Annotated in this window: 55 protein-coding genes and 5 pseudogenes (1 of these 60 cut by a window edge); 28 read left to right on the top strand and 32 right to left on the bottom strand. The window is 68.4% G+C overall.

Translation table 11 applies throughout. The annotated features are described in order from the left end of the window. A protein-coding gene (locus AB0I94_RS33745) for a type I polyketide synthase (protein WP_363313539.1) crosses the window boundary here: on the bottom strand, positions 1-781 show its 5' end (the start). It extends 7,742 nt beyond the left edge of the window; 781 of the gene's 8,523 nt are visible here — the first part of the coding sequence; it begins with the start codon at positions 779-781; the stop codon falls past the left edge of the window. A 355-nt stretch (positions 782-1,136) separates the two neighbouring features. Continuing rightward, on the bottom strand, positions 1,137-2,150 hold the full coding sequence (locus AB0I94_RS33740; protein WP_363313538.1) for a bile acid:sodium symporter family protein: 1,014 nt from the start codon (positions 2,148-2,150) through the stop codon (positions 1,137-1,139). A 199-nt stretch (positions 2,151-2,349) separates the two neighbouring features. Between AB0I94_RS33740 and AB0I94_RS33735 the strand changes: the two genes are divergently transcribed. Further along, positions 2,350-2,670 (top strand): L-rhamnose mutarotase, encoded by a 321-nt coding sequence (locus AB0I94_RS33735; RefSeq protein ID WP_363313537.1) that lies wholly within the window; start codon positions 2,350-2,352, stop codon positions 2,668-2,670. 416 nt (positions 2,671-3,086) lie between these two features. Here AB0I94_RS33735 and AB0I94_RS33730 read toward each other — a convergent pair whose 3' ends face one another. Beyond that, entirely contained in the window at positions 3,087-3,683 is a 597-nt protein-coding gene (locus tag AB0I94_RS33730) for a TetR/AcrR family transcriptional regulator (protein WP_363313536.1), read from the bottom strand. 143 nt (positions 3,684-3,826) lie between these two features. On the opposite strand from AB0I94_RS33730, the gene AB0I94_RS33725 reads away from it, so the two are divergent. From AB0I94_RS33725 to AB0I94_RS33705, 5 genes are all read left to right on the top strand, one after another. Next, a complete protein-coding gene (locus AB0I94_RS33725; RefSeq protein WP_363313535.1) occupies positions 3,827-4,252 on the top strand; it encodes a RidA family protein in 426 nt (141 codons plus the stop codon). Between the two features lie 612 nt (positions 4,253-4,864). Next, positions 4,865-5,644: a hypothetical protein gene (locus tag AB0I94_RS33720; protein ID WP_363313534.1), complete on the top strand. Its 780-nt coding sequence runs from the start codon at positions 4,865-4,867 to the stop codon at positions 5,642-5,644. 3 nt (positions 5,645-5,647) lie between these two features. Beyond that, positions 5,648-6,115: a phage holin family protein gene (locus AB0I94_RS33715; RefSeq protein WP_363313533.1), complete on the top strand. Its 468-nt coding sequence runs from the start codon at positions 5,648-5,650 to the stop codon at positions 6,113-6,115. Continuing rightward, positions 6,091-6,780: a DUF3618 domain-containing protein gene (locus AB0I94_RS33710; protein WP_363313532.1), complete on the top strand. Its 690-nt coding sequence runs from the start codon at positions 6,091-6,093 to the stop codon at positions 6,778-6,780. The genes AB0I94_RS33715 and AB0I94_RS33710 overlap by 25 nt, the downstream gene beginning before the upstream one ends. A gap of 335 nt (positions 6,781-7,115) precedes the next feature. After that, entirely contained in the window at positions 7,116-7,307 is a 192-nt protein-coding gene (locus tag AB0I94_RS33705) for a DUF2795 domain-containing protein (protein WP_363313531.1), read from the top strand. An 11-nt stretch (positions 7,308-7,318) separates the two neighbouring features. Here the strand turns inward: AB0I94_RS33705 and AB0I94_RS33700 are convergent. Then, positions 7,319-7,450: pseudogene (locus tag AB0I94_RS33700) on the bottom strand (DUF6328 family protein); the annotation flags it as partial. 131 nt (positions 7,451-7,581) lie between these two features. Between AB0I94_RS33700 and AB0I94_RS33695 the strand changes: the two are divergent. Then, complete coding sequence (locus AB0I94_RS33695) at positions 7,582-7,773, top strand: hypothetical protein (protein ID WP_363313530.1); 192 nt, start codon at positions 7,582-7,584, stop codon at positions 7,771-7,773. Between the two features lie 301 nt (positions 7,774-8,074). On the opposite strand, the gene AB0I94_RS33690 is transcribed toward AB0I94_RS33695, so the two are convergent. Beyond that, positions 8,075-8,827, bottom strand: coding sequence for a zinc-binding dehydrogenase (locus tag AB0I94_RS33690; protein WP_363313529.1), 753 nt, complete (start codon positions 8,825-8,827; stop codon positions 8,075-8,077). Between the two features lie 747 nt (positions 8,828-9,574). Here AB0I94_RS33690 and ctaD point away from each other — a divergent pair. Together ctaD and AB0I94_RS33680 are read left to right on the top strand one after the other, a co-directional pair. Next, the gene (gene ctaD / locus AB0I94_RS33685) at positions 9,575-11,287 is read left to right on the top strand and encodes a cytochrome c oxidase subunit I (protein WP_363313528.1); all 1,713 of its coding nucleotides are present in this window, start codon (positions 9,575-9,577) and stop codon (positions 11,285-11,287) included. Further along, positions 11,284-11,664 (top strand): hypothetical protein, encoded by a 381-nt coding sequence (locus AB0I94_RS33680; protein ID WP_363313527.1) that lies wholly within the window; start codon positions 11,284-11,286, stop codon positions 11,662-11,664. The genes ctaD and AB0I94_RS33680 overlap by 4 nt, the downstream gene beginning before the upstream one ends. Before the next feature lie 56 nt (positions 11,665-11,720). Here the strand turns inward: AB0I94_RS33680 and AB0I94_RS33675 are convergent, their stop codons facing one another. The 6 genes and pseudogenes from AB0I94_RS33675 to AB0I94_RS33650 form a co-directional block, all read right to left on the bottom strand. Further along, entirely contained in the window at positions 11,721-12,245 is a 525-nt protein-coding gene (locus AB0I94_RS33675; protein WP_363313526.1) for a hypothetical protein, read from the bottom strand. Between the two features lie 182 nt (positions 12,246-12,427). Continuing rightward, positions 12,428-12,676 (bottom strand): hypothetical protein, encoded by a 249-nt coding sequence (locus AB0I94_RS33670; protein WP_363313525.1) that lies wholly within the window; start codon positions 12,674-12,676, stop codon positions 12,428-12,430. Between the two features lie 76 nt (positions 12,677-12,752). Further along, entirely contained in the window at positions 12,753-13,346 is a 594-nt protein-coding gene (locus AB0I94_RS33665; protein ID WP_363313524.1) for a hemerythrin domain-containing protein, read from the bottom strand. 7 nt (positions 13,347-13,353) lie between these two features. Continuing rightward, complete coding sequence (locus AB0I94_RS33660) at positions 13,354-14,553, bottom strand: hypothetical protein (RefSeq protein ID WP_363313523.1); 1,200 nt, start codon at positions 14,551-14,553, stop codon at positions 13,354-13,356. A gap of 316 nt (positions 14,554-14,869) precedes the next feature. Continuing rightward, positions 14,870-15,082: pseudogene (locus AB0I94_RS33655) on the bottom strand (TetR/AcrR family transcriptional regulator); the annotation flags it as partial. 276 nt (positions 15,083-15,358) lie between these two features. Next, on the bottom strand, positions 15,359-15,553 hold the full coding sequence (locus AB0I94_RS33650; RefSeq protein ID WP_363313522.1) for a hypothetical protein: 195 nt from the start codon (positions 15,551-15,553) through the stop codon (positions 15,359-15,361). Between the two features lie 870 nt (positions 15,554-16,423). Here AB0I94_RS33650 and AB0I94_RS33645 point away from each other — a divergent pair. Then, a complete protein-coding gene (locus tag AB0I94_RS33645; protein ID WP_363313521.1) occupies positions 16,424-16,660 on the top strand; it encodes a chaplin in 237 nt (78 codons plus the stop codon). A 335-nt stretch (positions 16,661-16,995) separates the two neighbouring features. Here the strand turns inward: AB0I94_RS33645 and AB0I94_RS33640 are convergent, their stop codons facing one another. Together AB0I94_RS33640 and AB0I94_RS33635 are read right to left on the bottom strand one after the other, a co-directional pair. Beyond that, positions 16,996-17,169, bottom strand: a complete 174-nt coding sequence (locus AB0I94_RS33640) for a hypothetical protein (RefSeq protein WP_363313520.1) — start codon at positions 17,167-17,169, stop codon at positions 16,996-16,998. A 272-nt stretch (positions 17,170-17,441) separates the two neighbouring features. Further along, entirely contained in the window at positions 17,442-18,680 is a 1,239-nt protein-coding gene (locus tag AB0I94_RS33635) for an aromatic acid exporter family protein (protein ID WP_363313519.1), read from the bottom strand. Positions 18,681-19,029: 349 nt separating this feature from the next. Here AB0I94_RS33635 and AB0I94_RS33630 point away from each other — a divergent pair, with 349 nt between their 5' ends. The 3 genes from AB0I94_RS33630 (at position 19,030) to AB0I94_RS33620 (ending at position 21,831) form a co-directional block, all read left to right on the top strand. Beyond that, positions 19,030-19,716, top strand: coding sequence for a GNAT family N-acetyltransferase (locus AB0I94_RS33630; RefSeq protein ID WP_363313518.1), 687 nt, complete (start codon positions 19,030-19,032; stop codon positions 19,714-19,716). A gap of 1,109 nt (positions 19,717-20,825) precedes the next feature. After that, the gene (locus tag AB0I94_RS33625) at positions 20,826-21,161 is read left to right on the top strand and encodes a MerR family transcriptional regulator (protein WP_363313517.1); all 336 of its coding nucleotides are present in this window, start codon (positions 20,826-20,828) and stop codon (positions 21,159-21,161) included. A gap of 187 nt (positions 21,162-21,348) precedes the next feature. Then, positions 21,349-21,831, top strand: a complete 483-nt coding sequence (locus AB0I94_RS33620; RefSeq protein WP_363313516.1) for a DUF3662 domain-containing protein — start codon at positions 21,349-21,351, stop codon at positions 21,829-21,831. A gap of 90 nt (positions 21,832-21,921) precedes the next feature. Here AB0I94_RS33620 and AB0I94_RS33615 read toward each other — a convergent pair whose 3' ends face one another. The 3 genes from AB0I94_RS33615 to AB0I94_RS33605 all read right to left on the bottom strand — a co-directional run bounded on the left by AB0I94_RS33615 (position 21,922) and on the right by AB0I94_RS33605 (position 25,412). Continuing rightward, positions 21,922-22,995, bottom strand: coding sequence for a hypothetical protein (locus AB0I94_RS33615; protein WP_363313515.1), 1,074 nt, complete (start codon positions 22,993-22,995; stop codon positions 21,922-21,924). 313 nt (positions 22,996-23,308) lie between these two features. Then, positions 23,309-24,043, bottom strand: coding sequence for an alpha/beta hydrolase (locus tag AB0I94_RS33610; RefSeq protein WP_363313514.1), 735 nt, complete (start codon positions 24,041-24,043; stop codon positions 23,309-23,311). A 271-nt stretch (positions 24,044-24,314) separates the two neighbouring features. Then, positions 24,315-25,412, bottom strand: a complete 1,098-nt coding sequence (locus AB0I94_RS33605; protein WP_363313513.1) for a LacI family DNA-binding transcriptional regulator — start codon at positions 25,410-25,412, stop codon at positions 24,315-24,317. Between the two features lie 271 nt (positions 25,413-25,683). Here AB0I94_RS33605 and AB0I94_RS33600 point away from each other — a divergent pair, with 271 nt between their 5' ends. The 6 genes from AB0I94_RS33600 to AB0I94_RS33575 all read left to right on the top strand — a co-directional run bounded on the left by AB0I94_RS33600 (position 25,684) and on the right by AB0I94_RS33575 (position 31,957). Then, a complete protein-coding gene (locus tag AB0I94_RS33600) occupies positions 25,684-26,862 on the top strand; it encodes an ABC transporter ATP-binding protein (protein WP_363313512.1) in 1,179 nt (392 codons plus the stop codon). A gap of 16 nt (positions 26,863-26,878) precedes the next feature. Next, a complete protein-coding gene (locus AB0I94_RS33595; protein WP_363313511.1) occupies positions 26,879-28,150 on the top strand; it encodes a spermidine/putrescine ABC transporter substrate-binding protein in 1,272 nt (423 codons plus the stop codon). A gap of 47 nt (positions 28,151-28,197) precedes the next feature. Continuing rightward, complete coding sequence (locus AB0I94_RS33590) at positions 28,198-29,025, top strand: ABC transporter permease (protein WP_363313602.1); 828 nt, start codon at positions 28,198-28,200, stop codon at positions 29,023-29,025. Beyond that, positions 29,022-29,861: an ABC transporter permease gene (locus AB0I94_RS33585; RefSeq protein WP_363313510.1), complete on the top strand. Its 840-nt coding sequence runs from the start codon at positions 29,022-29,024 to the stop codon at positions 29,859-29,861. Before AB0I94_RS33590 ends, AB0I94_RS33585 begins: the two co-directional genes overlap by 4 nt. 57 nt (positions 29,862-29,918) lie before the next feature. Then, positions 29,919-30,929 carry an SIS domain-containing protein gene (locus tag AB0I94_RS33580; RefSeq protein WP_363313509.1) on the top strand — a complete coding sequence of 337 codons (1,011 nt, stop codon included), beginning with the start codon at positions 29,919-29,921 and terminating at the stop codon, positions 30,927-30,929. A 113-nt stretch (positions 30,930-31,042) separates the two neighbouring features. Then, positions 31,043-31,957 carry a PfkB family carbohydrate kinase gene (locus tag AB0I94_RS33575; RefSeq protein ID WP_363313508.1) on the top strand — a complete coding sequence of 305 codons (915 nt, stop codon included), beginning with the start codon at positions 31,043-31,045 and terminating at the stop codon, positions 31,955-31,957. Positions 31,958-32,022: 65 nt separating this feature from the next. On the opposite strand, the gene AB0I94_RS33570 is transcribed toward AB0I94_RS33575, so the two are convergent. From AB0I94_RS33570 to AB0I94_RS33560, 3 genes are all read right to left on the bottom strand, one after another. Next, positions 32,023-32,673, bottom strand: a complete 651-nt coding sequence (locus AB0I94_RS33570) for a CoA transferase subunit B (protein ID WP_363313507.1) — start codon at positions 32,671-32,673, stop codon at positions 32,023-32,025. Then, positions 32,670-33,428 carry a CoA transferase subunit A gene (locus tag AB0I94_RS33565; protein ID WP_363313506.1) on the bottom strand — a complete coding sequence of 253 codons (759 nt, stop codon included), beginning with the start codon at positions 33,426-33,428 and terminating at the stop codon, positions 32,670-32,672. Before AB0I94_RS33565 ends, AB0I94_RS33570 begins: the two co-directional genes overlap by 4 nt. Positions 33,429-33,550: 122 nt before the next feature. Then, a complete protein-coding gene (locus AB0I94_RS33560) occupies positions 33,551-34,351 on the bottom strand; it encodes a hypothetical protein (RefSeq protein WP_363313505.1) in 801 nt (266 codons plus the stop codon). Between the two features lie 62 nt (positions 34,352-34,413). Here AB0I94_RS33560 and AB0I94_RS33555 point away from each other — a divergent pair, with 62 nt between their 5' ends. From AB0I94_RS33555 to AB0I94_RS33540, 4 genes and pseudogenes are all read left to right on the top strand, one after another. Beyond that, positions 34,414-35,820: a 3-hydroxyacyl-CoA dehydrogenase NAD-binding domain-containing protein gene (locus AB0I94_RS33555; RefSeq protein ID WP_363313601.1), complete on the top strand. Its 1,407-nt coding sequence runs from the start codon at positions 34,414-34,416 to the stop codon at positions 35,818-35,820. Positions 35,821-35,986: 166 nt separating this feature from the next. After that, positions 35,987-37,864: a GAF domain-containing protein gene (locus tag AB0I94_RS33550; protein ID WP_363313504.1), complete on the top strand. Its 1,878-nt coding sequence runs from the start codon at positions 35,987-35,989 to the stop codon at positions 37,862-37,864. 163 nt (positions 37,865-38,027) lie between these two features. After that, positions 38,028-39,685, top strand: a pseudogene (locus tag AB0I94_RS33545) (tannase/feruloyl esterase family alpha/beta hydrolase). A gap of 267 nt (positions 39,686-39,952) precedes the next feature. Further along, positions 39,953-41,335 carry an MFS transporter gene (locus AB0I94_RS33540; RefSeq protein ID WP_363313502.1) on the top strand — a complete coding sequence of 461 codons (1,383 nt, stop codon included), beginning with the start codon at positions 39,953-39,955 and terminating at the stop codon, positions 41,333-41,335. 155 nt (positions 41,336-41,490) lie between these two features. On the opposite strand, the gene AB0I94_RS33535 is transcribed toward AB0I94_RS33540, so the two are convergent. Then, positions 41,491-41,940, bottom strand: coding sequence for a nuclear transport factor 2 family protein (locus AB0I94_RS33535; protein ID WP_363313501.1), 450 nt, complete (start codon positions 41,938-41,940; stop codon positions 41,491-41,493). Positions 41,941-42,423: 483 nt separating this feature from the next. Beyond that, positions 42,424-43,275: an alpha/beta hydrolase gene (locus AB0I94_RS33530; RefSeq protein WP_363313500.1), complete on the bottom strand. Its 852-nt coding sequence runs from the start codon at positions 43,273-43,275 to the stop codon at positions 42,424-42,426. A 116-nt stretch (positions 43,276-43,391) separates the two neighbouring features. On the opposite strand from AB0I94_RS33530, the gene AB0I94_RS33525 reads away from it, so the two are divergent. Beyond that, complete coding sequence (locus AB0I94_RS33525) at positions 43,392-43,790, top strand: helix-turn-helix domain-containing protein (protein ID WP_363313499.1); 399 nt, start codon at positions 43,392-43,394, stop codon at positions 43,788-43,790. Positions 43,791-44,059: 269 nt separating this feature from the next. Here AB0I94_RS33525 and AB0I94_RS33520 read toward each other — a convergent pair whose 3' ends face one another. Continuing rightward, on the bottom strand, positions 44,060-44,359 hold the full coding sequence (locus AB0I94_RS33520; protein ID WP_363313498.1) for a Fe-Mn family superoxide dismutase: 300 nt from the start codon (positions 44,357-44,359) through the stop codon (positions 44,060-44,062). Positions 44,360-44,569: 210 nt separating this feature from the next. Here AB0I94_RS33520 and AB0I94_RS33515 point away from each other — a divergent pair, with 210 nt between their 5' ends. Beyond that, entirely contained in the window at positions 44,570-44,989 is a 420-nt protein-coding gene (locus AB0I94_RS33515) for an MmcQ/YjbR family DNA-binding protein (protein ID WP_363313497.1), read from the top strand. Positions 44,990-45,114: 125 nt separating this feature from the next. On the opposite strand, the gene AB0I94_RS33510 is transcribed toward AB0I94_RS33515, so the two are convergent. Both AB0I94_RS33510 and AB0I94_RS33505 read right to left on the bottom strand, forming a co-directional pair. After that, complete coding sequence (locus tag AB0I94_RS33510) at positions 45,115-45,372, bottom strand: hypothetical protein (RefSeq protein WP_363313496.1); 258 nt, start codon at positions 45,370-45,372, stop codon at positions 45,115-45,117. A 403-nt stretch (positions 45,373-45,775) separates the two neighbouring features. After that, positions 45,776-46,342 (bottom strand): TetR/AcrR family transcriptional regulator, encoded by a 567-nt coding sequence (locus AB0I94_RS33505; protein ID WP_363313495.1) that lies wholly within the window; start codon positions 46,340-46,342, stop codon positions 45,776-45,778. Between the two features lie 142 nt (positions 46,343-46,484). On the opposite strand from AB0I94_RS33505, the gene AB0I94_RS33500 reads away from it, so the two are divergent. After that, a complete protein-coding gene (locus tag AB0I94_RS33500) occupies positions 46,485-47,954 on the top strand; it encodes an MFS transporter (protein WP_363313600.1) in 1,470 nt (489 codons plus the stop codon). A 214-nt stretch (positions 47,955-48,168) separates the two neighbouring features. Here AB0I94_RS33500 and AB0I94_RS33495 read toward each other — a convergent pair whose 3' ends face one another. Continuing rightward, positions 48,169-48,828 carry a zinc-binding dehydrogenase gene (locus AB0I94_RS33495; protein ID WP_363313494.1) on the bottom strand — a complete coding sequence of 220 codons (660 nt, stop codon included), beginning with the start codon at positions 48,826-48,828 and terminating at the stop codon, positions 48,169-48,171. Here AB0I94_RS33495 and AB0I94_RS33490 point away from each other — a divergent pair. After that, a pseudogene (locus tag AB0I94_RS33490) lies at positions 48,770-49,213 on the top strand (IS5 family transposase); the annotation flags it as partial. The gene AB0I94_RS33495 and the pseudogene AB0I94_RS33490 overlap by 59 nt on opposite strands. Before the next feature lie 255 nt (positions 49,214-49,468). On the opposite strand, the gene AB0I94_RS33485 reads toward AB0I94_RS33490, so the two are convergent. The 3 genes from AB0I94_RS33485 to AB0I94_RS33475 all read right to left on the bottom strand — a co-directional run bounded on the left by AB0I94_RS33485 (position 49,469) and on the right by AB0I94_RS33475 (position 51,430). Further along, positions 49,469-49,654 carry a hypothetical protein gene (locus AB0I94_RS33485; RefSeq protein ID WP_363313493.1) on the bottom strand — a complete coding sequence of 62 codons (186 nt, stop codon included), beginning with the start codon at positions 49,652-49,654 and terminating at the stop codon, positions 49,469-49,471. Positions 49,655-49,846: 192 nt separating this feature from the next. After that, positions 49,847-50,989 (bottom strand): FAD-dependent oxidoreductase, encoded by a 1,143-nt coding sequence (locus tag AB0I94_RS33480; protein ID WP_363313492.1) that lies wholly within the window; start codon positions 50,987-50,989, stop codon positions 49,847-49,849. 69 nt (positions 50,990-51,058) lie between these two features. Beyond that, positions 51,059-51,430, bottom strand: a complete 372-nt coding sequence (locus AB0I94_RS33475) for a MauE/DoxX family redox-associated membrane protein (RefSeq protein ID WP_363313491.1) — start codon at positions 51,428-51,430, stop codon at positions 51,059-51,061. 6 nt (positions 51,431-51,436) lie between these two features. On the opposite strand from AB0I94_RS33475, the gene AB0I94_RS33470 reads away from it, so the two are divergent. Beyond that, positions 51,437-52,177 carry a helix-turn-helix domain-containing protein gene (locus AB0I94_RS33470; RefSeq protein ID WP_363313490.1) on the top strand — a complete coding sequence of 247 codons (741 nt, stop codon included), beginning with the start codon at positions 51,437-51,439 and terminating at the stop codon, positions 52,175-52,177. A 70-nt stretch (positions 52,178-52,247) separates the two neighbouring features. Here AB0I94_RS33470 and AB0I94_RS33465 read toward each other — a convergent pair whose 3' ends face one another. The 4 genes and pseudogenes from AB0I94_RS33465 to AB0I94_RS33450 all read right to left on the bottom strand — a co-directional run. Continuing rightward, positions 52,248-52,649, bottom strand: a complete 402-nt coding sequence (locus tag AB0I94_RS33465; RefSeq protein ID WP_363313489.1) for a hypothetical protein — start codon at positions 52,647-52,649, stop codon at positions 52,248-52,250. A 196-nt stretch (positions 52,650-52,845) separates the two neighbouring features. Further along, on the bottom strand, positions 52,846-53,295 hold the full coding sequence (locus AB0I94_RS33460) for a hypothetical protein (protein WP_363313488.1): 450 nt from the start codon (positions 53,293-53,295) through the stop codon (positions 52,846-52,848). Positions 53,296-53,507: 212 nt separating this feature from the next. Then, positions 53,508-54,509, bottom strand: a complete 1,002-nt coding sequence (locus tag AB0I94_RS33455) for a winged helix-turn-helix domain-containing protein (protein WP_363313487.1) — start codon at positions 54,507-54,509, stop codon at positions 53,508-53,510. 446 nt (positions 54,510-54,955) lie between these two features. After that, positions 54,956-55,210 (bottom strand): annotated as a pseudogene (locus AB0I94_RS33450) (DNA recombination/repair protein RecA); the annotation flags it as partial.

Raw genomic sequence — 55,210 nt, 5'->3', positions numbered from 1 at the left:
CCAGCACGTCCGTCACGGAGAACCGCGGCAGGAGCTTGGCGGACGCGCCCGTCGCGGTCACCCCGAGGACGCACAGGAGTTGCCCCATGGCGTGGTGGAGGGGAAGGGGCCAGAGCAGGCGGTCGTCCGCCGACAGGCCGAGGACGTCGACGAAACCGGATGCCACCGACGACAGCCGGTGGCGCTGGGTGGACAGCACCCCCTTGGGCAGGCCGGTCGATCCGGAGGTGTACAGGAGCCAGGCCACCTCGTCGAGTCCGAGATCATCCGGAGCCGGCACGGGCGGCTCGGTGACGGCCAGGGTCGTGTAGCGGAACATTTCCGCTTCGCCGGCCGAGCCACCACTCGCCTCCGATGCCACCGCCACTGCCGCGGCCGGGGACCCGTCCAGCGCCCCGGCATCCTCGACGAGCACCACGCCAAGCCGGGGGCGCTCCCGCAGCAGCGGCCGCAACTGCTCCAGGGAAGGCCGGTCGGTGAAGAGGAACCGGGCCCCGCTGTCGTCCAGCAGGTGTGCCAACTCGGCGGTGGTGCTCCGCGAGTCCAGCGGCACACCGGCAGCGCCCGCCCTGGTGACGGCGAGGACGCTCTCGACGGCCTCCACCCGACTGCCCAGGAGGATCGCCGCTCGTTCCCCGTGCCGCAGACCGAGGCCGACGAGATGCCCCGCCAGCCGGCCGGTTCGCAGTTCCAGCTCCCCGTAGGTCACATGGGAACGGTCGTCCTCGAAGGCGGTCTTGGTACCGAAACGCCGGGCATGCTCCCGGAGTAGGTCAGGCAAGGGGCGGAGGGCGGTCATGTGCGCTGTCACCAGGATGAACGCTTCCTCTGGATAGGGGAGTTGCCGTGATCACGATAGACGACGGGTGCGTCGAACAAGGGCGAGCGGCGCTCGGCGTGACCCGCAACACGCCCCCGCGACCCGCGGCTGAGCGGAACTGCCGTACCGCGTGGTCATTGACGGGAGTTCGGATGTGAGCAGGCGCTGGGCAGAGGGCCGGCCTCTCCCGTGACCCTCAACCCGCGGAGGAGTTCCGGGAGTTCATAACGACGGTCGCGGCAGTAGGCGAACCGCGCCCGATGGGTGTCCCGCCGGACGCGACCGCCGCGGTCACAGCCTCTCCCGACCGCCGCGGTCACAGCCTCTCCCGACCGGGGGCGGGTCGCCTCCGCGCTGACCAGGGAAGCCACCGGTGACCCAGCCGCGTCCTCGGAGTCGGGCTTGCGGCGGCAGGGGAGGAGGCAGGAGGCGCTCCCGCGTCGGCGGCGTTGGCGCCAGCACTCTCGGCCGGGGCGATACGGCGCAGCAGCGAGCCCGCGGCCAGGGCCATGGCGAACATCAGCACCGCGTACACCGCCGAGGGGATGGCCATGCGGGTGTTGTCCAGCAGCGAGGGGCTGAGGGCGATCGCCATCGCCAGCGTGGTGTTGTGCATGCCGATCTCGAAGCAGGTGGCGACGGATTGCCGGTGGTCGCCGCGGGCCAGCCGCGTCGCACCGTAGCCGACGGTGAGGGAGATGGCGCCGAAGAGGAAGACGACGAGGCCGACGTCGGCGAGATAACCGAGCACGTTCTTACGCTCGGCGGCGAGCGCGGCGATGATGATGCCGATGAGCACGGCCACCGCCGTCACCTTGACCACCCGGGTGGAGCGCTCCGCGAAGTCCGGACGGCGGTGGCGGACCAGCATCCCCGCCGCGACCGGCACCAGCACAATGAGGAAGACCTGCAGTGTCTTGTCGAAGCGCAGCCCCAGTGCCTCGTCCGTTCCGGTCATGAAATGGTCGAGGGAGAGATTCACGACGATCGGCAGCGTGAAGACGGCGATGACCGAATTGATGGCGGTCAGCGTGACGTTGAGGGCGACGTCGCCGCCGAAGAGATGGCTGAAGATATTGGCCATCGTGCCACCGGGAGATGCCGCGAGCAGCATCATGCCCACGGCCAGCGCGGGACTCAGGTCGAAGGCCAGCACCAGACCCAGGCAGGCGGCGGGCAGCAGTACCAGTTGGCAGACGAGTGCGACGGCCACCGGCCGCGGATACGCCGCGATCCTGCGGAAGTCCGCTACGGACAGGCCGAGCCCGAGGCCGAACATGATCACGGCAAGGACGGCAGGAAGCAGATAGGTGGTCAGCGGCGAGTCCACGGGAACAGACTCCGGGAGGTTGCCTGAAAAGTCCACGACCATACTGAACAGCTCCCACGCGGTAGCCGGGCCATGGCGGCCTTCCCCCCAGGAACAAGCCCGAGCCTGAAAGCGACCATCCCCCGACCACTGTCATCATCGAAGCCGCCCACCCCACGAGCGGCGGCGACAACTGCACTATCCGTAAGGGGAGTCAAGGATGCAACGCGTCTGTTTTCTGCTCAAGGTCAAGGCCGACCGCGTCGACGAGTACCGAGCACGCCACGAGAACGTATGGGCGGAGATGCGCGAGGCACTGACCGCGACCGGCTGGCGCAATTACTCGCTCTTCCTGCGCGAGGACGGCCTCCTTGTCGGCTACCTGGAGACGGACAACTTCGAAAAGGCCCGCGCCGCCATGGACGCCACCGACGTGAACAGCCGCTGGCAGACCCAGATGGCCGACTTCTTCGAGGAGTTGGACGGGCAGGCGCCCGACGCGGCGATGCGGCCCCTGACCGAGGTTTTCCACCTGGCTTGAGCGGCAGAACAGGCCGAGTACCTCGGCCTTCTTCCCGAGCAGCGGATACGAGGTGCCCTCATAGACCCGGCTGCCCGGGCAGAACCACGACGCACCATGCGAACAACCCATTCCTGCCTGGCCGGTTCATGGCCAGAAGGAAACGGGAACGGCGGCGGCGGAGAGAGCACCGGCATCGGCACGTGTTGCTGCTCCCGAAGCCGGTGGTGCGCAGACCGAGCCGGGCGGCGGGCGCGGCGACCAGCAACCCCGCGCGTGCCGTGGCCCGGTGCCGAGCCGTTGCTCTAGGCGGTGGCCCACTCGCGTGAGCGGCGGGGGCCGGAAGGAGGAGCGGGCACCGTAAGGCGTTCAACGACGGGGCGGCGCATCGGGGGCGGCATCCTTCAGCCCCTAACGACTCGGCGTGCACCGGTCGTTCATGTCGCGTCGGGCCGGGGCCGCAGGCCGAGCAGGACCTCCTGTACGAGATCGGCGCTGCGCCTGACTGCGTCGTCGCCGAAGCCCAGGAAGTGCCGGTAGTGGATCGGCGCGTAGAAGAGGTCGACCATCACGTCGGTCGGCACGTCGGAGCGGAGCTGCCCGGCGGCGACGGCGGAATCCAGACGGGCCCGGCACTCCACGATGCTGGGCTCGAGGATCGTTTCGCGGAACGCCTTCATCAGCGCGGGGTCGTTCTGGGCCTCGCCCATCACGCCCTTGAAGGCCTCGCTGATCCTGCCGGTGATCAGTCGTTGGCTCACCGCGGTGATCTGGGTCGTCAGGTCGGCGGCGATGTCGCCGGTGTCAGGGAAGGCGAAGTCGTCGCCGAGCTCCTCGTTCATGGCCTCCAGCACCACCGCGCCCTTGGAGCGCCACCAACGGTAGATCGTGGGCTTGCCGACGCCTGCCTGGGCGGCGATGGCCTCGATGGTCACCTTTGCGAAGCCCTTGCGGCTCACCAGGTCGAACGCCGCGTCAAGGATCGCCCGGCGGGCGCGCTCGCTGCGCCGTTCACTCTTCGGATCGGGGGTCATGAGCCTCACCCTATCGCCCGCGTGACGTTACGTTTCGTTTTGACAAGGTGCTCGGAATGGCCTAGCTTCCGTGGCGTTACGGAACGTTTCGTGTCGCAGCGTGCGGGGTCCGATGCCGGACGCCGCCGAGACAGGGGAGAAGCATGTCCAGCAACGAGAGCGCGGACACTGTGGGACGCATCGAGAAGATCGCGACCACGCCGGACTGGTACGCGCCGTACCTAATTTCGCAGGCCGTCCGGGCCGGGGGCTTCGTGTACGTGTCCGGGCAGGTGGGCATCGAGGAGGACGGGACGACCGTCGAGGGCGGGTTCCTGACGCAGGGGCGGCAGGCGTTCAGAAACGTCCGACGGGTGCTGGAGGCGGCCGGTCTGACCTTCGCGGACGTGATCAAGGTCGGCATCTTCGTACGGGACATGGCGACGAACCTCCCGCACGTGATCACGCTGCGCGGCGAGTTCCTGGCCGAGCCCTACCCCGCCGACACCCTCATCGAGGTCGTCTCGCTGGCCCAGCCCGACTGGCAGATCGAGGTGGAGGTCATCGCGCTGGACCGGAGCGCCGCGTAAGCGCGGGGTCGCGACGGGACGGACGCGGGATGCGGAAACGGTGCAAGAGGGCGCGAAAATAGGGGAGTTGCTGGAGCCGTACGGAGCCGTACGGAGCCGTACCGGGTCGGGCGGCCGGAGTTGGCGAACCGGTGGCGATCGCCCCGATGACAGGGGACGGATCGACGACGTGACGGGGTGCGCCGAGCCCGCACGCGGCGGCGTACTACCGGCAGCGCGCGCACTGACGTACACGCCCTCCGTGATCAGCAGCCCGGCTCCGGAAAGCGCGTGCCCCGGCGTCATTTCCGTCATACCGTCCTGGGCCTGCCTGCGTCCCTGGTGGGCATCGTGCTGCCGTTGTTGGTCTCGCTGGTCCGACATGCGGAGGCGGCCTGCTTGGGGCAGCGTGGGAAGTGGGACTACAGACGAGGCCTCAGGAGTGACCTGCGGCGTACGACGTCCCGGCGCACCGGCGCAGGTTGCGGCGTACTGGCACGACGTATCAGCTACGACTGTGGGCGGCCCGGTCACGGCACCGAGTGTTCTGCCGCAAAGAAGAGCGGTACGTGCTTGGGACAGGGCTACGGACGGGTGCCGGACAACCGATCGCTTCGATGACCAGGAGGAGCTTTGAGCGACTTCCATGGCAAGAGCCGTCCGGACCAGAGCAGGCCGGCGGCGATGGCACAGACAGCTCAGGAGAAGGCCGGCGAAGGCGCCGGGCTGGTGAACGAGCAGGCCGCCGAGGTGGCCGGCACCGCCAAGGAACAAGCGGCAGGAGTGGCTCGCGAGACCACTGCCCAGGCGCGTGACCTGGTGGGGGAGCTGCGCGATCAGCTCCAGGGCCAGGCTCAGTCCCAGACGGAGCGGCTGGCGGAGAACGTGCGGCGGCTGGCGGATGAGCTGCGGGACATGAGCGAGAGCGGCAAGCCCGATTCGAGCGCCTCAAGTGTGGTGCGGCAGATGGCCGACGGCGGCCACCAGGTGGCTTCCCGTCTGGAGCAGCGCGGGCCCGATGGCCTCATCAGTGACCTGCAGGACTTCGCGCGGCGCCGCCCGGGCGTGTTCCTGGCGGGGGCGGCTCTGGCGGGCTTCGCCGTGGCGCGGGCCGGTAAGGGCATCAGCGCCGCGGGCTCGTCCGCTACGCCGGGTTCGGGCGACGGGGGCGAGCAGCGCCAAGTTCCTCCAAGCCCGGCCGGCTCCGCTCGGCCTCCGGTGACAAGTACCGGCGCCCCCCAGGCGGGATATCAGAGCCCCCCAGAACCCTCTGGTCACTTCCCACCGCCGTCTGTCCCCGGCTACGGACAGCCTCCCGCGCCTACAGGGCCCGCAGCCCAGTCTCCGCCGTCCGCGCCCGCGACCCCGCCGCGCTACCCGGCGGGTCCGCAGGGGCCGAGCCAGGGGAGCTGAGCGGTGGCCACACAGTTTCCGGGCCCCGGCAGCACGGACGCCCAGCATCTGACAGACGCCCAGCACCCGACGGCCCCGCGTCCCGCGAAGTCGGGCGATCCGTCCATCGGTGACCTCCTCAGCGAGATCAGCACCGATCTGTCGCAGTTGGTCCGCGATGAGATCGAACTGGCGAAAGCCGAGATCAAGCAGGAATCGACGAAGGCCGGCAAGGCCGTCGGCATGCTGGGCGGGGCAGGTTACGCCGGTCACCTCGTCCTGCTCCTGGGCAGCCTGACCGTGATCTTCGCGCTCGCCAATGTCATGGACGTTGCCTGGGCGGCGCTGATCGTCACGGCCGTGTGGGCGGTGGTCGCAGCGGTGCTGTACACCACCGGCCGCAAACGCCTGCGCACCGTGAACCTCAAGCCCGAACAGACCGTGGAAACCCTGAAGGAGGACGCCGAATGGGCACGACACCCGACGAGTTGAGGACCGACGTGGAGTACCGGCGTGCCCATCTGGCCCGTAACGCCGACCTCTTGGCGGACAAGGTCGCCCCCAGGAGGGTGGCCCAGCGCAGAGTCGGCGCGGCCCGGGGTCGGCTGACCGGCATCAAGGAGCGTGTGATGGGCACAGCCGGTGACACAGCCGGGAATGTCGCGGACACCGCGCACGGTTTCGCGGACTCCGCCGGTCAGGCGGCAGGAAGTCTGGCTGACGCCGCCAAGGAGACGACCGGACAGGTCGGTGACGCCGTCCAGCAGGCGCCCTCACAGGTCAAACAGCAGACGCAGGGCAGCCCGCTCGCGGCCGGTCTCATCGCCTTCGGCGCCGGCATGCTGGCGGCCGCGCTCCTGCCGACCACCAAGGCGGAGGAGCGAGCCGGCCAGCAGCTGCGCGAACACTCCGATGAACTGCTCGAACCGGTGAAGCAACAAGCGGTCCAGGGCGCACAGGACATCAAGGAAGAGCTACGCCAGCCGGCCGCCGAAGCAGTAGACGCCGTCAAGTCCACGGCACAGGAAGCGGCCCAGACCACGAAGGAGCAGGCCCAGAGCGCGGGACAGGACACCGCGCAGGGGCTGCGCGAGATGGGCCAGGAAACCATGCATGAGGTACGCGAGCAGCCTGGTCGTGGACAGCCGAATACCTGACGGGCAGTTGGTAGTCCCTAAACGAGAACTGGCCCACCCCTCGGTTCGGGGTGGGCCAGTCGCTGTTCTCCGCCAGTCGATCGGCGTCGCCGCCATCCTCCTTGCCTTCGTCGCCCCTCTGCGGGCCCGACGACACGCTTGAGGCGCTTCACTCCCGCGGTCTCGGGCCGTCACGCGCGCGGCCCAACCAACATGGCCCGCGCCGCGACGAGCGATAGCTTGAGACCGGCAGACACTCCTGAATGCCACCGCCAGGCGGAGCGAGGCACGGCGGCGCGCCCGAGCCATCTGAACCATCCGATTGTTCGAACCACCAAGCCAGCAAGGAGACCACCATGGCGGACATCAGCCCGATCGACCTGCAGAAGGCGCTCAAGGGCGCCGAATACCCCTCCAGCCGGGACGACCTGGTCGCGCTGGCCGAGGGCAACGGCGCGGACGACACTCTCGTCACGAAGCTCCGCAGCGCTTCGGCGGACCAGTTCGACGGCCCGGACGAGGTCCAGAAAACGGTGTTCGGCAACTAATAGCGTGGTCCCATGCCGCACATCATCAACCGGCAGGCCGGTTCCGTCACTTCGCCCTTCATACGCTGGCCGGGAAGGAAGCGGTGGATCGACACCGGGGCGTTCAGCGCCCCGGTGCCCACCGCGCCCAGGACGGCAGTGACGGCTTACGGCATCGCACTGTCGTCACATGTATGCACTGGGGCACGGCGTGCACGTTTCGTACGCACCTGCAACGGCTACCCGCCTGATAGGCAAGCGTTTCGGCGGACGTCCGAAGGAAGGAGCAGTACCGATGTCGAACCCTCAACAGCCCGAGTTGCGGCGCAGCGACAAGGGAGCCGGCACCCCGCAGGACAGCCAGGCCCGAAAGGCGGCAGAGCCCACCGAGGGCGGTGGCCGTGCCCACGGTACGGACCGCGGAGACAAGGGCGGAGGAAAGGGCGGCGGCACACCTCCGGAGCAGCGCCCCGACCACCCGGCCTGAGTCCGCGCCGCACGTAGCAAGCAGAAGGTGCCACCGGGCGCACCATGAGCGAGGCGATGGAGGAGGCCGGACTCAGCCCGGACGATACGCGGGACGAGACCTGACATCAGCGCCCGCTGTGGCGGACCGAGCCATCAAGCGTCCGCCAAGCGCACGTCGGCCGGGGCCATGGCCCATGGGCCGAAACCGTGCGACAGGCGGGGCGTCACGGCAGCCCGGGGTTTGCGGCTGCCGTGACGCCCCTGCTCCAGGTCGAGCGCGATCGTGGTCGTGAGAAACGGGAAGCGTCTGCCCACCCTGTTCAGCCGCCCGGTCGGATGTCCGCGCGGACGCAGCCGTCGGTCTTCTGTTTGAACATGTCGTACGCCCGCGGCGCCTCTTCGAGAGACACGGTGTGGGTCGCCAGGTGGGAGGTGCTCAGCTCCCCGGCCGCCATGCGTCCCAAGAGCATGGGGATGTAGCGCTGGCCGTGCATCTGGGCGCCGCGTACCGTCAGGCCCTTGTTGATCACCGCGCCCAGGGGGAACTTGTCCACGGCTCCGGCGAAAACCCCGAGGATGAAGACCGTGCCGGCCTTGCGGCAGGCGTGGATGGCCTGCCGGACGGCGGTAGGACGATCCGTCTGCAGCCGCAGCTGCTGCTTCACTTGGTCGTAGGCGTGCACCAGAGTGTTGTCGCTGTGCGCTTCCATACCGACCGCTTCGATGCACACGTCCGGGCCCCGGCCGCCGGTGCGTTCGCGTAGTTCCGCCCCGACGTCGGTGGCCGTGTAGTCGATGACCTCGCTGCCGATGTGCCGCTCGGTCATCCCCAGCCGCTCCGGGATCCGGTCGATGGAGATCACCCGCTCCGCACCCAGCAGAATCGCGGCGCGCGCCGCCATCTGGCCGACGGCGCCGCAACCCCACACGGCTACCACGTCACCCGGTTTCACGCCCGCCAGATCGGCCCCCATCCACCCCGTCGGCACCGAGTCGGACACGAACAGGGCGCTCGTGTCGTCGACGCCCTCGGGGACGGGGAAGGCGCCGTAGTCCGCGAAGGGCACGCGCACGTACTCGGCGTGGCTGCCGCAACCCGACGAGCTTCCCGCCGGGGCTCTCGTGCGTGGTGGGCGGCGTGTCAGGTTCCAGAACCGCGCCCGCCTCCAACAGCGCCTTCGCCTCACGCAGGGCACTGCGCAGATCCTGGCGCGGATCAGCGCCGACGAGTCGTGCGGGCACGGAGCGCGAGGCATCCGGCTGCGCTTCTCTGAGCCGTACCGCCAATTCCGTGCCCCGGTCACCGGGTGCCGGGCGGATCCGCGTCTCGATCCGGTCGCCGTACACCTGCAGCGGTGACGGCAGCTTGTCGGGCTGGATGTCGCCCGGTGCACGGTTGATCATCACCGCCAGCCAGCGGTCCCCGGCGACCGGCTCTGCCGGACGCGCCTTCGCGCGTCGCATGACGACGACAGCCGCGGCGGTGAGCCCCGCGGCAGCCGCCCACGGTGTTTTCCCGGAAGTCATCGGCGGTCACATCCTCGTTGTGCAGGATGGAGATCTGGAAAATGCCCAGCAACTCCGCGCCGGATTCGTGGGACGCGGTGTGTGCGCCTGCAGTCATGACGGTGGCCTTCCTGCTCCGGAGGCGTCTCAGTGTCCGAAGCTCACCAGTGACCCAAAGTCACTGGTGGGGCTCTCGCTCAGCTGGTGATTCAGCGATTGCCGCGGTTCTTGTCGGCGCGTCGCGTGCGGTTCAGGCGCGTTGTTCGGGAACTTGAGGGCGGAAAGAGGACATTCGGGACCAAGTGGGGAAAGTAATGACTGCTGAGGCAGAGACGGCCACGCTCGTGCCGGTAGAGGGGCGTCGCAGTCGAGGGCAGGTGATCGTCTCCTGGTTGACCACGACGGATCACAAGAAGATCGGTCATCTGTACCTGATCACCTCGTTCGCGTTCTTCTTGATCGGTGGGGCGCTGGCCATGGCGATCCGGGCGGAGCTGGCCCGCCCGGGCATGCAGCTGCTGTCCACCGAGCAGTACAACCAGTCGTTCACCATGCACGGCACGATCATGCTGCTGCTCTTCGCCACGCCCACGTTCGCCGGGTTCGCCAACGCGATCATGCCGCTGCAGATCGGTTCCCCCGATGTCGCCTTTCCCCGCCTGAACATGCTCTCCTACTGGCTGTTCCTCTTCGGCGGGCTCATCGTGCTCGGCAGCTTCCTCACTCCCCAGGGCGCCGCGGACTTCGGCTGGACTGCCTACACCCCCCTGAGCGGCCCCATCCGTACCGGTTACATCGGCGGAGACCTGTGGATCATGGGCCTGGCCCTGTCCGGGTTCGGGACCATCCTCGGCGCGGTCAACTTCATGACCACCATCATCTGCATGCGTGCGCCAGGCATGACCATGTTCCGGATGCCGATCTTCACCTGGAACGTACTGCTCACCTCGGTCCTGGTCCTGCTCGCCTTTCCCATCCTGGCGGCGGCGCTGCTGGCCCTGGAAGCCGACCGGCGCTTCGGCGCCCAGGTTTTCAATCCCGAGAACGGCGGGACCCTCCTGTGGCAGCACCTGTTCTGGTTCTTCGGCCACCCCGAGGTGTACATCCTGGCCCTGCCGTTCTTCGGCGTGATCAGCGAGATCATCCCGGTGTTCTCCCGCAAGCCGATCTTCGGTTACACAGGGCTGATCGGTGCCACCATCGCGATCACCGGCCTGTCCGTGACCGTGTGGGCCCATCACATGTTCGCCACCGGCGCCGTACTGCTCCCCTTCTTCTCCTTCATGAGCTTCCTCATCGCGGTGCCCACAGGGGTGAAGTTCTTCAACTGGATCGGCACCATGTGGACGGGGTCCCTGTCGTTCGAACCGCCGATGCTGTGGGCGATCGGCTTCCTCGTCACGTTCCTCTTCGGCGGTCTGACCGGAGTCATCCTCGCCTCACCCCCGATGGACTTCCACGTCACCGACAGCTACTTCGTGATCGCCCACTTCCACTACGTCCTCTTCGGCACGATCGTCTTCGCCATGTTCGGCGGATTCAGTTTCTGGTGGCCGAAGATGACCGGCACCATGCTCGACACACGACTGGAGAACATCCACTTCTGGACGCTCTTCGTCGGCTTCCACACCACCTTCCTCGTCCAGCACTGGCTCGGCGCCGAAGGCATGCCCCGCCGCTACGCCGATTACCTCGCTGCCGACGGCTTCACCGCCCTCAACACGGTGTCCTCCATCGGTGCCTTCCTGCTGGGTCTCTCCACCCTGCCGTTCCTCTACAACGTGTGGAAGACCGCCCAGAAAGGCGAGCGAGTCGACGTCGACGACCCATGGGGATTCGGCCGCTCCCTCGAGTGGGCCACCTCCTGCCCGCCGCCCCGCCACAACTTCGTCACCCTCCCCAAGATCCGCTCCGAATCGCCTGCCTTCGACCTGCACCACCCGGACGTGGTCCAGCGCGATCAGAAGGAGAACACCGGCCAACGCGATGTCATCGATGCCAGCGGGCACGAGGGCGACCGGTCATGACACAGAGCCCGAGCCGCCGCCCGCGCGTCGAGGATGCCGCGGCGATCGCCGCCGAAGCGGAGGGCTTCCTCATCGCCCACTGCCACCGCGAAGAGGCGCGTCGCGAAGCGCAGGCGCTGTGCGCCAGGCTGCCGTGGCTGACCACAGCCCAGGCCGAGGACCTCACACGCCACTACGTGAACCATCGCATCGCCCTGACACGGCAGATACTCACGACAACGGCCGAGCGAGCGCAGGAGCTGCGCGGTGAGTACGAAAGCCGCTACCACGACCTCCGCCGCCGCCTGCTCAAACGCTATGCCGCTGTTGCGGCCGGTATTTGGGGCTGCGTCACAGGCATCTGCATCGTGGTCGACGTTCTGCCCCCGGCCCGGTAGCTCGTGATCGCCGCCGAGTTGGGCCGCAATCTGTGTCGTTGCCCAGGTGGGGCCCCTTACCGGCGCCCCGGGGGAAGCGGCCCGATGTCGGAGTGGCGACCTGGGCGCAGTGCCGCGTGCCGCTGTCCGGGACCTGGTCCCTGGCGGGCCGCAAGGGAGTCGGCAACGGCCCCGGTGGCGAAGGCGTAGACGGTTTTGTGCAGGAGATCCACCACCAGTTCCTTGCGGGGCCAGGTAGAGGGCGGGGCGCCGACTCCGGTGGCGTTCTCAAGAATCTGGTCGTTGGTCAGCCGCAGTACCGCGAACTGGGCCGAGGCCAGCGGTCCGCGCAGCCCCGCCTGGGCCATGGCCGCGCGTACGACCCCCAGAAGCGCTGCCTGACCGAAGTGCATGACCCAGTTCGCCGGCAGCGGCTGCTTGCCAGGGCGTTCCGGCAAACCAGTCAGGCGCAGCAGGGTACGGGCCGGCACGTGGGAATCCGGGCGCCGGGTGACCATCTGCTCGATCTTCTCGCCCAGCGTCATCACGATCCCTCCGACGGCACCGGCGACGAGGCCCTGCTGAAGCGTTCGTTTCATCATGGGGCGATTCGGCACGCCTCCACCTGTCCTTCGATCCGGCCCGCCATGTGCGCGGGTGTTGCTGGGGGTGGCGTGGTGCTACGGACGACTGCGCCGCGACGGCGCAGAACCGCCCATGCCTGGTGCAGCCACCACACGTCGACAAAGCCGTACTTCGGCCCGGGATGCCGAAGAACCTGGTGTCAGGCACCGAGTTTGTCCGCTGCGTCACGCAGCGTTGCCGCGGCTCGGGCCACGCTCTCCGCATTCGGCGCGTCGGTCCCCAGCTGCTCCACCAGCTCCGTACGCGAGATGAGTACTGCTGCACCGTCCGCTTCCGTGCTGCCGCGTACGGTGTGGCTGACCACCCGCGCTTGCCCTTCCACCAGCACCAGAACTGCGTCGTCGTCCGCGGTGTACAGCAACTCGCGGACAAGGGCTTCGTCGATCACGAAGGGTCTCCTTCCACTTCCACAGTCGAACTGGCGGCCCGGCCCGTCACGGTGCCGGGCCGCCATGGCGGTGCGGTCAGCCGTCCTTGTTCATGGCCTTGCGGACCGCGTCCTTGGTGCGGTCCATCAGTGCGGCCACCGGCCCGAGGGCCATGTTGGCCGCGCCGGACTCCACGCCCGGATGCGGCCGGGTCGGGGCCATGGCCTCCGCGGCCTTCACGGCCTTGGCCATGGAGGCCAGGTTGGTGGCGTCGGTACTGCGGCGGATGTGGGAGAACTCGTAGCGTTCTTCCGCGCGTGCGTGCTCCTGGACGTCCTTGCGCAGCTTCAGCAGCTGCGGCATGAACTTCGGATCGTCGGTGTCCATCTCGTCCAAGGCCGCCAGAGTCTCCTTGGCCGCATGCTCCTCGGCGAGCCGGTCCTTCACGACCTGCTCACCGCCCGGCAACGCGCGCCGGGAGAAGGGGTGCACGACCTCTTCCTCCGCGGTCTCGTGCACGGCCAGCAAGCGCACCAGATGGCGGAAGGCGTCGCGGCGCTCCTCGCCTTTGGTGGCCTCGACCTCGTCGAAGAGGTTGCGGATGTCTCCGTGCTGTCGCATCAGCAGGGAAACAACATCTGTGTCCTTGGCTCGGTCGTCACCGGCCTGGGGGGTGTCGAGAGTGGACATGTCCGCCTCACCTCTCACGCTGGGAAGGGTCGGGGTGCTCACCCTCGCTCTGCACGCGGTACTCGCGGCCGAACATCTGACCGTGTTCGGCCATCACCCGGTCGCTGGGCGGTGCCTCGCCGCCGTGGATCTGCTCCTGCATCTTCTCGAACCGCTCGTGCGCCTCACGCACGTATCCCGTGCCCAGCGTGGTCAGGTCCATCTGCGTGTCCAGAAGTTCGCGCAGGTAGCCCTTGTTCGGCTCGAAGGTGAGGACGTTGGGCAGCTCGGGGGCGAGGACGGAGGCCGGGTCGCGGCCGTCGTGCTTGCGCATCAGGTCGCAGGCGATGTGCAGGTGCTCGAGCTCCATGTTCAGGTGCAGCTCCCAGATCGCCTTGACCTTGGGGTCACTCTCCTGCTCCATGAAGGAGTAGTAGAGGTAGCACTCGTTGTACTCGTGGTTGACGAGCTGTTCCCACCACGTCTCGCCCGGGTCGACGAGCGACTCGTAGTGGGTGACGTGCTCTTCCTCGATGAGCCCGATCTCCTGGTAGAGCTGGCGGGCGATCGGCTCCATGTAGGTGGGGCCGGTGTTCATGTAGAAGTTCATCGTCTGCTGCTCGGCCGACATGATCGTCAGGGCGTGCAGCTTGGACAGCGGGTTCGTCTCGTCCTTGGCGTAAGGGGCGCGGACGTTGTCGACGGGGTCACGGTGGTGAAGCCGGGTGGGCCGGCCGGGCATGACCTCGGTCAGGCCGTCGACGATCGACTCCGCCTTGCGGTGCTCGATCATCTCGTACAGGTTCGCGTACCGGTACAGGTGATCGAAGTCCTCCAGGACGCCGAACTGGTAGGCCTGCTTCAGGTACGGATCCGGTTCCATCCGCGCCACCCACGCCGTCAGGTCGACGGCGACCTGCTCGTAGGCGATGGTCGTCTCCAGCACCGACGACACCCCTGGCAGCAGCCAGTTGACCACCTTCTGCTGCTGAGCCTCGATGTAGCGGGTCCGAGCCAGCTGCTGCTTCACCTCGGGGTCGACCGTGTTGCGAGCCAGCTGGTGGCTGAACATGATCGCTTCCACCTCGATGCCGTTCATGGCGATGATGCGGCAGCGGGTGTACGGGTCACAGTGGTCCGGATCGATCGGCTCTACGTTCAGCTCGCGCCAGCTGCGCAGCTGACGGTCCAGCGGGATACCCCGCTGTTCGAGCGGATTGAAAGCCATCGGGATGCCTCCTGGAATAGGGGAGTGTGGGCCAATCAGGTACCCCGCCACCGACGAGGAGCACAGACCCGTTCCTGAGTCTGGCCGCGACCGACAGGTTCCGGCCACCGGTGACGCACCAGGCCCTTGCAGTTCCTCCTACTGGGTCAGCCGAGTTGCTGATTCGGCGGCTATGACATGGCTGAATCGAACCTGCACCCAAGTCATGAGTCATGATCCGATAGCGCCTACCGCTTCAACTCCGCGAGAAACGGCAGTCAGCCCCGGTGAGCGCGTTACGGAGGTGCCTCCTGGGCAGGGTGGTGGGTGCACTCGCGGGGACGGTCCCGTTGCGGTCGAGCGAGGCGCGCACGTTCGCCAGACGGTCGGCCAGGTAGGCGCTCCGGGCGCGGCCGTACGCGATGAGCCGGTCGACGGGGTCGGCGCCGGGGCCGAGCGGCGGCGGACCGCTCATGACCTGGGCCTGCACGGCGTGCTCGTCCTCGTCGAGGAGCGCGTGGAAGATCCCCGCCCGGGAGCCGAAGCGGCGGATGCTCGACCGTAACCGGCTCGAACGCCTCCAGCACTGCCCCAGCGCCCTCGACGGCTTCATCACCGGAACCGGACTCCCCTCGACGACCCGACACCACCCTGCCCTCCCGCCCACCCCCTGGTCCAAGGGGGTGGGCTACACCATCCGGACTGCCGCTGCCCGGATGGTCCGGTGGATCATGGCCGGGCAGGCTGAACTCAGTACGGACCCACCGAGCAAAAAGGACCTCCCCGTGTTCAGCCCGGCCAACTCGACACGCACCGTGACGAGGCTCTACCGGCTTCGGCTCGCCGCGGTGGGGTCGGGTGGGGTCGGGTCGTCGAGGGTGAGACCGGTTACGGCGATGAAGCCGTTGAGGGTGCTGGGGCGGTACTGGAGGCGTGTGAGCCGGTTGCGGACGAGCGTCTCGAGACGGCCGAGGGCGACCACGGTCAGGTTGGCGAGGCTGCGCTTGACATGCGCCCACACCCATTCGACGAGGTAGGTGTCGGGCGAAATAGGCGGGCAGCAGGAACACCGTCAGCCACCCCTGCTGGCCGGTCAACCCCCGCATTCGGCGGGAGAGATGGATGTTCGGCCGGTGCCAGACCAACACGGTCGGCGCACGGACGAGCTGGTGGGCGCCGGCAATCAGCGCGATGAAGTCCCGCACGCCCATACTCCGGCGTTCGCCACTTGCCCGCCGGGTGGGCGACAAGCCGATGGCACAGCCGGGTGCGCGAACCGGGCCGCATGGCGATCAGCCAGGCCACCAACAGGCGTCCCGAACGACGCCCGCTGATCGCCACAACCGGCGTCACACCGCGTCGGCGCCAGCTGCGCCCTTGGGGCGGAGAAGGGGTGAAGCCTGCCTCATCCTCGAAGCACATGTAGCTCCCGCAGGCCGCCCCGGTCCTTCTGCCGCCGCCCAGGTCGCCTCCTTCCACTTCGGCTACCCGTGGGGCAGGCACCTGGGGAAAAGCCGAGCCGGTGCATCAACCTCGTAGCACCCGAGAGCTGTAGGGATGCGGAACGTCCTGCCGATCAGAGTGACCACCCGGCCGCGGTCCACACCTGGTCCTCCACCCGGCCGTGCGCGGCCGGGCCCAGCTCGAGAAGGGCGGCACACACCACGGAGTACAGCCAACACTCCAGCCACGTCAGGACTTACACGAAGGATCACATCACCCTGACGAGCCGAAGTCGGTGCGCGTCAGTCGGTGGTGCGCACGGCGCGGTACGGATTCCCGCGGATGATCGCAGCTGACCGCGGTCCCTCGTATGGATGATCAAGGTTATTTTGTCACATGATCGCGGCAAACCTTCAGTCGAGCACTCGCTCTCATCTGGAGGAAACTCATGCGCAAGCACAGCACCCTCGCCGCTGCCGCCCTCGCTGTGGTCACTGTCCTCGGCGGTGCCGGTACGGCCCTCGCCGATGCCGACGCGGGCGCCAAGGTAGCCAACTCTCCCGGCATCCTCAGCGGCAACGCCGTCCAGGTCCCCATTGACCTCAACCTCAACCTCTGCGGCAATACGGTCGACGTCATCGGTGCCCTCAACCCTGCCACCGGGAACAAGTGCAAGACCCACTGACGGGCTCAACCGCCTAGCGCAAAGCAAACAGTCCCCACCCACTCGGTGGGGGCTGACTTATGCAACCGCTCCTGTGTCGGTTTTGATGTTGGTGGAACGAGCCCGCTGCACGGTGACCTCTCGCTATTTCGCCGATTTGGTGACTTCCTGTCAGGTGCTGGCGCGGTCTGGCGTGCGAGGTGGGAGGCGGCCAGTTCGGCAAGGGCCGGGCCGGTGCTCTCGTAGGCGAGGGGGCGAGGTCGGGGGCTGGGATGCAGCCGTCGGGCATGCTGGCATAAGCCCGGTGTCCAGCAGGCCGGCGTAGCCGTCGGCCAGCGCCTGGGGCCGTGCGCCGGTCAGTGAGGGCCGCATGCGTGCCTCGGCGGCAAGAGCTGCGTGATGCGCGGCGGCCTCGGCAGCCGCACTTCGACGGTGATGTCGGCGATCAGCTCACCGGCGGCGGCCAGACGGTGGTCGAGCTGACTGAGGACGGCGTCGAGGAGGAAGCGCAGAGCTCCGGTGGTGGGCACGGCCGTGGAGGTGAGGCAAGGGGCGCTGGCGCCGAGGTAGCGGGTGTCATCGGCCTGGGGGACGGTGTGCAGCGGCCCACGTCGGCCACGTCGGCCAGTCGTACTGCGTCGCGGTCTGTTCGAGGTCGGTGAAGTGCCCGGTCAGTTCATGGGCGCATCCAGGCGTAGACAGGTTCGCTTACTGACCGCGCATGCGGGTCCGTAAGCCGGTTCGTGGGCCTCGTCTTTCCTCGGTCGGCGGACAACCGTACGTGTTCCATGCCCGTGGGGCCTCAGGCCTCCACTGTCGGCCGCCGCTCCGTGCCGCTCTCGCCGCGCAGCCGGCGGCGCAGCGCCGCGAGCCGCGGGTGGCGCTCGCTGACTTCCGCCGAGCGGCGGTCCAGTTCCTGCATGAGGCGCTCGGTGCGCTTGTCGAGGTCCAGCTCGTCGAGGATCCGGTCGATCTCGGCGAGCAGCGCGCCGTGCAGCTGCCACTGCCTGGGGTGCTCCTGCACGTCCTCCAGCAGCATCTCGGCGACCCGGTCGCGGGTGAGCCGGCTCGTGGCCAGGGCGGCGGTCAGCCGTTCCTCGGCCTGCTCCGCGTTGGCGGCCACCTGGGTGGTGATCAGCCGGGCGAAGCTCTCGATGGCCTCGGCCAGTTGCTCGAACAACTCCTGGAGGCCGGCCGAGACGTCCGGCGGGAACAGCGACTCCTCCGCACGGAACTTCGCCAGGTCGGTCAGGCTCCGGGTCAGCACCCGCAGCACCACCGCGCAGATTTCCAGGGTGTCAAGACCCGTCCGTAGCACCACCCGGGACAGCAGCCCCTCCCGTACGCGCGGGTTCATCCGCAGGCTGTCCTCCGCCTGCCGCAGCGAGGCGTCGACCTCAACGATGTCGTGGTCAAGGCGCCGCGCCTCGTGCAGCCGGGCGGCCGCGTGCGGGAAGGGGAGGTGGCCCTCGGCGATCTCCGCGCCCATGGTGCGGAACACGCGGCCCATCCCGCGCGCCAGGCCGTCGATGGATGCCCCCGCCGGCTGCGTCCACACCGGGGGCGCGAACAGCAGGTTGAACAGCAGGCCCACCCCGGCGCCGATCAGCGTCTCCAGGACCCGGTGCCAGGCCGCCGACGTGGCCTGGGAGACGCCGAGAACCAGCATGGCGCTGATCGCGACCTCGGGCACGAACTCGTTCACCCGCACGAAACGGCCGATGATCAGCGATGAGAAGATCGTCAGCCCCAGACTCCACCAGGTCAGCCCGACCAGGGCTGTGAAGCCGATGGCGATGAGGACGCCGACGATGACGGAGTTCACGCGCCGGATACCGGTGGTGAGGGTCGCGTACAGGGTGACCTGAACGACCAGGAGCGCGGTCAGCGGGGCCGTCAGGGGAGCGGGTTGCGGGGGCAGGACCATCAAGGCGACGACGAAGGAGATGACGGCGGCGGCCGTGGAACGCAGCGTCTGCGCCGCGACGGGTTCGGTGGTCCGCCGCACCAGTTTGATCACGGGTGTTGATACGTCCGGCATCCCATTCAGGTGCCCGATCATGAGCCCTTCACCACGCTTCAGCCCCAGGAACCGCCCAGACGCCGTTCCGCACCGGCCGTCAGTTGGCGTCGCGGACGCTGCCCCAGGCGCTCTTGGCGCTTCAGTTGGCCCACCGCCACATCGCGATCAGTATGCGGTGACAGCGATCCGCGGAGTCCCGAGGACTGCTCCATCAACCCCAGGGGCTACCCAATGGCTATCGCTCGTGACCTTGGCGAAGTGACCTGCTCCTAGACGAAGTGACCTGCTCCTATGGTCAAATCTCGCACCTGTTGAGTAAGGTTCACTATGCACTAACACCTATTACTAATCAGGGGGGCGGACGGCGATGCCGGACACCACGATCAGTGAGCTCGTACGGATGTGGATAGACGGTTGGGTCGTCTCCCGCGGCAGCTCGGACCCGGTGGACGAGCCATGGGGGTGGACGATCGACGTCGGGCAGCCCAAGCACGTCGCCAGGCACGTGCTGCCGGAGCCTTCCGAGACCGATGTGCGCAAGATCGTCGCCGCGACGAGCGCGCCCGGGACATGGCTGAAGCTGTTCGCCGAGGATCAGGCGGTCCTGCCCTGGGTCGGGCCGGGCTGGCGGTGTGACATTCCTGGTTTCCTGATGACCTGCGACCTGGTGCCGGAGCGCCCTGAGGTGCCGACCGGTTACGCGCTCACCAGTTGGACCCGGGGTGGCGTCAGCCGAGTGCTGGTCCGCACGCATGCCGGGCACTTCGCCGCCCGTGGGCAGATCGCCCGAGTGGACGCTCATGCCGTGGTCGACCAGGTCGAGACCGCCGCCGGGCACCGACGCAAGGGCCTCGGCGGCCTGGTGATGCGTACGCTGCAGAGCTCCGCGTACGAGGCCGGTGCCAAGGCTGGCCTGCTGGTCGGCACACCCGAAGGCCGGGCCCTTTACTCGTCGCTGGGCTGGACCATGCGCTCCCCGATGGCGAACCTCTGGTACGAGCCGTCGGATGCAGAAAAGCCCCGGCTGGACGGGGGAGACCAGCCGGGGCGGTAGAGCGTGACAGTGGAGGGCGGTCGCCTCTCGGCGAGTGGCTTCATGGGGCTTCAGCCGAACGATCTTCCCCATGAGCTATAGGTGAGGCCCGGGGACACTGTCCCCCCACGGTCACATGCAGTAGAACGGTGAGCCCTACACGGATGTTCCCGGTCGGCCCGGCGTCCGTGGGTGAGCTGAGGCACATCGAACGGGGCTACGCGATCGGGGCCGGGTGTCCGCGTGGCCAATGGGACGGGGATGCCACTCCTGTGCCGCTTGTGTCGCGGCACCCGCCTGCCTGCTCCTGCTCCGAAGGTGCTGACACTCAGTGAGTGTGCTCCGGTGCAATATTTGAGCGCTGCGCAGGTCAGAGCTTCGCCGCCAGTGCGTACAGAAAACCTGTGATGGCGGAGATAGACATCTGGTGCCTGCTGGGGTTAGTGTTTTGTCTGTAGCCAAGAGATCGAGCAGGCCCGACAGAGATGAACTGCCGGGAGTAGTACATGCAAGCGCAGGTCGGTGCGGTGGTGGAGTTCCGGAGCCAGGCTTTTTGCAGGACGGTGACGGGACTGACGACCGGGCCGGGCGGCCCGCGGTATTCAGGGGCTGCCACAGCAGTACGCAGTACACGCAAGTGCAGTCGGCAGTACCAGTGGTTCCTCGGTAAAGGCGTCAGGCTGCGGGCGCGCGTACCGGGAAGTTCGGCAGTGGGGTTCCAAGCCAGAGCAGACGCAGGAGAGGCGACGGGGCTGGCTGCCGAAGAGTGGCGCTTTCCAAGGTCACCAGCACAAAGAGCAGTATCAGCATGCGCAGTACCCGCAGTTCGCAGTTTGCGCAGTTCGCAGTACCCGCACACAGTTTGTTCCCGAGGGAAGAACGGAGGGGTTGAGGCGCCATCAGGATCGCCCGGGCAGAAGTCTTGAGCCCGGGTACCGCAGGACATCGATAGGCAGGTGGTCTCCGGTCACGCAATTCGCGATCCCCGTACCCCGCCCGCATCTGAGGCGGTCGTTCGGACACAGTAGGCCGGTGCAGGACTAGGGCCGGCAGATGGTGTAGCAGTTCCTTCGGGGCCCGGGTGCCACTACGGCACCCGGGCCCCTCAACGTGTTCCACAGAGAGGTGCAATGACAGCAGACGACTCCTTCGGCCGTCTGGATGACGACGACTACCCCGCCTACACCATGGGCCGGGCCGCCGAGATGCTCGGCACGACACAAGGCTTCCTTCGCGCCATCGGTGAAGCCCGCCTGATCACCCCCCTGCGCTCCGCGGGCGGGCACCGCCGCTACTCCCGCTATCAGCTGCGCATCGCCGCCCGCGCCCGCGAACTCGTAGACCAGGGCACCCCCATCGAAGCTGCCTGCCGCATCGTCGTCCTCGAAGACCAACTCGAAGAAGCACAACGCATCAACGCCGAACACCGCACCGGTGCTGAGCCGCACCGCACGGTGAACGCCTGACTCGCCGCCGGGAAGCCGACGGCAGGGGTGCACATTCACGAGTTCACTGACGTCATGCCGGCGAGGCCCTGTCGACCAGCAGCCTGTCTGGACCTCCCTCGAACGCCCCCTGCGCCCCTGTCGACTCGCCCATGCCGGAGTGCACGCCAGAGGTGGGCGAGTTGGCGAGTTGCCAATCCTGAGGCGTATGGGCAGCCACGAGTGCAGGGAAGCCATGATCATCCTCTTCTGCCTGCAGGGCACCCGTATGGCCGAGGCTGCCTCAGGCGCCGTTGGGCAGAAGAGCTCGATGGGACTTATCAACACCGTCGAACGAACCATGGAACGATGGACCTCCGCTCTGTGGGCCCCTTTGATTCCAACGCCACGGCATCACGCAGAGGTAGTGGCCACACTCCAGCGGGAGTGCGACGACAATGCTCTGATCCTGGACCGGCAGCGTGTCGTGGTGCCGAACGCCTTCGTCATCGAGTTGCCCTCCGAAAGCCATAGCCAACTCACCGCACACTCCGCCGAGGTGTCACGCCAACTGGTGAGCCAGGTGTGTCGTCACGCAGCCGAGCACGGGTACACGTTCGCCGGGCCCGTCGCAGTCGCGCTACGGCCATCCGGCAACGAGTCAGTGGGCCGTTTCCACATCCGCAGCCAGATCGCCCCCCACCGACCATGAATACGTACGCCGTACCAGCAATCCGGGACGACCTCACGCTCGCCGCAATACCCTTGCCGGGTCGGCCGGTTGAGCGGATATGTCTGTCGATCAGTGCGGGTCGGTCTGGCCGGGCAGCAACCAGTCAGTGACCCTGGCCTTGTAGATCCAGCTGGCCTTGTCCGGAGCGAAGTACCGCGCCTGCGGCCACTCCAGGTTCACACGGTCACTGCCGAAGACGTTCGGCTCCTGTGCCCCCTGTGAGCTGGTCCATATGCCGCGCCCGCTGCGGTGCCGGGAATAGGACTTCACCTTGCGCTCGAAGTGGCCGTCGAGTGTCGGTCGTGAGCCGGACACATCGATGCGGAAGGCCAGATTCGTGCCCGTTGCCCAGAGCACGTCGGACTCAGCTCCATCCAGCGTGAGGTCGTGGCCGTTGTTGAACGCGGGGTTCCACACACGCAGTTCCGGCACTTCCTCCAGCTGAACGCTTTCGCGCCAGCCGGTGACCCGGTATCCCTGGAGCGTGATGTACCCGTGTATCCACAGGGTGCCAGTGATCTTCCCCGGGTCGCCGGGGTTGTCCTGGTGGTACTGCCAGGCCGCTCCGTGCGCCTGCCGGAACGGATACGGTTCGCCCACGGGTGTGAAGGCGCCGCCGCTGTTCCGGGGTGCCGTGAAGAGTTGGTAGCAGCCACCTCGCCTGCCGCCTCCGCCGGGGAGGCCGGGTGTGCGAGTGCCGACGACGACAATGGCGTTCGCCGATGGCAGGTACTCGATGCTGTGCGGATACATGCTCAGACCGTCGATCGAGGCCAACTGCTGGCCGTCGGACTGCCGGTGGATGACCACCCGTCCGTTCCTCGTGTCCCCGCCGACGATCATGTACGCGACTCCGCCGCTTTCATCGCCGTTGATCCACGGCAGCCATCGATACTTGAGCTCCAGCGGCTGCCACTGGATCTTCAGCGGATCTCGCTGCTGGAGAAACCGGCCATTGCCGTCCACCTTGCCGGTGTTCACCCACTCGATCTGGCATCTGGCTGGGTTCGCGTCGAGCAGAGCCAGGTCGAAGTGGTCCAGGGTCGGCTCCGCCCCTCGCGCGGGCGTGGCCAATGTTCCCAGGGCTCCGGCGGATGCGGCGGCTGCCGCCCCGCTCAGTAACCGTCGACGATTTATGCTCATGTGATCCTCCATTGATCCATGATCCATCGGTGTGTGGTAAGTCGAGCGGGACGTTACGGGGAACTCCACCGAGGGGGGTCAACCGAGGGTTTGAGATCAGACGTAAACTTCTGCAGTAGCCTGCGGGGCCATTCTGCTTCTGCCGTCAGCCTTGTCCCCGGTCCGCGCTCGCGGCCGGCCTCCGAGCGAGGGCACCGGGGTCGTCACGGCAAGGAGCAGCGGTGCCCGCGGGAATGCGCCGTTCTCCTACGAGCCGAAGCCTCACCCCACTTGCGAAGCCGAGCCGTCTGTTGTCGGTCTGACGGCCCGGCCCTCACTTCAGATGTCGGGTGAAGAACTGGCCTGCGGCATCCCCCGCGAACTGCGGGACGCCGGTGTGCCCGCCGAGATGGGCGTGCAGGGACTTCTCCTTGGAGTCGAAGGCGTCGAACAGGTCCAGGGCCGCCTGCCGGTCGTTGCCTTCGTCGTCCCACTGCAGCAGGACGTGCAGGGGAATGGTGACTTGGCGGGCCTCCTCGAACATGGCGCGAGGTACGAAACTCCCGGCGAACAGAACGGCGGCCGCGATGCGCGGCTCGACCACCGCCAGCCGGATGCCGATGGAGATCACTCCTCCCGAGTACCCGACCGGACCGCCGATCTCGGGCAGTGAAAGGAGGGCGTCCAGGGCGGCCTGCCACTCCGGGGCAGCCTTTTCGACCAGCGGGAGGATGAGTGCGTCGATGATCTCGTCGCTCACCGGCTCGCCGGCCTCCATCGCCCGGCGCAGGTCGGCGCGGGCCTGCTCGGCGGCGGGCAGGCGGGGCCGGTCGCCGCTTCCGGGGAGCTCGATGGTGGCTGTGGCGAAGCCGTCCGCCGCACAGTGACGGGCTCGGGCCACCAACCGGGGGTACATCTTGCGCAGCCCGAGGGGAGGGTGGCCGAGCAGAATCAGCGGTGCCGGTGCGGATGCCGGTGCGGGTGTCCACAGGATGCCGGGGATCTGACCGAGGGTGAATTCGCGTTCGAGGACGCCGTCGTCGAGGCGCTGCGCGGAAGTGAAGTGCATGGTCGTGCCTTTCGGGAGTGCACCGGAACGGCGCTCCCGGGCGACCTGCCTATCGCCCGACCGTGACCCCGGAGGGGAGCACCCATGTCGATACTGCGTTCACGGGTACCACCTCCTCGATCTCTCGCACGGCCTCCGGGAAAGTAGCAGTGCTCGCCCTCGTCCGGCTAGGGGTTTTCCGCGAGACTCCTCGGCCGAGTGGCCTCCCACCTCGTCCGGCCCGGACCCCCTGCAGCGCCCACCTCGTCCGGCCCCCGCCCCCACCGGCGCCTTACTCCTCCGGCGCCCGGAGCCGTCGTACCCGCGCCGGGGCGGGACCGGTCGACTCGCGCGCCACGTAGGTGGTGCGCAGGGTGTGGCGGCGGGGCTTGGCCGTGGAGCCGTTGATGCGGCGGACCAGGATGTCGGCCGCGAGTCCGCCCAGTTCCTGCACCGGCTGGCCGACCACGCTCAGCCGTGGCCGGACCAGCGTGGCCCACTCCGCGTCGTCGAAGCCGATGACGGAGACGTCGCCGGGGATGTGGGCACCGAGGTCGAGCAGGGCGTCGAGGGTGCCGAGCGTGGCCACGTTGTCGGTGGTGAACAGCGCGGTGGGACGGTCATCGGAGGTCATCAGTTCCAGTACGGCGGAACGCGCCCAGGCCCGGTCGTAGCCGGTGTGCCGGATGATCTCCGCCTCGCGCGGGATACCGGCGGCGCGCAGGGCCTGGCGGTAGCCGGTGAGCCGCTCGGTCGTGGTCCAGATGTCGGCGCCCGGGGCCAGCAGCGTCGCGTTCTCGTCGGGGGAGGCCGAGGTGACCACCGCGATACGGGTGTGCCCCTCGCCGGTGAACCTGGTCACCGCGGCCTTGGCGGCACCGCGGTTGTCCACCACGACCGTGTCCAGCGCGGCACCACTGAGGGCACGGTCCAGCAGGACCACGGGAACGCCGGAGGCGACGGCTCTGTCGAGGTGCGCGTGGTCGGCGGCGGCGGGCGCCACGACCAGGCCGTCCACGCGCCGTTCGATGAACAGCTGCACCGCGGACCGCTCCGTCTCACCGTCCTCGTCGCTGTTGGCGAGGACGACCTGGAGGCCGGCCTTGGCCGCGACGTCGGTGACGCCGCGCACCGCGCGGGCGAAGTAGGCGTTCTCCACGTCGGCGACGACCACGCCGAGCGTGTGGGTGCGTCCGCTGATCATGCTGCGGGCCACCGCGTTGGTGCTGTAACCGAGTTCGGCGGCGGCGGCCAGCACGCGTTCTCGGGTGGCCGCGCTCGCCGACCCGTATCCGCCCAGGACGCGGGCAGCGGTGGCCTGGCCCACGTCGGCGTGCCGGGCGACGTCGGGGATGGTGACGCGACGCGGCGGCCGTGGGGTGTTCGGCATGGGCGGTCTCTTCACAAGTGACGGCTCGGCGGGCACCGAGGAACGGGGCGATGAAATCCGGCGCCATTCAACCATTGACGGGCAGCGGCTGCCGGTGGGTAAGGTACGGGCTCGTTGGTAACGTTATCAAAATTCGCGGACGCCACCGGCACCCGTCCGTCTGCCTGCCTTTCCCGGGCCGACCACGGGACGCCCGGCTGCACAGTCGCCCAGTCGCTCCGAATCCATGCTCCGCTCCGCGCTCCCGCCCCGAACACCGGAGGTCCCACGGATGGCAACCGACACCCTCTCGCCGCCATCGGCCACAGGCCCGGCCATCACTCTCGTCGACGTGGTCAAGGGCTTCGGCGGTGCCGGTGCCCAGGACGCGGCAGCCGTCCGCGGCGTCAACCTCACCATCCACGAAGGCGAGTTCTTCTCCCTCCTTGGACCGTCCGGCTGCGGCAAGACCACCACCCTGCGGATGATCGCCGGGTTCGAGGAGCCGACCGGCGGTCAGATCCTGCTGCACGGCCGCGACATGGTCGGCGTACCGGCCAACAAGCGCGACATCAACATGGTCTTCCAGTCCTACGCACTCTTCCCGCACCTGAGCGTCGCCGACAACGTGGCGTTCGGGCTGCGCCGCAAGCGTGTGCCGAAGGACGAGATCCGTGACCGTGTCGAGAAGATCCTGCGCACCGTCGAACTCACCGACAAGGCCGACCGCCGCCCCCGTCAGCTCTCCGGAGGCCAGCAGCAACGCGTCGCCCTCGCCCGCGCCCTCGTCAACCGCCCCCGCGCGCTGCTGCTCGACGAACCGCTCGGCGCCCTCGACCTGAAGCTGCGTCAGTCCATGCAACTGGAGCTGAAGCAGATCCAGCGCGAGGTCGGCATCACCTTCATCTACGTCACGCACGACCAGGCCGAGGCCCTGACCATGTCCGACCGGATCGCGGTGATGAACAACGGCCTGGTCGAGCAGGTCGCCACGCCCCAGGAGGTGTACGAGCGGCCCGCCACCGCGTTCGTGGCCGGGTTCATCGGCACCTCGAACCTGATCGGCGGGTGTCTCACCTCCGTCGGTACCGACACCGGGGTCCTCGACCTCGGAGACGGCCAGCGCGTCGCCGTCCCGCTGCGCGGTTCACACAGCGCCGGAGCCCACGTCGAACTCACCGTGCGACCGGAGAAGATCACACTGACCACCCGGCCTGCCGACACTCCCAGCCGTATCCGCGGCACCGTCCGCGAGGTGGTCTACCTCGGCACCTCGACCAGTTACACGGTCGACACCGCCACCGGCGCGGAGATGACCGTCTTCCAGCCCAACGACGGCACCGCCTCCGCCAACCCGGCCCGCGGTGACTCCGTCTGGCTCTCCTGGGCCACCGACCACTCCTACCTGCTCACCACCGCTCCCACCCCCGTGGCGACCGCCGCGGCCCCGGGTTCCCTCACCCCGCGCTGACGACAGGCAGACCACCATGCCCGAGCACTTGACACCCTCCGCGCCCCGGCTGCGCGGGCTGACCGAGCAGCGCCTCTCGCGGCGCGGCCTGCTGCGCGCCGCGCTCGGCGCCACCGCGCTGGCCCCGCTCGCCGCGTGCAGCGTTCCCGGCGCCCGCGTCCACGTCCCCACCGGCAAGGCGGAGATCGCCGAGGCCGTCAGCGACTTCTGGACCGGCAAGAAGCGCTCCGGAAAGCTGGACTTCGTCAACTACACCCAGTACATCGACGTCGACCCCGCCGACCAGAGCAAGCACCCCACCCTGGAGGCCTTCACCCGCGAGAACGGCATCAAGGTCACGTACAACGAGCTGATCGACGACAGCGCCTCGTGGTTCGGCAAGATCCAGCCCGAGTTCTCCTCCGGCCAGGGCATCGGGTACGACCTGATGGTCGTCGGCGGCGACAGTTACCTCACCAAGTACATCCAGCTCGGCTACCTCGCCCCGCTCGACCACACCCGGTTGCCCACCTTCGCGAAGTACGGCGGCGCCGCGTTCAAGAACTCGTCCTTCGATCCCGGCAACGTCTACACCGTGCCCTGGCAGTCCGGCATGACCGGCATCGGCTACGACCCGGCACAGGTCGGCCGGAAGATCACCAGCTGGCAGGACCTGCTCGACCCCAAGCTGCACGGCAAGGTCGGCATGTGGAACGACGCGGTGCAGATGGGCAACGTCGCCCTGCTGGCCACCGGCGTCGACCCGGAGACCTCCACTCCCGCGGACTGGCGCAAGGCGGCGGCCTGGCTGCGCAAGCAACGCGACGCCGGCATGGTCCGCTCGTACTCCACCGCGACCTATCAGTCCTCCCTCCAGCGCGGCGACCTGGCGGCCTCCCTCGTGTACTCGGGCGACGTCTTCCAGGCCAACCAGAGCGGCTCGGAGCTGGAGTTCGTCATCCCCGACGAGGGCGGTCTGCTCTGGACCGACAACCTCTGCATCCCCTCGACGGCCTCGCACCCCGTCGACGCGCTGACCTACATGGACTACGTCTACCGGCCCGAGGTCGCCGCGAGGATCAGCGAGACCGTGCAGTTCGTCTGCCCCGTCCCCGGCGCGCAGAAGGTCGTCGCACGCCACGCGGCCGAGGCCACCGGCAAGCGGCACACCGTGCTCGACGCCCTGAGCACCAGCCCCCTGGTCTTCCCGACCGAAGCCGACGAAGCGAAGCTGCGCCGTTTGAGGGTGCTCGACCAAGAGGAGGAGAAGCAGTGGAACGCGCTGTTCGAACCGATCTACCAGGCGTGAAGAAGCGCCGCCGCGGCCGGGGCGCGGCGGCGCTTGCCCCCTACTGGATGATCCTGCCGGGCTGGCTGTGGCTGGCCGCCTTCTTCATCACGCCCGTGATCGTGATGGTGTCGCTGTCGCTGCAGACCGGCGACTTCATCGACGGCTTCCGCCAGACCTGGCACTTCCAGACCTACGCCGACGCGATCAGCACCTACCACGTGCAACTGGTGCGATCCCTGATCTACGGCGCCGCGGCCACCGTCTGCTGCTTGCTCATCGGTTACCCGGTGGCCTACTGGATCGCCTTCCGGGCCGGGCGGCACAAGTCGGTGTTCCTCTTCGTGCTCCTGCTGCCGTTCTTCGTCTCCTTCGTCATCCGCACCCAGTCCTGGAACGTGGTGCTCGCCGACCACGGCGTCATGCTCGGACCGCTGAAGGACATGGGTCTGCTCTCCGACGACTTCCACCTCCTTGCCACGCCCTACGCGGTGATCGGCGGACTGACCTACAACTTCCTGCCGTTCATGGTGCTCCCCATCTACGTCGCCCTGGAACGGGTGGACGCCAAAGTGATCGAAGCCTCCACCGACCTGTACGCCTCCAAGGCGGGGACCTTTCTGCGCGTGGTCCTGCCTCTGTCGCTGCCCGGCGTCTTCGCCGGAGTACTGCTGACCTTCGTGCCCGCCTCCGCCGACTACGTCAACGCCAGCATTCTCGGCGGGCCTTCCACGACGATGATCGGCAACATCATCAAGACCGAGTACTTCACCAACCTCGACTATCCCGGCGCCGCCTCCCTGTCGTTCGTCCTCATGGGCGCGCTGCTGCTCGCGGTGTTCACCTACGCCCGCGCCCTGGGCACCGACGACGTGCTGGAGGCGACCGCGCGATGACCACACAGACCGCCATCCCGGCCCTCGACACGCCGCCCACCACACGGCGGAAGCGCAAGGCCCGCCGCCGCCCCACCCTGACCCTGTACACCTTCCTGATACTGGCCTGGCTGCTGCTGCCGATCGCCGTCATGATCCTGTTCGGCTTCAACGACACCCGCAGCAAGGTGAACTTCACCTGGCAGGGCTTCACCCTGAACTGGTACGAGCACCTGTTCGCCATTCCGAACCTGACCTCCGCACTGGTCAACAGCCTCACCATCGCCCTGATCGTCGCCGTGGTCGCCACCCTGCTCGGCACTCCGATCGGCCTTGCCCTCGGCCGCTACCGCTTCCGCGGCCGGGGCTCCATGAACCTGCTCATGTTCGCCGCCATCGCGGCGCCCGAAATCGCCCTGGGCGCCGCCCTGTTGTCGCTGTTCATCGTCATGGGCGTGCCGCGCGGCTACTGGACGGTCGTCATCGCGCACGTGGCGTTCTGCATCCCGTACGTCGCCATCACCGTACGGGCGCGCATGGCGGGGCACGACCCGACGCTGGAGGAAGCCGCCCGTGACCTCGGCGCGGGGCCCTGGACGGCGTTCCGGCTCGTCACCCTGCCGATGCTGCTGCCCGGCGTGGCCTCCGGCGCCCTGCTGTGCTTCGCGCTGTCCATCGACAACTACGTCATCACCAGCTTCAACGCCGGCCGTACGGTCACCTTCCCGCTGTGGGTCTACAGCGCCAGCCGTACCGGCGTGCCCCCACAAGTCAACGTCATGGGGACGCTCATCTTCGTCGGCGGCCTGGTCATCGCCACAGCGAACGTCCTGTACTCCCGGCGCCGCCCGGCCTGACCGGCCGGTGCGGATCAACCCTCACCACCCTCACCACGCCCAAAGGAAATCATCACCGTGCACTCTTTGCTGTCCTTCAACGAAGCCGAGTTCGTCTCCCAGACGCAGAGCCTCGTCGCGCTGCGCCCGCAGATCGAGAAGGTCGTCGACCGGCTCGTCGACGAGGGGTACGACAACATCCTCCTCGTGGGAGCGGGCGGGACGTACGCGCAGATGTGGCCCTACGAGCACCTCGCGCGGCGCACCTCGCTGCTCCCCGTCCGGGCCGCCGTCGCCGCGGAACTGGTCGTCTCGGGCGACGCCCGCCTCGGTGAGCGCACCGTCGCCGTCTTCACCTCCGTCTCCGGCACCACCGAGGACAGCCTCAGCGCCATCGACTACTGCAAGTCCCGGGGCGCCCACACGATCGCCTTCACCGGCATCGCCGACTCTCCCGTCGCCCAGAACGTCGACGTCGCGCTGATCTCCGAGCCCAAGGCCTGGCCCTTCGACGTCCAGTTGCTGCTGTTCCTGGGCCGACTGCTCTCCCACCGGGGCGAGTTCGAGGGATACGAGCGCCTCGCCGACGAACTCGCGGGCCTGCCGCGCATCCTGGTGGACGTCGCCCGGCAGGCCGAGCCGGTGGCGGCGGCCTTCGCCGACGCCCACAAGGACAACGACTACCACTTCCTCATCGGTGGCGGGAACCTGTGGGGGTTCACCTACCTGTACTCCATGTGCATCCTCGAGGAGATGCAGTGGCTGCGCACCACTCGGGTGCACAGCGCGGAGTTCTTCCACGGTTCGCTGGAGCTGCTTGAGGCGGACACCAGCGTGATCATTTTCCAGGGTGAGGACGAGACCCGGGCGCTCACGGACCGGGCCGAGGCGTTCGCCAAGCGCGTCTCCAAGGACGTCACCGTCTTCGACACCCGTGACTACGCCTTGGAGGGCATCAGTCCCGAGTTCCGCGGGCTGCTCGCGCCGCTGGTGCTCGACACCGTGATGGACCGGGTCAGCAAGCACCTTGAGCGGGCCCGTGACCACTCGCTCGACCTGCGCCGCTACTACCGCGTCATGGACTACTGACCCGTCGGGCCGATTCCCTAGTCCATCCACCTTGTGCGCCGGTGCCCCGGTACCGGTGCGCCCATGGCGGGCGCGGCGTTCCCGCACGCCGCGCCCGCGCCTCGGGAGACCTGATGAACGTCCTCGGCTTCGGTGACAACACCGTCGACCGCTTCGTGGACCGCGGCACCGACTACCCCGGCGGCAACTGTGTCAACGTCGCCGTCTACGCGCACCGGCTCGGCCTGGAAGCCGCCTACTTGGGAGTGTTCGGCGACGACGACCTCGCTGCATTCGTGCGCACGTCCGTGGCAGCGCAGGGCGTCGCAGTGGAGCGCAGCCTGGTGTGCCCCGGTGACACCTCGGTCTCCACCCTGCACGTGCGGGACGGTGACCGGGTGTTCCTCGGCTACGACGATGGCACCGTCCGCGAGCAACTCACCCTGGACGACGCCATGATGGCGTACGCGGCGTCGTTCGCGCTCGTGCACTCCAGCGTCTACTCCGGCACCGAAGCCGAACTCCCTCGGCTGGCCGCGGCCGGCCCGCTGGTCAGTTTCGACTTCTCCGACGAGGCGGAATACCGCACCCCCGCCTACCTCGACCGCGTCTGCCCCCACGTCGATCTCGCACTGCTGTCGTGCTCGCACCTGGACGAGCCCGCCACGCGCGCTCTCCTCGCCGAAGCCGTGCGGCGGGGTGCCGGAATGGCGCTGGCCACCCGGGGCCTCGACGGGGCGATCGTGTACGACGGCAGGGTCACGGTCACCGCGCCGTCCCGTCCCGCGGACCCCGCTGCCATGTCGGACACGATGGGCTGTGGGGACGCCTTCCTCGCCGGATTCGTCGTGTCACTCCTGCGTGAGGGCTGGTCCCGGCAGGCGCCGCCGGCCCGTGAAGCACTGGAACGCGCCCTGCGGCACGGCTCGCAGGCGGCGTACGACCAGTGCTTCGTGGAGGCCGCTTTCGGCCGCGGCCGTCCGACACCGGTACAGACGCCGACACCGGCGCCGACACCAACCCCGGCCGTCGGTGAACTGGGCACATGAGAACGGCCTCGCGCCCAGGGTCGCCACCGCCAGCAGTCCCGCCCAGGGCCGTTGACCGCCTGCCTTCAGCAGGCTGCGGAGACCTGGTCGAGGAGTACGGGTGCGGCGGTGCTGTTGATGACGTCATCGATGGTGGTCCCCGGGGCGGTTTCCACCAGGGCCAGGCCGTTGTCCGTCACGTCGAGGACGCCGAGGTCGGTGATGATGCGGTGGACGCATCGCTCGCCGGTGAGGGGCAGTTCGCATGCTTCCAGAATCTTTGGGCTGCCGTCCTTGGCGGTGTGGTCCATGAGGACGATGACATGGCGGGCCCCGTGGACCAGGTCCATTGCGCCGCCCATCCCTTTGACCATCTTGCCGGGGACCATCCAGTTGGCCAGGTCGCCCCGCGCGGAGACTTGCATGGCGCCGAGGACGGCGGTGTCGATGTGGCCGCCGCGGATCATGCCGAAGGACAGGGCAGAGTCGAAGAAGGCGGCCCCGGGCAGGACGGTGACGGTCTCCTTGCCGGCATTGACGAGGTCGGGGTCGACCTGCTCTTCGTACGGGTAGGGGCCCGTGCCCAGGATGCCGTTCTCGGAGTGCAGGACGACGTGCACGCCGGGCGGGAGGTGGCCGGGTATGAGGGTGGGCAGGCCGATGCCGAGGTTGACGTAGGAGCCATCGGTGAGTTCCGCGGCGGCCCGGGCTGCCATGTGCTCGCGGGTCCAGGTCATCGGGAGCGTACCGTCCTTTTCTCGATCGGCTTGTCGGCTGCCTGAGCCGGGGTGAGCTGTATGACGCGCTGGACGAAAACGCCCGGCACGTGGATGTGGTCGTCGGGCAGTTCGCCGGGTTCGACCAACTCCTCGACCTCGGCGATCGTGGTCTGTCCGGCCATGGCGGCGAGGGGGTTGAAGTTGGCGGCGGCCCGGCGGAAGACGAGGTTGCCGTGAGGATCGCCGCGCCAGGCCCGGACCAGGGCGTAGTCGGTTGTGATGGCGTGCTCCAGGACGTGTGTGCGCCCGGCGAAGACCCGGGTTTCCTTGGGGGGAGAGGCGATGGCGGTCGTTCCGTCGGGCGCGTAGCGCCAAGGCAGTCCGCCGGTGGCGATCTGTGTGCCCACGCCCGCCGGGGTGTAGAAGGCCGGAATACCTGTGCCGCCGGCCCGCAGTCGCTCGGCGAGCGTTCCCTGGGGCACCAGTTCCACTTCCAGTTCCCCGCTCAGGTACTGGCGGGCGAACTCCTTGTTCTCGCCGACGTAGGAGCTGATGACCCGGGATATGCGGCCTGAACCCAGCAGGATGCCCAGGCCGCGCCCGTCCACGCCGCAGTTGTTGGAGACCACCTCGAGGTCGTCGGCGCCCTGCTCGTGGAGTGCCCGGATGAGTGTGTCGGGTACGCCGCTGAGACCGAATCCGCCGACGGCCAGGGTCGCTCCGGCAGGGATGTCGGCCACTGCTCGGGTAGCCGACGCCGTCGTCTTGTTCATGAAAGGCCCTTCGTGGGAAGGCGGGGACGCCTTGGCGACGGGGCGGGCCGCCGGTGTGCCGGGCGCCGCCAAGTGCGGCGCCCGGCACAGGCGTTGGACGTTCTCGTCCCAACCGGTGAGCGTCAGTCGTTTTCGTGCGCGGTGATGAAGGAACGCATCTTCGCCAGCGCTGTGGCGTTGGAGATGATCAGGAAGTGGTTGGGTGCCATGGGCCCGCTCATGAGGTAGTTCTCGTCCGCGCCGGCCAGCATCGCGGTGTCGACGGGCGTGGCGTTGTAGTCGGCTGTCGACCTGATCGTGAGGTAGTCGATCTTGTCGTTGGAGGGGACCTCGGAGGGGTTGTTCAGGGCCTTGAGGAAGGGGGTGTTGGGGGAGGCGAACTGCTGGCAGGACACGTACCACTGGCAGCCGTTGTTGGTGGTGCCGTGCTGCGGTCCGGCGAAGCCGACGTACTGGGAGACCTTGTCGGCGCCGTCGAGGTTCTTGATGTAGTAGCGGGCGGCGAGGGTGGAGGCGGACCATGTGGCGAGGACGACCTTGTCGGCCCCGGTCTGGCTGCGGACCTGGTCGACCTTGGCCGAGAGCTGCTGGGCGGCCTTGGCCAGGTCCTGCGTCATGTTGCTGCTGTCGGTCCAGGTGAACAGCCTGTTCGCGGGCCAGCCGTTGGTCTGCAGGTTGGACTTCATGGGGTTCATGTTGGCCGGGGTGCCGGTCATGCCCGGGATCATGATCACCGGGTCGTGTCCGGCAGCGGCGGGCGCCGGCTGGGGCGCTGCGCCGGACGCCTGGGTGGCCAGGCCCAGCAGACTCGTGGTCAGCAGGGCCGCGACGGAGGCACTGAGCAGCCGCCGTGTACAGGCTGGTCGCCGACTGCCTGTGTGCGTCGATGCCGTCCCGCTGGGCCTCATGGATGCAAACAGCATGTGGATGCTCCTAACCCGTCGTACGGTCACCGAGCGCTGATGTGCGGCTCGCGCTCAGCAGGATGCCGACAGGAGTTGTGGGGTGTGGTGACACCGAGGACGCTAGAACCGCCTGCTGCAGCAGTCAGATGGGTACAGCGCACCTCTTTCGCCCCTCGCGGTGTCCGCTCCAGCCATTACGTCTTGGCCGTACGGGCCGGGACGCGAGCGACCCGTCGGCGCCCCGGCCGCGTGGGCACGCGGAGTATGCACTCGGCACACGCCTGACGCGCTGTGTATGTGCGCTGCTCCCCTCGTGGAGTCGTGCAGTAGCGGCATACGGTCATGGCGACTCGGCCGGGACTGTGAACGACGGCAGATTGTCCTGGGCGCCGTCCGACGTGCGGTTGCCCGGGTCACCGGCGCGTGCGCGACGTCGCGCGGTCTCGGTCTGCTCGGTCTGCGCCTGCTGCGCACCTCGCCCCGCGGCTGCGGCTGTCGGATGTCGCGACGGCGCACTGCGCCGCACACATCCGCCCGGCCCTCATCGCTACATTCGCCCAACTCTCGGAGGACACACAATGATTCGGTTCGGAATCATCGGCGGCGGGCTCATGGGGCACGGGATCGCTGTTGCTCTGGCTCGGGCAGGACACCGTGTCGTCGTGTACGACGCGGAATCTGCGACTCTGGCATCGCTCGATGAGCGCATCGTGCGGGCCCTGGAACGCTGCGACATGCTGCCGGGCGATGTCGGGCTGGTGACCGCGCGCATCACAGCGGTGAAAACACTGTCGGACCTGGTGCTGCGGGTAGATGCCGTGATCGAAGCCGTCCCCGAGCGCCTCGACGTCAAGCAGCAGGTCCTGCAGGCGCTGGAAGCGAAGATTCCGGCCGTGATGCCGGTGTGGTCCAACACCTCGGTGCTCTCGCTCACCGAGGTGGCCAAAGGCATGCGGCACCCGCAGCGGCTGGTGGGAGTGCACTGGTGGAACCCGCCGTACGTCATTCCACTGGTCGAGGTCGCCCCGGGAGCGGAGACGGACCACCGGTTCGTGCAGGAAGCGTGCGACGTGCTGAACGAGATGGGCAAGACGACGGTGCGCCTGCACCGCGATGTCCCGGGATTCATCGGCAACCGGCTCCAGTTCGCGCTGGTACGGGAGGCACTGCATCTGCTGGAGCAGGAAGTCTGCGACCCGGTGACGATCGACACGGTCATGCGGGCGAGCCTGGGCCTGCGCTGGTCGGCCGTGGGCCCCATGGAGAACGCGGATTTCATCGGACTGGACCTGACCAGGAACATCCTCGACAGCCTGGCGCCCCATTTGTCGACCGAGATCACCTCCCCCGCGCTCGACAAGCCCCTCGCCGCCGGACACCGAGGCCGCGCCTCCGGAGGCGGGCTGCTGACCTGGCCGGCCGGGCGGGACGAAGAAGTGGCACAGCGCCTGGACAGCGGCATCCGCCGCAACCTCGGCCAGCCGTAAAGCGCCCAGGTGGGCCGCTGGTGCTCCTCGAAGGCCGATAGGAACGACAGTGCGCCGATAGGAACAGCAGTGAGGAAGGCGGTTCGCTCCTCTCCAGTGCGGTGCCCCAGCCGCGGTGCGGCGCCATACTTGCCGGGCGCCAAGAGCACTGCTCGACGGAGGATCGATGGCACACACCTACGGCATGTCTTTCCTGAAACTGCTGCTCCACGACACCGACATCGACGCCTTCGACGACGTGCTGGCACAGGCCCGCGCCGCGGGGGAGCCTACCGACCGGCTCGACGTGCTGGAAGAGGAGCGAGCGATCGCGCTGCGTCTGCGGGAAAGGCTTCTGCGCCACCGCCGCAACGAGGCGGAACTCCAGCTGCTCAATGACACCGCGAACGACCTGGCTTCGCTGCGGGGCCTGGACCCCATCCTCCAGGCGATCGCCGACCGGGCACGGCGGCTGCTGGACTGCGACCTCGCCTACATCAGCCTCAGCGACCGTGGCCGTGGCGACAGTTACATCAAAGCGGCGGCCGGCAACATCTCCGGCCTGCTGCGCGAACTGCGGCTGCCCGTGGGTACCGGCGTCGGCGGGATCGTCGCGCGGACCGGGGCACCTTACGCGGTTGCCGCCTACCTCACCGATGGCTCCTTCACCCACACCGCCGAGATCGACAAGACCGTCGCCGCGGAGCGGATCGAGTCCCTACTGGGGGTGCCGGTCAAACTCAACCAGGAGGTGATCGGCGTCCTGCTGGCCGCACACCGCAGTCAGCAGGAGTTCAGCAGCCGGGACATCAGTGTTCTGATGATGCTCGGCTCGCACGCGGCTGTGGCCATCGAGAACAGCCGTTTGCTGAGCGCCGCCCAGCAGGCGGTGTCAGAACTGCGGGTCGCCAACGACACGATCAGCTCCCACATGGCGGACCTGGAACGCACCGCGGAGGTTCATGAACGGCTCACCCGCCTGGTCATCCAGGGCAACGGCGTCGATGAAGTCGTACAGGCGACCGCGACGGCAGTGGCCGGCACGGTGGTCGTCCTCGACGAGGAGGGCAACATCGTGGCCCAGTCCTGCGGTCAGGACGCGGTGCCGGCCGACGAACTCGGCCGGCTCAGCGACGCCGCCTGGCAGGCCGGGCACACCGTGATCCGGGCGACTCGGTGCGCCGTTCCCCTGATCACCGAGTCCGAGCCCCTGGGAACCATCGTCCTGAGCGCCACCGCGCAGGTCGACGCCACCGACCGGCGCATCCTGGAGAGGGCCGCACTGGTGGCCTCCCTCGTGCTCGTCACCCGCAGACGCATGGCGGAGGCCGAGGCCCGCGTGCGCGGAGAACTGCTTGGCGACCTCTTGGCCGCGCACAGCAAGGACTACGACCTCTTGCGGCACCGTGCCGCCCTGCTCGGCGTCGACCTCGCCGCCTGTCGTACCGCGGTGGTGGCCCAGGTCGACGACGAACCACGCGAGCGGGTCTACGCAGCCGCCGCGGCCTTCGCCCGGCGCTCCCACGGTCTGGCGACCTTCCAGCGCAACACCGTCATCCTGCTGCTGCCAGGTGATGACCGTCAGGACCCGGCACGCCGCGCCGTCGACGAACTCGCCCGGATCTCACGCCACCCCGTCACCGCCGGGACCGCGCAAGCCACGGACATCACCCACATCGGCGCCGCCTTCCGTGAGGCGGACAACTGTCTGCACGCCCTGGTCGCCCTCGGCAGAACCGGCGAGATCGCCGACACCCGCGGACTCGGATTCGTCGGAGCCCTCTTCAGCGGCGAGCCGGCCACCGCCGCCTTCATCGACTCTGTCATCGGCCCGCTCATCGAGTACGACCGCACCCACCACTCCGACCTGGTGCACACACTCGACACGTACTGCCGCACCGGCCAGCACGCCCGCAACACCGCACGTCTGCTGCACCTGCACGTGAACACCGTCAGCCAACGCCTGGGCCGGATGAGCCAACTCCTCGGCGCCGACTGGCGCGACCCGGAACGGCTCCTGGAGATCCAGGTCGCCCTGCGGCTGCTGAAAGTCAGCAAGCCTTAGGGCCCTTCTGACGGATCTCCGTGGGAGAAGGACCCTGACGCCGCCCCGCGCCCCCACCACATCTCGCAGGCCGCCCATGTGTGCGTCCAGCCCATACCGTCCCTGGCGGCACGCTTCGTAACCTTTGCGCCTCGCGACATGAGGCACAAGCGACGGAGACGCCATGAAGAGAACCATCGCCGCAACAGGGCTGGCCTGCGCCCTGGTCAGCGGCACGCTCCTGCTTCCCGCACACGCCGCCCAGGGACCGACAGACTGTAGTGACCTGCGCGGCCTGCGGCTGCCCGCCTCAGTGATCGGGCTGCCCACCACGGGCGGCGAGGTGAGCGCGGCGAACACCATCACACCAACCAGCAGCGGAACTTCGGCGACCGGCACGTACTGCCGCGTCGACGCCGTCCTGCACCCCGTAGACCCACAGGCGCCCGACATCACCCTGCGCGTCGCCCTGCCCCAGCAGTGGAACAAGAAGACGATGATGTTCGGCGGCGGAGGCTACGACGGCACCATCCCCGACGTCACGGGCAACGTCCCCTTCGGCCCGACCGACCAGCCGCGCCCGCTCAGCCGCGGTTACGCCACCTACGCCGGCGACTCCGGCCACCAGGCGGCGCCGGACTTCAAACCGGTCACCTCCCTCGACGGCTCCTTCGGCGTCAACGACGAAGCCGTACGCAACTTCTCCGGCGACGCGCTGAAGAAGACCACGACGCCGCGCGTTACATCACCCGCACGCGCTACGGCGCGGCCCCCGACCACAGTTACTTCGCCGGCGGCTCCAGCGGCGGGCGCGAAGCACTCGCCGTCGCCCAGCGTTGGCCCACCGACTTCGACGGCGTCATCGCCGCCTACCCCGCCTGGAACGCCGCCAGCCTCAACCTGTTCTTCGGCCACGAAGCCCAGATACTCTCCCGCCCCGGGGCCTTCCTCAACCCAGCCGAGCAGGAGCTGCTGTACCGCGGCGTCATCCGGTCCTGCGACGGTGACGACGGGCTGCGCGACGGCGTCATCTCCGACGAGTCGGGCTGCCGCTTCCAGCCCCGCACCCTGCGCTGCCCGCGCGGCAAGGACACCGCGGACACGTGCCTGTCGGATCACCAGATCCACGCCGTCGAGGCGCTCTCCTCTCCGCTGCGATGGAAACACCGCCTGGCCAGCGGCGAGACCGGCTACCCAGGTTTCCCCTTCCTCTCCGGCGCCGACATGAGCACCCCACTGCTGGGGATGGGTTCCCGCGCACCGGGCCACCCGATGCCGAAGGACAGCGGCTACGGCGTCCAGTTCTGGGACCAATGGGTGCGGTACTTCGTCACCCGCAACCCGGCCCACGATTCGCTGGCCGTCGACCCCCGCGATCCCGGCGCTTGGCAGCCACGCATCAGCCGCCTCTCCGCCCTGCAGGACGTCAACGACCCCGACCTGCGCCGCTTCGCCCAGGCAGGCGGAAAACTCCTCGTCCTGCACGGCACCGCCGACGAACTCGTCAGCCACCGCTCCACCGTCGAGTACTTCCAGCGCGTCCAAAAGCACATGGGCCCACAGGCCACCCGCGCCTTCGCCCGGCTCTATCTCGTTCCCGGCGCCAACCACGCCAACGTCGACGCGTCCTTCGCGGCGAGCTACGACTCTCTCAGTGCCCTGGAAAGCTGGGCAGAAGACGGCAACGCGCCCGCACGGCCTGTTGTCACCGACGCCGGCCCCACCCAAAGCGCCCGCACTCGGCCGCTGTGCGCCTATCCCTCCTGGCCGAAGTTCCGCGGCCACGGCGATCCGGACTCCGCACACAGCTTCACCTGCCACAGCACCCGGCCACGGAGCTGATCCGACCGGTGCGCCCTGTGCGCCCAGCCTCAGCGCCCAGCGCTCAGCAACACAGCGCGCCGCACGGAGGCCACGCCATGAGGCCACGCACAGGGACCACGCACGGAGGCCATGAAAAGAGGCCGCGCACGGCCCGGTATGGCTGCGGCGAGGACATCCCCGCAGGATCAGTGGCCGTTCCGCACATAACGGATGACGGGCCGAGGATCCCACTCTGGTGCAAGACCGCGAACAACTTCAGCCACCGTCCCGAAAGTGGTGCATCACATGCCGTCCCCGGCCCCAGCACAACCCCAGGCCCCCAGAGACCTGAAGAAGATCGTGGCCGCCAGCCTCATCGGCACCACCATCGAGTGGTACGACTTCTTCCTCTACGGCGCCGCCGCCGCCCTCGTGTTCAACAAACTCTTCTTCCCCGATTCCGATCCACTGGTCGGCACGCTCCTGTCATTCCTGACCTACGCCGTCGGCTTCGCCGCCCGCCCCATCGGTGCCCTCGTCTTCGGCCACTTCGGCGACCGGCTGGGACGCAAGAAACTCCTCGTCTACAGCCTGCTGTTGATGGGCGGCGCGACCTTCCTGATCGGTCTGATCCCCACCCACGCCACCATCGGCTCGGCCGCTCCCGTCCTGCTCACCGCACTGCGCCTGGTACAGGGCTTCGCCCTGGGCGGCGAGTGGGGCGGCGCGGTTCTGCTGGTGGCGGAGCACGGAGATGCCAGACGGCGCGGCTTCTGGGCCTCGTGGCCGCAGACCGGAGCACCGGCCGGGCAACTGCTGGCCACCGGCGTCCTCGCCACGCTGACGGCAACACTGTCCGACGCATCGTTCAACTCCTGGGGGTGGCGGGTGCCGTTCCTGCTCTCCGGCCTGCTGGTGCTCGTCGGACTGTGGATCCGGCTCTCCGTCGACGAATCGCCCGTGTTCAAGGCCGCCCTGGCAGCGGCCGAACGCCGCAAGAGCGAACAGGCCGTCAGCGAAAGGCCGCCCGTACTCGCCGTCCTGCGCGACCACTGGCGCGATGTCCTCATCGCCATGGGCACCCGCATGGCGGAGAACATTTCCTACTACGTCGTCACCGCCTTCATCCTCGTGTACGCGACCGAGCACGCCGACACGAGCAAACAGACCGCACTCAATGCCGTCCTGATCGCATCCGCCGTTCACTTCGTGACCATCCCCCTGTGGGGCGCCCTCTCCGACAGGATCGGACGCCGCCCCGTCTACCTCATCGGCGCCCTCGGCATGGGGATCTGGATCTACCCGTTCTTCACCCTGGTCGACCGGCAGTCCTTCGGGGCAATGATCACAGCCGTCACCGTGGCCCTGCTCTTCCACGGCGCCATGTACGCCCCACAGGCGGCCTTCTTCTCCGAAATGTTCGCCACTCGCATGCGCTACTCCGGAGCATCGATCGGCGCCCAGTTCTCCTCCGTGGCCGCCGGAGCCCCGGCTCCGCTCATCGCCACCGCCCTGCTCGCCCAGTACGACAGCGCCGCACCCGTCGCCCTCTACGTCATGGCAGCCGTCCTGCTCACCGTCATCGCCCTCGGCTGCGCCGAGGAGACCCGTCACCGCGATCTCTCGGACATCGAAGCCGGCGAAACCGATGCGGAGTCAGTCGGTGACCAGCCGGTTCGCACGGCCTGAAACACCTGCTTCGGCCCGCCCTCGGCAGAGCCGGGCCACAGGCGGACGCCCGGCGGCATTGCCGTTGAGCCGGCCGACCACGGCCTCGGACGCCCCCGCGGTGGTCGGCCGCCGAAGTCCGACAAGGCTGTGCCCCGTGGGTTTTGCCGTCGGCCTCAGGCTGTCGGTTTCGGCACGGCGCAGGCGTCGGCGATAGCCCGCGTGTCCCAGTAGAACGGACGGACCTCGGTGATCCGACCGTCCTTGACTGTGATCGCCTGCAGAATCGGGAAGCTGAGTTCACGGCCGGTCGCGCGAGCGCGAGCACGGACCTGTGTGAGCACGACCGCGGTCTCACCGGTGGCAAGGAACTCCTGCTCCACCATGTCGAACGACTCCCACACCTCTCCCATCATGAGGAAGAACTGCGTCATGCCCTTGTGCCCACGCCAAATGCCTCCATAGGGCAGAGCATCTGCTTGGTGCAGCTCGACATCCGGCGCAAAGAAGGGAGCGAGCAGGTCGAACGAAGCCTCGCCAGGGCCTCCCGCCGCCAGGTACTCCGCCTCAGCCGCATACATGGCGGTGAGAACTGTTGCTGATTCTGTAGTGGATGGCATCGTCATGCCGCCAGCATGAGCACAGCAGCAGGACGATGCTGGCGGCAATCAGACATCGTTGTGCCGCGTGGTCGGCACCCGTCGCGGTCAGCTGTGCGAGCCGATACGGCCGCGTACGGCGTGCATGCTGGTCATGGCTGCAGCCATCCAGAAGCAAGCCCCAGCCGCGGCGACTTGAGCCGGTGCGTGAAGGAGTAGCGCCGGAACACACACAACGGCAAAGACGACGACACCGCAGGCTATGGATGTGGTGTCACGCCATGCAGGGGTTGCAGGTCTGCCTACGAAGAGCAGGACCCCGATGGACAGGAGCACCATCAGGGCTCCGCTGTAGATGAGCCACGTGCTGCTCAAAGCCATTCTCCGCTCGAGTTGTTGGTTTCTGGTCTCTCCTCGCAGTATCCGCGCCCGAGACCAACCCAGCGTTGTAGGGGCGAGGGGTGCCAGTCGGGCCTTGCGGTCAAGATCAATTGTCGGCGACTGCCCCGGTCACGCCGCAATCGCGTCCTCACCGGCCAGGAACGGACCCAACAGCGCGAGCAGGGCGTTCGGTCGGTGCAGTGGAATGATGTGGCCGCAGTCTTCGATGACGTGTCCGGTGAGGTCGTCGGTGACGGGGCGGAGTTGGCGTTCCAGTGCGGCGCCGACAGGTTGGGCGCCCAAAGCCATTGTCGGCACCGTCAGGCGGGTGGTGGTGACGGCCTGCGAGATCTGCAGTGAGCTTTCGGGCAGGGCCCGGTAGTACGAGAACGCGCGGCTCAACGCGCGGCTGCCCGTGTACGCGTGGACAAAGGCGTCCCGGATGGCAGGGGCCACGCCGTCGCCAAGCGTGCCGGCGTGCAGGAACCAGTCGATGTAGGCGGCCTCGTGGCCTTCCAGTACGGTCTCGGCGAGGCCGGGCGCGGCGGTATGGAAGCCGAACCACCACGGCGGCCCGTCGGCGAGGAAGTCCTCGGCGCCGGGTAGCCCGCCCAGCACGGACTCCATGACGACCAGGCGTCGGACGAGACCGGGGTGGCGCAGGGCGAGGAGGAAGGCCGATGGGGTACTCGCGTCGATACCCACTACTGCGGCAGAATCCACGCCGAGCTCGGTGAGGAGCGCTGCGGCGTCCTCGGCGAGGGTGCCGGCGTCATGCCCGGAGGCGGCCGGGCTACTCGCGCCGAATCCGCGCAGATCCGGCGCGATGACGCGGTAGCGGTCGGACAGGTCGGCCATGATGTCCGTCCATAGCTCCCATGTGTGCGGAAAGCCGTGCAACAGGAGGACGGCCGGGCCGGATCCGGCGAGGGCTACGTTGAGTTCGACACCGTTGACAGGAATGCGTCGCAGTTCGGGCATGGAGGGGGCGCTCCAGGGGTGGTGAGGAATGGTGACAGGGTCACGCTAGGGAACTAGCCTGGTCCCTCCAAGACGGCACTTTCCCCTCAGGTGGTGAGCCCCGGGTGACCACGTCCATGGCCGACGAACCCAGTCGGCGGTCCGGTGAGCGCGGCGATCTGCTGGACCCGAACTGCCCGACCCGCCAGTTGCTCGACCGTATCGGCACCAAGTGGACGTCGATGGTGGTCAAGGTGCTGGCCGAGACGGACCCCGGCGAGCTCCGGTTCGCGGAACTTCGGCGTCGCGTTCCGGGCATCTCGCAGAAGATGCTGTCTGTCACGCTGCAGAGCCTGGTCCGTGATGGCCTGGTCGCGCGCCGCGTGGAACCCACAGTGCCGCCCGCCGTCCACTATCGCCTCACCGAGCTCGGCCTGTCCCTCGAAATCCCGCTCTCCGCCCTGCGGGTCTGGGCCGAGACACACATGCCGGAGATCGACCGCAGTAACCGGCTCGCCGAGGCCCGACAGGCTTGACAGGCTCGACAGGAAGAGCGACGGTCAACAGCCACTCGTTGATGGCGGCAACGGGGACGGTCGCCTCATAGCGGACCGCCAACCAGCCATGGCGCTTGGCGACCGCGCGGTGCCTGTTGAGGCGATTGATCCCGCACTCGACCGCGTGGCGCCCGCGGTAGTCGGCCGGGTCGAAGCGCGGCGGTCGGCCGCGGCCATCGGCGCATCATCATGCTCACCGGCCCCGACCATTGGTTCTGCCGGGCCGGGGCGGCGGGCTACCGTGTCGCTCAGCCGAGGTTCTTGGCGGCGAAGTCCCAGTTCATGACGTGCCTGAACGCGTCGACGTACTTCGCTCGCAGGATGCGGTAGTCGATGTAGTAGGCGTGTTCCCACACGTCGATGACGAGCAGGGGTGTCGTGTCGGTGGTGAGCGCGGTGGCGGCGTCGCTGGTGGAGACGATGTCGAGAGAGACGTCGCTCTTCTTGACCAACCACGCCCAGCCCGAGTCGAAGAGCGCGGTTGCCTGGCCAAGTCCGGAAGCTGGAACATGAAGTGATCCTTCGTTCGCGGAAGCGCTCGCGCCCATCAGGCTGCGGGTAGTCACCCGTGGCCGACGACGTCGCGACATGACACGGAGTCACCAGCGTTACGGGCCAGGAAATGTGCCACAGGTCGTCATCACCACGCCCTGGTTTCGCGATGGGCCCCGGTAGTCTCTGGGTTCCGCGCTGCCCGCGGGCTTCCCCGCCCAGCCGGGTCCGGCGCGAAATCCGCGGGCGGGCGCTAGTGTCGGCCTATGTCCAGTCCTGGAGACGTGCCGTCGGAGATACTGAACCGGTTGCGGTCGATCTGCCGAAAGCTGCCCGAGTCGTACGAGGGGCCAGCCTGGATCGGCGTGCGCTGGCGGATCCGTACGCGGACGTTTTGCCATGTCTACACGCCGGACGTGGATCGCTACCCGGTCTACGCCTCGTATGTGGCCGCAGATCAGGAACCGGTCGTGATGACTTTTCGGGTACCCGTCGACGATGTGCTCGGCCTGACTGCCGGTGGCTTCCCGTTTCTCCGTGCCGGATGGGGTCACAACGTCGTCGCAGTCGTTCTCGGTGACCACACCGACTGGACCGAGCTGGCTGAACTGATCACCGACAGCTACCGCGAGATGGCTCCGAAGTTCCTCGCAGCCCGGGTCCCGCTCCCGCCACCGATCAGCTGACCGGCGGCAGGCGCCGTCCCCCTCCACACCACTGCGTGTGGCGGGGACCGGTTCGCGACGCCATCGACCCCCAGGGCACACACCGAACGCCGCTCCTTCACCCACGGAGATCCTCCAGAAGGGCCCTAACTCCGGCTGTCCGCGAATGCCCTCTGCGCAAGTAGTCGCATGGCGGCGATCAACCCGCCCAAAGCGCCCAGGATCGCGGCGAGTTGGGCCAGGGGGAGATCAGTAAGCCAGGCCAGCAGGAGGGCGGTTACCGAGAAAGACAGATGGGCCGCCGTGAGCCACGTTCCGCGCCGATCCCTGGGGAAAACGATGGGCAGCACCGTCCACACAAGGAACAGCACGAGGTAGGCGATCGGAATCAGAATCAGAATCATGCGTCCCCCCGCGGTACCTGGCTCCCCGCGATGGTAGGACCAACTCGTCGGTGCCGGAGCGACTATTACGGTCTGCGCCACGTCGGAAGTTGAACCGCGACCCATGCCCCGCGGGGTGTGCTCCTCCTGCCTGGCGGCCGGCAACAAGCCGATGTCTGCGGATGACGACCAAGGCGTCCTCGTCCACTCCACCCACGAGCTCGCCGACGAACCTGACGCATATGACCCGCACTTGGGCGTCGACTTCACTCCGATCCACCGCGGCGGGGCCCGTCGGCCGGCGGATTTGGCCAGCCGCGTGAGTCGGCCAAGGGCCGGATCCTGAGCTGTCCAGGAGCGTGTCGGCGAACACCTCACGGAGCCTGGCGCCGCGCTGGGGCTGGTCCCGGGGATCAGGCTGAGATCACAGCAACCTGCCGACCAGCCCGTCGACGTAGTCCGGGGTGAGTGGGCCCATGCCGAACAGGACGCGGATATACATCGGGGCCAGGATGTGGTCCAGCACGTCGAGCGCGTCGGGTGCGTGCTCGCCGCGTTCGCGGGAGCGATCCAGCATGGTCCGCAGTTGCCGGATGCGTTCGTCGCGGAGATCGTCACCCGCCTGCGAGCCCTGCTGACCGTTGCTCGACAGGGTGACGGCCAGGCGCACCACCGCCAGGCCGTCGGGTCCGGTGATCTCGCGGGCCACATTGGCCGCGTAAGTGCGCAGGTCGCCGGCCAGGCTTCCAGTGTCGGGCATCGGCGACTTCGTGTTGAGGCGGGTGAGCGCCACGTCGGTGAGCAGAGTTTCCAGGCTGCCCCAACGGCGGTAGATGCTGCTGTCGGCTACGCCCGCGCGGGCTGCGACCTCGCCGACGGTGAAGTTCCCGTAACCGCGCTCGCTGATCAGGTCGGTGACGGCCTGGTGCACCTCCGCGCCGACGCGGGCGCTGCGCCCGCCGGGCCGCCGGGCTCGCTGTTGCTCGTTCATATCCCTCACCTTAACGCAGTCACGACTTGCGTTTGTGGAACAGCCTCCTTACAGTCACCTAACGCAGTCGCCGACTGCGTTAGAGCGCTCAGGTCTACCACCGGCCGCGGCCGGGCGGAACTGCCGATCGAGAGGAAACCCCATCACTGCATCGCATGCGGCCCTAGGCAGCCGATCGAACCGGGCCCTGCTGCTCACGGTGACCTGCCTAGGCCAATTCATGGTCCTGCTCGACAACACGATCGTCGGAGCGGCGCTGCCCGATATGCAGCACCGGCTGCACACTCAACTGACCGGTCTGCAGTGGATCGTCGACGCGTACGTACTGCTGGTCGCCATGCTGCTGCTGTCCGGCGGCATCTTCGCCGACCGGTTCGGGCGCAAGCGGGTGTACCTGACCGGCGTGGCGGTGTTCACCGCCGCGTCAGTGCTGTGCAGCCTCGCGCCCTCGGTCGGCTGGCTGGTCGCCGGCCGGGTTCTGCAGGGCATCGGGGCCGCGGCGCTGAGCCCTGCTTCGCTCGCCCTGCTCGTCGCGGCCTATCCCGTACCGCAAGAACGAGTCAAGGCGATCGGATTGTGGGCCGGATTCAGCGGAATCGGTCTGGCCGCAGGCCCCGTGGCCGGCGGCGTACTGACCGATGCCTTCGGCTGGCCCGCCATCTTCCTGGTCAATCTGCCCATCGGCGTGATCCTTCTGATGCTCGGTCTGCGCAGCCTCGAGGAGGCCCGCAATCCGAGCGCCCCCGCGATCGATATCCCGGGGACGGTGCTGTCCGTTCTGGGGGTGGGGGCGCTGACCTACGGGCTGATCGAGGGTGGTGTCCGCGGCTGGACGTCGCCGGTGATTCTGGGCAGCTTCACCGCCGCGGTGATCCTTCTCGCCGCCTTCGTCGCCGTCGAAGCGCGCCGTTCCGCTCCGATGCTGCCGCTGCGGCTGTTCCGGCAGCGCCTGTTCACCGTGTCCAACACCGCCATGGTCGTGGTGGGGTTCGCGCTCATGGGTTCGTCGTTCTTCTTCTCCCAGTTCTTCGTGTACGTCCAGGGCAGCTCGATCCTGCGCGCCGGCCTGCAGACCCTGCCGCTGTCCCTCGCCATGGTGATCGTCAGCCCGTACGCGGGCCGGCTCGCGGCCCGGTACGGCTTCCGCATCGTGGTCACCACCGGCCTGGCCCTGGCGGGCCTGGGACTGCTGGCGCTCGGCATGGTGCACGCCGACACCGGCTACGGGAACGTGTGGTGGCGGCTGGGAGTCATCGGCATCGGTTTCGCCCTGGCCATGTCCCCACTGACGGGAGCCGCCATCCAGGCAGTCAGCCCGCAGGAAGGCGGCCTCGCATCAGGCATCAGCAGCACCACCCGGCAGATCGGCGCGGTGCTCGGCGTGGCGGTGCTCGGAGCCATCGTCCGCTCCCGGCAATCCGGCGGTGCCTCCTTCGAGACCGGCCTCAACAGCGCCTTCCTCACTGTCGGCGCCGTCACTTTGGCCACCGCCGTGTTCACCGGCCTGTGGCTGGCGAGTTCCAAGCCCGCGGAAGGCCCCGCGGCGCCGCAACGCTCCACCGATCCAGGTACGGTCACCACCTCGAACGAGGCATCCACGAACAGCCGTTGACGGCGACACGGACCTTGGCCGGGAGGCGGTCCGGTCGGATGATGATCCCGGCGGGACGCGTCCCGGCCAACAGGATGGTGCTCGCTCCGACGTGCTCCAGGACAACGACCCGGGCCAACCTCCAAGTCGCTGGAGGTGAGACGGGGTTCCCCCGATGCCTCCTGGCATGACCCAGGCTGAGGAGGCCGGTGTCGGTGTTGCTCGGGTCAGCAAGTCAGGGGGTCAGGACGGTCTTGCCGGCCAGCTCTCCGGCGGCAGCCGGGGCGCGGACCGCGGCCTGGTCGGCACGCAGCCGCTCGGCCAGGGCTCCGCCCTCGGCCCGGGCGGCGAGCTCGGCGATCCGGGCGAACCGCCCGGCGGCGCGAGCGTGGACTGTAGGCAGGTCGGCCAGTGGCAGCCGCTGGGCCACCTCGATCGCCAGATCTCCGGCGTCGACGCGGGCGACCAGTTCGGCGAGCTGAGTGACGTCGCTACGCCCGAACACGTGCACCGTGCGCACCCCGCGCCCGACATCCTGCGGGCCGGGAGTGGTGACGCTGACGAAGGCCCCGCCGTCGGTGACCAGGTCCACCAGCTGCGCGTTCTCCTCGGCGCTTGCGGGAGCCAACTGAAGCACCACGTCGAAGTGCTGCCCGGCCAGCGCCCGCACAACGGGGGTCACGGCGTAGTCGACGACCCGGCCCGCGCCGTAGAAGCGCACACGGTCGCGGCTGCGCGCACCGGCGGTCGCGGTCACGGTGGCACCGGCCTGCGCGGCAAGCTGGACGGCGTACCCGCCCACTGCGCTGCCTGCGCCGTTGATCAGGATGTTCTGCCCGGTCGACCGCGCCCGGCCGGGCAGCAAGCACCACCTCGTCGTCGACGGCCAGGGCATCCCGCTCGCGGTATCGCTGACCGGCGGCAACCGCAACGACATCACCCAGCTGCTGCCTCTGCTCGACAAGATCCCGCCCGTCGCGGGCCGGGTCGGCAGGCCGCGTCGCCGCCCGGATGCTCTGCTGGCCGACCGGGGCTACGACCACGACATTTACCGCCGCCTGCTCTGGCAGCGCGGCATCCGGCCCGTGATCGCAAGACGGGGCGAGCCGCACGGCGCCGGCCTGGGCGTCTTCCGCTACGTCGTCGAGCGCACGATCGCCTGGCTCCACGGATTCCGCCGCCTGCGCATCCGCTGGGAGAGACGCGACGACATCCACGAAGCATTCCTTGGGCACGCCGTCTGCGTGATCACCCACCGCCACGTCCAACGGCTTTGTTAGGGACCGTAAGTCACCGCAGCATCGGACGCTGTGACAGGGTGTGAAGCAGATCACTTCAATGGGTTCGGTGGGAGCTGTGACCGTCATTGGCTCGCCAGAGTGAGCCAGGCCGCGGATTCGAGGGCGTCCCATCAGGATCTGGGCCCGAAGTCGCCTTTCGCTGTCGGGCCCTTACCTCGGAGGCGTAGGCGGGCGAGCAGGATGACTCGGTGGCGCAGGAGCGGGACACCGGCGCTGCCTGCGACCCGCTTCACGTCAGAAGCTGTCAACGAGCAACAGCGCGAGACTGAAGGCCCCAATGAAGGCCACGAAGGGTCTCTTCGTCTTGAAGCCGATGGCCAGGATGGCGAGGGCGAGCAGGCCCATAGGGTTGAGCTTCCCTTGGATGAGTCGCTCAAAGCTGATGACGAGGGCGAAGACTGCAAGGGCGATAAGCGGCATGGCGGTCCTCCTCCGAGTGGAAGGAACAGAAGGCGCGCCCCTGTCCGTGAACCAAAACGCTCTCAACAACCCTGAGTCACAGCCTAGTTGGACGGCAAGAGCTGAAGCGCCCAACATGTGTCGTCGCGCTGTGGTACGCGTTCCTCAGTTGGCCTCGTGAGGCAACATCGTCCCTGCGGTGGGCGAGTTGGTTCAGGAATCCGACTCGTCACTGCCCGGCTCACCACGCGGCCCGGACCGTACTGTGCTTCGTACGACAACCTCCTTGAGGGCCGCTCCGGCACGTCCTGTCAGGACGAGCCCGCGCGGGCGGTCATCGGCGTGGGTGAACTGGACGACAGCGTCGCGTCGGCCGAGACTGATGTTGGTGAAGGCGTAACCGATCCGAACGGGCGCGGGTTCCCGGCCCGTCAGCCGAGCTGCGATGACGTCGGCCACACCCCGGCCCATGGGCAGGGCTGCCTGGCAGGACATTCGGCTCGGCGCTCCGCCCACCGACACCCCCGCAGCCGCGTCGCCGACGGCGTACACCTCAGGGTGCGAGACCGAGCGCAGGGTGGCGTCGACGAGCATCCGGCCGCTCTCATCCGTCGCGAATCCCGCCGCACGCGCCAGCTCCGGCACCTGAAACCCGGTGGTCCACACGACGGCGTCAGCGGCGAAGGACGCGCCGTCGCGGGTGTCCAAGCCGTCCTCACGCACCGCCACGACAAGGGTCCTCGGATGAACCGAGACACCCAGCCGGTCGAGAGCGCGCCGCACGTGGGTCCGGGCGCGCGGCGCGAGCCCGGCCCCCACATCATCGGCACCGGTGAACAGCCGGACTCGCAACTCGGGGTAACTTTCGGCAAGTTCCGAAGCGGTTTCCAACCCCGTCAGCCCTGCGCCGACCACCGCGACAGTGCCGCCCGACGCAACCTCGGCAACTCTGTGCCGCAACCGTATTGCCTGCTCAGGATCGGCGACAGCGTACGCGTGCTCGACCGCCCCCGGAACATCGTCGAGCCGCGCCCGGCTGCCCACCGCGTACACCAGGGTGTCGTAGCCGATCACTCGGGGCACGGTGTCCATACACACGGTCCGGCCAGTGGCATCGATCGCGGTCACGCGCCCGACGACCAGCTGGACCGATGCGCCGCTGAGCTGTCGACGCAGCGACAGCGCCGCCAATTGCTGCCCGGCGGCCAGCTGATGGAGCCGGACCCGTTCGATGAACCGGTCCGAGGCGTTGACCAACGTAATGGTGACATCGCTGCGGCGCAGCTTGCGGGCGAGGCGCTTGGCCGCCAGCAGACCGGCGTAACCGGCGCCCACGACGACGAGGCGATGGCTCATGGCATGACTTCCTCTGTGACTACGGGCGCTTCGGCGCCACGTCGGACAATCGGTCGCCGCGCATCGGCGTCAGGCCGCGGCTCTGGCCACGGCAACCGCCCAGGCGATGTACAGGACGTTCACCACCAGGCGAGCCACCGCACCGAACGGCCGCTCCAGCAACCGGGGTCGGTCCGGGCGTGCGCGGCGCAGCGCGTCCACGTGGGACACCAGGTAACAGGTGATGAGGCCAGCGGCGGCCCAGCCCCCGGCCCGTCTACCGCCCGGAAGCAGCACCAGCGCACCCACCATGATCTCCACCGCCCCACTGACGGCAACGAGGAGCCGCTCCCGGCGGAGCCATGCGGGTACCAGCAGGCGGAAGTAGTCGGGGGCCAGGAAATGCGCGATCCCCGTGACGACCAGGAACACCGCCAAGGCAACGGACGCGATAACGTGCATGGCACGATGATCCGTTCACCTCGTGCCTGGGCACTTGAACAAAACGATCGCCGCATCGTCTTCGCCTCCGGCCCCGAGGCGACGATGTTCGCCGAGACCCGCCCGTTCCGCGTCGCCCAACACCGGCTGCCCGCGTGGAAAGCCGTGCTGCCGATCGGCGGCCACGCCGAACTCCTCCAGCCGGGACAGCCCATGGTGACGGCGCCCGGGCTGATGGTTCCGCCTCAGCTGGCCCACACCTGTGCGGCGACCTCTCCCTACATCGCCCTGTTCATCGACTCCTGGCTGCTGCCCTACCGATCTGCGCCGATCCGGCTCGACGCAGGCGAAGTCCGCCGCTTGCTCGCCGCGCTCGGCACCACCGATTCCGACGGTGCCGGCACCTGCGCGGACCTGACCGCCGGATACAGCGAGCTACAGGCACTCACCGGGCGCCCCCGCCCACTTGATCCGAGAGTCGCCCACGCCATCCACCTGTGCACATCGCGCGATCCCGACATGCCCATCACCTCCATCGCCCACGAGGTCGGCCTGTCGTCCCCGCGGCTGCGCGCCCTTGTCCGAGAGGACGTTGGTATCGCGCTCGCCCGTTTGCGCCGTTGGGGCCGGCTTCGCACCGCCATCGCCGACCTCCCGGATTCGACCGCCGCCCTGGCCGCGGCCACCGCGGGCTTCGCGGACCAGGCCCACCTCATCCGTACGGCACAGGACTTCCTCGGGCGTACACCTGCGTCTTTGCGGCGCTGAACCGCTCTGGCGTCACCTCGTACACGTCGTAGCCGTAACGGTTGCCCTCGAATTTGGCCGGTCGGGTGGGTCAGGGCCGGTTGTACCGCACGCACTTGCTTGAAGACGTGTTCACATCCTCCATACAGACCTTGACGTATGCGGCCCCGCCGGGGGCATCCGCGGGGATTTGGCCGTTGAACCGATACGTCCCGTCACACTTGATGCCGGTGCTCAAGGTGCCGAGCTCCTTGCCGGAGGCACTGTAGGCGCCGAACCACGCCCTGTGGCAGCCGACGGCCCGGAGGGTTCCATCGGCCCCGACCGATCGGTTGTACCAAGTCAGGGTGCCACGGACGTAGCTGGCACCGACTGTCACGTCGAAAGAGGTGGTCGGATAGGCGGCGGCCTGCGCGCCGGCGGCGGGAGCGCTCAGCAAGGTGCCCGCGACGAGCATGGCGGAACCGAGGGCGGCGGCGAGATGAGTCTTCATGTGATCTCCAGGATGGGATGAGCCGGTTCGTTCCGCCCGCCCCTGGGCGTAGACAAGAGCGGGGGCCTGTCCGGACTCGCCTGCATCACCGGGCAGGCCCCGCACGGCATGGTCGCGGCCCTGGCCCCCACGGCTTTGGTTCGGACCTTCGTCCGGGCCCCTGCGGGTGCCGGGCGGGCGTCTGCGAGGCGGTGGGTCAGCGCCGCCTGAGGGGAGGAGTGCAGAGCAGGTCCACGAGACCGCCGTTGTCGAGGCAGACGCGTACGTGTGAGGCTCCTCCGACGACATTGGCCGGCACGGTGAAGCGGTAGCTCTTGGTGTTGCCGCATGCCGTGTCGGAAGCGGCGGAGCCGTTCGAGCCGATCATGTTGTCGTGGGAGTCGTAGGTGTACGCCCAGGTGCGCCGGCAGTAGGCCTCACCGGCTTGGCTCACCGACTTGTGCGTCCCTATCACCTCGACCGATCGGTTGGACCAGGTGACCGTGCCATTCGTCCACGTGTTCCCGACGGCGACGTGGAAGGGCGTGGGCAGGCCGTCGGCGGACTGTGCGTCGGCGGTGGTCTGCGCTCCGGCGGCGGGAGCGCCCAGCAAGGTGCCCGCGACGAACACGGCGGAACCGAGGGCGGCGGCGAGATGAGTCCTCATGCGATCTCCAGGTGGGGGTGAGCCGGTTGAGGCTTCACATCCTGGGCGGACCGGCCGCCTGTGGCCTACCTCTTAAGTCACGGCTTAAAGGGGGGGAGAGGGGGGGCGGAACGGCAGGCGGGGCGCCTCGCGCACCTGGCGCCAGTTTCCTTGTGGCATCCGGGCAGGGCGGCGCCGCCCCCACCCATCTGACGCCACGGCCCCCTCGGATCTCACGATTCCGTCAGGGCACCGGTCCCCAGCAGGGCCAGCCCGAGAGGGGTGATGAAATGCAGTACGGACCCGCCTCGGCGGCTGGTGGTGATGAGGTCCGTGTTCCGCAGTACGGTCGCGTGCTGACTGGCCGCTGCGGCCGTGACGTTGAGGCGGCGGGCCAGTTCGCTCGTCGTGCAGCCTTCCACTGTCACATGCAGGGCGGCGGCTCGCGTGCGGCCGAGCAAGGACTCCAGGTTCCGCACGTAGGAGCCGTCGTCTTCGGCCGGTTCGCTACCGGTTAGCGACCGGCGCAGAGCCGGCACGGTCAGTCGGGGTGGCTGGGCGGTATCGAGCGGGTCCCACAGAAAGCTCACCGGATGCTTCGAGAAGACCGTGGGCGTGATGACCAGCCCCCTTCCCTGGAGATGCACCTCGACTTTGCGCGGGTAGGGAGCTTCGAGCACCGGTGGACGCCAGCGGACCAGTGGTGCGCAGATCGAACGCAGCAGCAGGTCGATGCCTCCCTCCAGCATCAGGTTCGCGCAACGGGTGGTCAGGGCGACCAGGTCGGACCGGCCTCGATGCCAGTAGGGCTCCACGGTCAGCCGGTGGCAGGCGCGCACGGCCTCGGCGAGCTGTTGCCGCGCGTCACGGTCGCCCTCGGACACCTGTCTGGCCCATGGCAGGTGTCCGGGGTGGAAGTCGAGGCCCTCGAGCTCGCGTCGCAGCCGGGACACCGGGGCGTGCAGCAGGTTGTCCACGGCGTGGTCCACAGAGGGCGCGTCGCCCATCAGGGCCAGCAGATCGAGCCCGGGACCGCGCACCGGAACCAGGGAAGTCAGGGGACGCGTGTCCGTTCCCATCCGGCCCGCGACCTCCGACCGCCACGAGCGGAGGTGGGGAAACTCCCGGTGCTCCCTCAGCAGTTCCAGGCTGTAGTAGACCTCCGCTGCGACGCCGATCGTCGCGGCCACCCGGGTCCGGGTGAGATCTTCGGCCGTGAAGTGGATGCGTAACACCGACCGGCCCCCTGCCGTCGAAGTCGAGCGCGTGAGCGCGCACCCTCAGCATGCCCCAACTCGCCGTGCCCGACCCGGCGTTCAGGAGTAGGCGGCTCTGCCGCCGGGCCCGCCCGCGGCGCGGATCACGGTCTGCGGGCGGGCACACCGGTACCCCGCGGTGCGAGGTGGAGGAGGAGACCGGCCTTCTTCCGGCACCTGCAGTGCGTCCGGGCCGCCAGGTCGGCAGCAGCCGGTGTCGGATTCAGGCGCGCGGGGTCAGTCGCACGGTCACGATCTGGAACGGGCGCACAACGAGCGGGACGCCGTCGGCGATGACGGGCAGGTCGGGTCCGTCTGCCAGGGGACGTTCGAGCAGTCGGTCATTGTTGCGGTGGTCAACGGGAAGCCGGCGCGCAAGAGCGTCGACATCAAGAGCCCCCCCGGCCGGGCCGCCCCCGTGCCTGTCAGGCGGCGTTTCCCGGCGTGGGCAGGGCGGCAGCAGGGACCGAGAGGGCGGCCGTGTCCTGGGCGACCGCGGCCTTCGCCGGTACCCCGATTCCGAGCTTCTCGAGGATCTTCTTCTCGACCTCGTCGGCGACCTCGGGGTTGTCCTTGAGGAAGTTGCGGGCGTTCTCCTTGCCCTGGCCGAGCTGGTCGCCCTCGTACGTGTACCAGGCGCCCGCCTTGCGGACGAAGCCGTTCTCCACGCCCATGTCGAT

It is taken from the genome of Streptomyces sp. NPDC050147, assembly GCF_040660195.1.
In the GTDB taxonomy this organism is placed as follows: Bacteria; Actinomycetota; Actinomycetes; order Streptomycetales; family Streptomycetaceae; genus Streptomyces.
Note: the sequence above shows the minus strand (reverse complement) of the source record. Positions and strands in the feature narration are given on the sequence as shown.

Coding starts and splice junctions, on each gene's coding strand:
- AB0I94_RS33735 (WP_363313537.1), top strand. CDS start 2,350: ATGCAACGCGTCTGTTTTCTGCTCAAGGTCAAGGCCGACCGCGTCGAC.
- AB0I94_RS33730 (WP_363313536.1), bottom strand. CDS start 3,683: ATGACCCCCGATCCGAAGAGTGAACGGCGCAGCGAGCGCGCCCGCCGG.
- AB0I94_RS33725 (WP_363313535.1), top strand. CDS start 3,827: ATGTCCAGCAACGAGAGCGCGGACACTGTGGGACGCATCGAGAAGATC.
- AB0I94_RS33710 (WP_363313532.1), top strand. CDS start 6,091: ATGGGCACGACACCCGACGAGTTGAGGACCGACGTGGAGTACCGGCGT.
- AB0I94_RS33705 (WP_363313531.1), top strand. CDS start 7,116: ATGGCGGACATCAGCCCGATCGACCTGCAGAAGGCGCTCAAGGGCGCC.
- AB0I94_RS33695 (WP_363313530.1), top strand. CDS start 7,582: ATGTCGAACCCTCAACAGCCCGAGTTGCGGCGCAGCGACAAGGGAGCC.
- ctaD (WP_363313528.1), top strand. CDS start 9,575: ATGACTGCTGAGGCAGAGACGGCCACGCTCGTGCCGGTAGAGGGGCGT.
- AB0I94_RS33680 (WP_363313527.1), top strand. CDS start 11,284: ATGACACAGAGCCCGAGCCGCCGCCCGCGCGTCGAGGATGCCGCGGCG.
- AB0I94_RS33675 (WP_363313526.1), bottom strand. CDS start 12,245: ATGATGAAACGAACGCTTCAGCAGGGCCTCGTCGCCGGTGCCGTCGGA.
- AB0I94_RS33665 (WP_363313524.1), bottom strand. CDS start 13,346: ATGTCCACTCTCGACACCCCCCAGGCCGGTGACGACCGAGCCAAGGAC.
- AB0I94_RS33660 (WP_363313523.1), bottom strand. CDS start 14,553: ATGGCTTTCAATCCGCTCGAACAGCGGGGTATCCCGCTGGACCGTCAG.
- AB0I94_RS33645 (WP_363313521.1), top strand. CDS start 16,424: ATGCGCAAGCACAGCACCCTCGCCGCTGCCGCCCTCGCTGTGGTCACT.
- AB0I94_RS33635 (WP_363313519.1), bottom strand. CDS start 18,680: ATGCCGGACGTATCAACACCCGTGATCAAACTGGTGCGGCGGACCACC.
- AB0I94_RS33630 (WP_363313518.1), top strand. CDS start 19,030: ATGCCGGACACCACGATCAGTGAGCTCGTACGGATGTGGATAGACGGT.
- AB0I94_RS33625 (WP_363313517.1), top strand. CDS start 20,826: ATGACAGCAGACGACTCCTTCGGCCGTCTGGATGACGACGACTACCCC.
- AB0I94_RS33620 (WP_363313516.1), top strand. CDS start 21,349: ATGGGCAGCCACGAGTGCAGGGAAGCCATGATCATCCTCTTCTGCCTG.
- AB0I94_RS33615 (WP_363313515.1), bottom strand. CDS start 22,995: ATGAGCATAAATCGTCGACGGTTACTGAGCGGGGCGGCAGCCGCCGCA.
- AB0I94_RS33610 (WP_363313514.1), bottom strand. CDS start 24,043: ATGCACTTCACTTCCGCGCAGCGCCTCGACGACGGCGTCCTCGAACGC.
- AB0I94_RS33605 (WP_363313513.1), bottom strand. CDS start 25,412: ATGCCGAACACCCCACGGCCGCCGCGTCGCGTCACCATCCCCGACGTC.
- AB0I94_RS33600 (WP_363313512.1), top strand. CDS start 25,684: ATGGCAACCGACACCCTCTCGCCGCCATCGGCCACAGGCCCGGCCATC.
- AB0I94_RS33595 (WP_363313511.1), top strand. CDS start 26,879: ATGCCCGAGCACTTGACACCCTCCGCGCCCCGGCTGCGCGGGCTGACC.
- AB0I94_RS33590 (WP_363313602.1), top strand. CDS start 28,198: ATGATCCTGCCGGGCTGGCTGTGGCTGGCCGCCTTCTTCATCACGCCC.
- AB0I94_RS33585 (WP_363313510.1), top strand. CDS start 29,022: ATGACCACACAGACCGCCATCCCGGCCCTCGACACGCCGCCCACCACA.
- AB0I94_RS33575 (WP_363313508.1), top strand. CDS start 31,043: ATGAACGTCCTCGGCTTCGGTGACAACACCGTCGACCGCTTCGTGGAC.
- AB0I94_RS33570 (WP_363313507.1), bottom strand. CDS start 32,673: ATGACCTGGACCCGCGAGCACATGGCAGCCCGGGCCGCCGCGGAACTC.
- AB0I94_RS33565 (WP_363313506.1), bottom strand. CDS start 33,428: ATGAACAAGACGACGGCGTCGGCTACCCGAGCAGTGGCCGACATCCCT.
- AB0I94_RS33560 (WP_363313505.1), bottom strand. CDS start 34,351: ATGCTGTTTGCATCCATGAGGCCCAGCGGGACGGCATCGACGCACACA.
- AB0I94_RS33555 (WP_363313601.1), top strand. CDS start 34,414: ATGCCGACAGGAGTTGTGGGGTGTGGTGACACCGAGGACGCTAGAACC.
- AB0I94_RS33550 (WP_363313504.1), top strand. CDS start 35,987: ATGGCACACACCTACGGCATGTCTTTCCTGAAACTGCTGCTCCACGAC.
- AB0I94_RS33540 (WP_363313502.1), top strand. CDS start 39,953: ATGCCGTCCCCGGCCCCAGCACAACCCCAGGCCCCCAGAGACCTGAAG.
- AB0I94_RS33535 (WP_363313501.1), bottom strand. CDS start 41,940: ATGACGATGCCATCCACTACAGAATCAGCAACAGTTCTCACCGCCATG.
- AB0I94_RS33530 (WP_363313500.1), bottom strand. CDS start 43,275: ATGCCCGAACTGCGACGCATTCCTGTCAACGGTGTCGAACTCAACGTA.
- AB0I94_RS33525 (WP_363313499.1), top strand. CDS start 43,392: ATGGCCGACGAACCCAGTCGGCGGTCCGGTGAGCGCGGCGATCTGCTG.
- AB0I94_RS33520 (WP_363313498.1), bottom strand. CDS start 44,359: ATGGGCGCGAGCGCTTCCGCGAACGAAGGATCACTTCATGTTCCAGCT.
- AB0I94_RS33515 (WP_363313497.1), top strand. CDS start 44,570: ATGTCCAGTCCTGGAGACGTGCCGTCGGAGATACTGAACCGGTTGCGG.
- AB0I94_RS33510 (WP_363313496.1), bottom strand. CDS start 45,372: ATGATTCTGATTCTGATTCCGATCGCCTACCTCGTGCTGTTCCTTGTG.
- AB0I94_RS33505 (WP_363313495.1), bottom strand. CDS start 46,342: ATGAACGAGCAACAGCGAGCCCGGCGGCCCGGCGGGCGCAGCGCCCGC.
- AB0I94_RS33495 (WP_363313494.1), bottom strand. CDS start 48,828: ATGCCCTGGCCGTCGACGACGAGGTGGTGCTTGCTGCCCGGCCGGGCG.
- AB0I94_RS33485 (WP_363313493.1), bottom strand. CDS start 49,654: ATGCCGCTTATCGCCCTTGCAGTCTTCGCCCTCGTCATCAGCTTTGAG.
- AB0I94_RS33480 (WP_363313492.1), bottom strand. CDS start 50,989: ATGAGCCATCGCCTCGTCGTCGTGGGCGCCGGTTACGCCGGTCTGCTG.
- AB0I94_RS33475 (WP_363313491.1), bottom strand. CDS start 51,430: ATGCACGTTATCGCGTCCGTTGCCTTGGCGGTGTTCCTGGTCGTCACG.
- AB0I94_RS33470 (WP_363313490.1), top strand. CDS start 51,437: ATGATCCGTTCACCTCGTGCCTGGGCACTTGAACAAAACGATCGCCGC.
- AB0I94_RS33465 (WP_363313489.1), bottom strand. CDS start 52,649: ATGAAGACTCATCTCGCCGCCGCCCTCGGTTCCGCCATGCTCGTCGCG.
- AB0I94_RS33460 (WP_363313488.1), bottom strand. CDS start 53,295: ATGAGGACTCATCTCGCCGCCGCCCTCGGTTCCGCCGTGTTCGTCGCG.